Annotated in this window: 54 protein-coding genes and 4 pseudogenes (1 of these 58 cut by a window edge); 28 read left to right on the top strand and 30 right to left on the bottom strand. The window is 60.2% G+C overall.

Features of this window, described 5'->3' with window-relative positions:
• The 4 genes from AC6CH8_RS20895 to AC6CH8_RS20880 form a co-directional block, all read left to right on the top strand.
• Positions 1–478 carry the 3' portion of a GAF and ANTAR domain-containing protein gene (locus AC6CH8_RS20895; protein WP_498192177.1) on the top strand. It extends 302 nt beyond the left edge of the window, so the window shows 478 of its 780 coding nt (coding positions 303–780); its start codon lies beyond the left edge, outside the window; it ends in the stop codon at positions 476–478.
• A 10-nt stretch (positions 479–488) separates the two neighbouring features.
• Complete coding sequence (locus AC6CH8_RS20890) at positions 489–1,418, top strand: alpha/beta fold hydrolase (protein WP_498192176.1); 930 nt, start codon at positions 489–491, stop codon at positions 1,416–1,418.
• Between the two features lie 243 nt (positions 1,419–1,661).
• Positions 1,662–2,594 carry an ABC transporter ATP-binding protein gene (locus AC6CH8_RS20885; protein WP_498192175.1) on the top strand — a complete coding sequence of 311 codons (933 nt, stop codon included), beginning with the start codon at positions 1,662–1,664 and terminating at the stop codon, positions 2,592–2,594.
• Positions 2,594–4,213 (top strand): ABC transporter permease, encoded by a 1,620-nt coding sequence (locus AC6CH8_RS20880; protein WP_498192173.1) that lies wholly within the window; start codon positions 2,594–2,596, stop codon positions 4,211–4,213. Before AC6CH8_RS20885 ends, AC6CH8_RS20880 begins: the two co-directional genes overlap by 1 nt.
• A gap of 480 nt (positions 4,214–4,693) precedes the next feature.
• Here the strand turns inward: AC6CH8_RS20880 and AC6CH8_RS20875 are convergent, their stop codons facing one another.
• Positions 4,694–5,347: a response regulator gene (locus AC6CH8_RS20875; protein WP_498192171.1), complete on the bottom strand. Its 654-nt coding sequence runs from the start codon at positions 5,345–5,347 to the stop codon at positions 4,694–4,696.
• 4 nt (positions 5,348–5,351) lie between these two features.
• On the bottom strand, positions 5,352–6,371 hold the full coding sequence (locus AC6CH8_RS20870) for a sensor histidine kinase (protein WP_498192169.1): 1,020 nt from the start codon (positions 6,369–6,371) through the stop codon (positions 5,352–5,354).
• Positions 6,372–6,540: 169 nt separating this feature from the next.
• Between AC6CH8_RS20870 and AC6CH8_RS20865 the strand changes: the two genes are divergently transcribed.
• The 4 genes from AC6CH8_RS20865 (at position 6,541) to AC6CH8_RS20850 (ending at position 9,188) form a co-directional block, all read left to right on the top strand.
• Entirely contained in the window at positions 6,541–6,813 is a 273-nt protein-coding gene (locus AC6CH8_RS20865) for a cation:proton antiporter regulatory subunit (RefSeq protein ID WP_498192167.1), read from the top strand.
• A gap of 120 nt (positions 6,814–6,933) precedes the next feature.
• The gene (locus AC6CH8_RS20860) at positions 6,934–8,418 is read left to right on the top strand and encodes a DUF1538 domain-containing protein (protein WP_498192165.1); all 1,485 of its coding nucleotides are present in this window, start codon (positions 6,934–6,936) and stop codon (positions 8,416–8,418) included.
• Positions 8,415–8,765 (top strand): P-II family nitrogen regulator, encoded by a 351-nt coding sequence (locus tag AC6CH8_RS20855; protein ID WP_498192163.1) that lies wholly within the window; start codon positions 8,415–8,417, stop codon positions 8,763–8,765. The genes AC6CH8_RS20860 and AC6CH8_RS20855 overlap by 4 nt, the downstream gene beginning before the upstream one ends.
• 33 nt (positions 8,766–8,798) lie before the next feature.
• Positions 8,799–9,188 carry a CBS domain-containing protein gene (locus AC6CH8_RS20850; protein WP_420178768.1) on the top strand — a complete coding sequence of 130 codons (390 nt, stop codon included), beginning with the start codon at positions 8,799–8,801 and terminating at the stop codon, positions 9,186–9,188.
• Positions 9,189–9,292: 104 nt separating this feature from the next.
• On the opposite strand, the gene AC6CH8_RS20845 is transcribed toward AC6CH8_RS20850, so the two are convergent.
• The 4 genes and pseudogenes from AC6CH8_RS20845 to AC6CH8_RS20830 all read right to left on the bottom strand — a co-directional run bounded on the left by AC6CH8_RS20845 (position 9,293) and on the right by AC6CH8_RS20830 (position 10,998).
• Complete coding sequence (locus tag AC6CH8_RS20845; protein WP_498192161.1) at positions 9,293–9,682, bottom strand: hypothetical protein; 390 nt, start codon at positions 9,680–9,682, stop codon at positions 9,293–9,295.
• Positions 9,683–9,831: 149 nt separating this feature from the next.
• Positions 9,832–10,209: a hypothetical protein gene (locus AC6CH8_RS20840; protein WP_498192159.1), complete on the bottom strand. Its 378-nt coding sequence runs from the start codon at positions 10,207–10,209 to the stop codon at positions 9,832–9,834.
• Positions 10,205–10,893 (bottom strand): annotated as a pseudogene (locus tag AC6CH8_RS20835) (potassium-transporting ATPase subunit KdpA); the annotation flags it as partial. The gene AC6CH8_RS20840 and the pseudogene AC6CH8_RS20835, both read right to left, overlap by 5 nt.
• Positions 10,894–10,899: 6 nt before the next feature.
• Positions 10,900–10,998 carry a potassium-transporting ATPase subunit F gene (locus AC6CH8_RS20830; protein WP_082698017.1) on the bottom strand — a complete coding sequence of 33 codons (99 nt, stop codon included), beginning with the start codon at positions 10,996–10,998 and terminating at the stop codon, positions 10,900–10,902.
• A gap of 375 nt (positions 10,999–11,373) precedes the next feature.
• Here AC6CH8_RS20830 and AC6CH8_RS20825 point away from each other — a divergent pair, with 375 nt between their 5' ends.
• Complete coding sequence (locus AC6CH8_RS20825; RefSeq protein ID WP_498192157.1) at positions 11,374–12,798, top strand: TrkH family potassium uptake protein; 1,425 nt, start codon at positions 11,374–11,376, stop codon at positions 12,796–12,798.
• 25 nt (positions 12,799–12,823) lie between these two features.
• On the opposite strand, the gene AC6CH8_RS20820 is transcribed toward AC6CH8_RS20825, so the two are convergent.
• Positions 12,824–13,003, bottom strand: a complete 180-nt coding sequence (locus tag AC6CH8_RS20820; RefSeq protein WP_498192155.1) for a hypothetical protein — start codon at positions 13,001–13,003, stop codon at positions 12,824–12,826.
• A gap of 351 nt (positions 13,004–13,354) precedes the next feature.
• On the opposite strand from AC6CH8_RS20820, the gene AC6CH8_RS20815 reads away from it, so the two are divergent.
• A complete protein-coding gene (locus AC6CH8_RS20815; protein ID WP_498192153.1) occupies positions 13,355–14,602 on the top strand; it encodes an FG-GAP repeat domain-containing protein in 1,248 nt (415 codons plus the stop codon).
• A gap of 17 nt (positions 14,603–14,619) precedes the next feature.
• Here AC6CH8_RS20815 and AC6CH8_RS20810 read toward each other — a convergent pair whose 3' ends face one another.
• Positions 14,620–14,802: a hypothetical protein gene (locus AC6CH8_RS20810; RefSeq protein ID WP_498192151.1), complete on the bottom strand. Its 183-nt coding sequence runs from the start codon at positions 14,800–14,802 to the stop codon at positions 14,620–14,622.
• Between the two features lie 276 nt (positions 14,803–15,078).
• Positions 15,079–15,285, bottom strand: coding sequence for a helix-turn-helix domain-containing protein (locus AC6CH8_RS20805; protein ID WP_498192203.1), 207 nt, complete (start codon positions 15,283–15,285; stop codon positions 15,079–15,081).
• A gap of 368 nt (positions 15,286–15,653) precedes the next feature.
• Between AC6CH8_RS20805 and AC6CH8_RS20800 the strand changes: the two genes are divergently transcribed.
• From AC6CH8_RS20800 to AC6CH8_RS20785, 4 genes are all read left to right on the top strand, one after another.
• Positions 15,654–15,839: a hypothetical protein gene (locus AC6CH8_RS20800; protein ID WP_498192149.1), complete on the top strand. Its 186-nt coding sequence runs from the start codon at positions 15,654–15,656 to the stop codon at positions 15,837–15,839.
• A gap of 244 nt (positions 15,840–16,083) precedes the next feature.
• Positions 16,084–16,230, top strand: a complete 147-nt coding sequence (locus tag AC6CH8_RS20795; protein WP_498192148.1) for a hypothetical protein — start codon at positions 16,084–16,086, stop codon at positions 16,228–16,230.
• On the top strand, positions 16,227–16,664 hold the full coding sequence (locus tag AC6CH8_RS20790) for a hypothetical protein (RefSeq protein WP_498192147.1): 438 nt from the start codon (positions 16,227–16,229) through the stop codon (positions 16,662–16,664). The genes AC6CH8_RS20795 and AC6CH8_RS20790 overlap by 4 nt, the downstream gene beginning before the upstream one ends.
• A gap of 437 nt (positions 16,665–17,101) precedes the next feature.
• Entirely contained in the window at positions 17,102–17,254 is a 153-nt protein-coding gene (locus tag AC6CH8_RS20785; protein ID WP_498192146.1) for a hypothetical protein, read from the top strand.
• Positions 17,255–17,278: 24 nt separating this feature from the next.
• Here the strand turns inward: AC6CH8_RS20785 and AC6CH8_RS20780 are convergent, their stop codons facing one another.
• Genes AC6CH8_RS20780 through AC6CH8_RS20765 form a run of 4 tightly spaced genes read right to left on the bottom strand, consistent with a single transcriptional unit; the run spans position 17,279 to position 19,704 of the window.
• A complete protein-coding gene (locus tag AC6CH8_RS20780) occupies positions 17,279–18,493 on the bottom strand; it encodes an O-antigen ligase family protein (RefSeq protein WP_498192145.1) in 1,215 nt (404 codons plus the stop codon).
• Positions 18,490–18,636 carry a hypothetical protein gene (locus tag AC6CH8_RS20775; RefSeq protein ID WP_498192144.1) on the bottom strand — a complete coding sequence of 49 codons (147 nt, stop codon included), beginning with the start codon at positions 18,634–18,636 and terminating at the stop codon, positions 18,490–18,492. Before AC6CH8_RS20775 ends, AC6CH8_RS20780 begins: the two co-directional genes overlap by 4 nt.
• A gap of 58 nt (positions 18,637–18,694) precedes the next feature.
• Entirely contained in the window at positions 18,695–19,540 is an 846-nt protein-coding gene (locus AC6CH8_RS20770) for a type II toxin-antitoxin system death-on-curing family toxin (RefSeq protein WP_498192142.1), read from the bottom strand.
• Positions 19,537–19,704, bottom strand: coding sequence for a hypothetical protein (locus AC6CH8_RS20765; RefSeq protein WP_498192141.1), 168 nt, complete (start codon positions 19,702–19,704; stop codon positions 19,537–19,539). The genes AC6CH8_RS20770 and AC6CH8_RS20765 overlap by 4 nt, the downstream gene beginning before the upstream one ends.
• 813 nt (positions 19,705–20,517) lie before the next feature.
• Here AC6CH8_RS20765 and AC6CH8_RS20760 point away from each other — a divergent pair.
• Positions 20,518–21,342: an alpha/beta fold hydrolase gene (locus AC6CH8_RS20760; RefSeq protein ID WP_498192140.1), complete on the top strand. Its 825-nt coding sequence runs from the start codon at positions 20,518–20,520 to the stop codon at positions 21,340–21,342.
• 397 nt (positions 21,343–21,739) lie between these two features.
• Positions 21,740–22,633, top strand: coding sequence for a UTP--glucose-1-phosphate uridylyltransferase GalU (gene galU, locus AC6CH8_RS20755; protein ID WP_498192139.1), 894 nt, complete (start codon positions 21,740–21,742; stop codon positions 22,631–22,633).
• 23 nt (positions 22,634–22,656) lie between these two features.
• Here galU and AC6CH8_RS20750 read toward each other — a convergent pair whose 3' ends face one another.
• The 8 genes from AC6CH8_RS20750 to AC6CH8_RS20715 form a co-directional block, all read right to left on the bottom strand.
• Positions 22,657–23,010, bottom strand: coding sequence for a VanZ family protein (locus AC6CH8_RS20750; protein WP_498192138.1), 354 nt, complete (start codon positions 23,008–23,010; stop codon positions 22,657–22,659).
• Positions 23,011–23,370: 360 nt separating this feature from the next.
• Positions 23,371–23,988, bottom strand: coding sequence for an LPXTG cell wall anchor domain-containing protein (locus tag AC6CH8_RS20745; protein WP_309074498.1), 618 nt, complete (start codon positions 23,986–23,988; stop codon positions 23,371–23,373).
• A 175-nt stretch (positions 23,989–24,163) separates the two neighbouring features.
• Complete coding sequence (locus tag AC6CH8_RS20740; protein WP_498192137.1) at positions 24,164–25,858, bottom strand: DUF4012 domain-containing protein; 1,695 nt, start codon at positions 25,856–25,858, stop codon at positions 24,164–24,166.
• Positions 25,859–26,032: 174 nt separating this feature from the next.
• Complete coding sequence (locus AC6CH8_RS20735; protein WP_309074500.1) at positions 26,033–27,346, bottom strand: UDP-glucose dehydrogenase family protein; 1,314 nt, start codon at positions 27,344–27,346, stop codon at positions 26,033–26,035.
• A gap of 39 nt (positions 27,347–27,385) precedes the next feature.
• Positions 27,386–28,822, bottom strand: a complete 1,437-nt coding sequence (locus AC6CH8_RS20730; RefSeq protein ID WP_309074516.1) for a sugar transferase — start codon at positions 28,820–28,822, stop codon at positions 27,386–27,388.
• Positions 28,823–28,869: 47 nt separating this feature from the next.
• Positions 28,870–29,844 carry a GDP-L-fucose synthase family protein gene (locus AC6CH8_RS20725; RefSeq protein WP_309074501.1) on the bottom strand — a complete coding sequence of 325 codons (975 nt, stop codon included), beginning with the start codon at positions 29,842–29,844 and terminating at the stop codon, positions 28,870–28,872.
• Positions 29,844–30,872 (bottom strand): GDP-mannose 4,6-dehydratase, encoded by a 1,029-nt coding sequence (gene gmd, locus AC6CH8_RS20720; protein WP_309074502.1) that lies wholly within the window; start codon positions 30,870–30,872, stop codon positions 29,844–29,846. Before gmd ends, AC6CH8_RS20725 begins: the two co-directional genes overlap by 1 nt.
• A gap of 45 nt (positions 30,873–30,917) precedes the next feature.
• Positions 30,918–32,162, bottom strand: a complete 1,245-nt coding sequence (locus AC6CH8_RS20715; RefSeq protein ID WP_498192136.1) for a glycosyltransferase family 4 protein — start codon at positions 32,160–32,162, stop codon at positions 30,918–30,920.
• A gap of 677 nt (positions 32,163–32,839) precedes the next feature.
• On the opposite strand from AC6CH8_RS20715, the gene AC6CH8_RS20710 reads away from it, so the two are divergent.
• Both AC6CH8_RS20710 and AC6CH8_RS20705 read left to right on the top strand, forming a co-directional pair.
• Complete coding sequence (locus tag AC6CH8_RS20710) at positions 32,840–33,940, top strand: glycosyltransferase (RefSeq protein ID WP_498192135.1); 1,101 nt, start codon at positions 32,840–32,842, stop codon at positions 33,938–33,940.
• A 362-nt stretch (positions 33,941–34,302) separates the two neighbouring features.
• Positions 34,303–34,512: pseudogene (locus AC6CH8_RS20705) on the top strand (DapH/DapD/GlmU-related protein); the annotation flags it as partial.
• Positions 34,513–34,569: 57 nt separating this feature from the next.
• Here AC6CH8_RS20705 and AC6CH8_RS20700 read toward each other — a convergent pair.
• From AC6CH8_RS20700 to AC6CH8_RS20680, 5 genes are all read right to left on the bottom strand, one after another.
• On the bottom strand, positions 34,570–35,619 hold the full coding sequence (locus AC6CH8_RS20700; RefSeq protein ID WP_498192133.1) for a polysaccharide pyruvyl transferase family protein: 1,050 nt from the start codon (positions 35,617–35,619) through the stop codon (positions 34,570–34,572).
• Positions 35,620–35,634: 15 nt separating this feature from the next.
• Positions 35,635–36,810 (bottom strand): lipopolysaccharide biosynthesis protein, encoded by a 1,176-nt coding sequence (locus AC6CH8_RS20695; RefSeq protein WP_498192201.1) that lies wholly within the window; start codon positions 36,808–36,810, stop codon positions 35,635–35,637.
• A gap of 141 nt (positions 36,811–36,951) precedes the next feature.
• Entirely contained in the window at positions 36,952–38,460 is a 1,509-nt protein-coding gene (locus AC6CH8_RS20690; RefSeq protein WP_498192132.1) for a tyrosine-protein kinase domain-containing protein, read from the bottom strand.
• 479 nt (positions 38,461–38,939) lie between these two features.
• Positions 38,940–39,488 carry a YdcF family protein gene (locus tag AC6CH8_RS20685; protein ID WP_498192131.1) on the bottom strand — a complete coding sequence of 183 codons (549 nt, stop codon included), beginning with the start codon at positions 39,486–39,488 and terminating at the stop codon, positions 38,940–38,942.
• On the bottom strand, positions 39,485–39,949 hold the full coding sequence (locus AC6CH8_RS20680; protein WP_105690236.1) for an Lrp/AsnC family transcriptional regulator: 465 nt from the start codon (positions 39,947–39,949) through the stop codon (positions 39,485–39,487). The genes AC6CH8_RS20685 and AC6CH8_RS20680 overlap by 4 nt, the downstream gene beginning before the upstream one ends.
• 171 nt (positions 39,950–40,120) lie before the next feature.
• Between AC6CH8_RS20680 and pdhA the strand changes: the two genes are divergently transcribed.
• The 10 genes and pseudogenes from pdhA to AC6CH8_RS20630 all read left to right on the top strand — a co-directional run bounded on the left by pdhA (position 40,121) and on the right by AC6CH8_RS20630 (position 53,892).
• On the top strand, positions 40,121–41,335 hold the full coding sequence (pdhA, locus tag AC6CH8_RS20675) for a pyruvate dehydrogenase (acetyl-transferring) E1 component subunit alpha (protein WP_091469327.1): 1,215 nt from the start codon (positions 40,121–40,123) through the stop codon (positions 41,333–41,335).
• On the top strand, positions 41,332–42,420 hold the full coding sequence (locus tag AC6CH8_RS20670; protein WP_498192130.1) for an alpha-ketoacid dehydrogenase subunit beta: 1,089 nt from the start codon (positions 41,332–41,334) through the stop codon (positions 42,418–42,420). The genes pdhA and AC6CH8_RS20670 overlap by 4 nt, the downstream gene beginning before the upstream one ends.
• 2 nt (positions 42,421–42,422) lie before the next feature.
• The gene (locus AC6CH8_RS20665) at positions 42,423–43,907 is read left to right on the top strand and encodes a dihydrolipoamide acetyltransferase family protein (protein ID WP_498192129.1); all 1,485 of its coding nucleotides are present in this window, start codon (positions 42,423–42,425) and stop codon (positions 43,905–43,907) included.
• A gap of 398 nt (positions 43,908–44,305) precedes the next feature.
• Positions 44,306–45,355: an iron ABC transporter substrate-binding protein gene (locus tag AC6CH8_RS20660; RefSeq protein WP_498192128.1), complete on the top strand. Its 1,050-nt coding sequence runs from the start codon at positions 44,306–44,308 to the stop codon at positions 45,353–45,355.
• 4 nt (positions 45,356–45,359) lie between these two features.
• Complete coding sequence (locus AC6CH8_RS20655; protein WP_498192127.1) at positions 45,360–46,958, top strand: ABC transporter permease; 1,599 nt, start codon at positions 45,360–45,362, stop codon at positions 46,956–46,958.
• Positions 46,955–48,121, top strand: coding sequence for an ABC transporter ATP-binding protein (locus tag AC6CH8_RS20650; RefSeq protein ID WP_498192126.1), 1,167 nt, complete (start codon positions 46,955–46,957; stop codon positions 48,119–48,121). The genes AC6CH8_RS20655 and AC6CH8_RS20650 overlap by 4 nt, the downstream gene beginning before the upstream one ends.
• Positions 48,122–48,193: 72 nt before the next feature.
• Positions 48,194–50,878 (top strand): AMP-binding protein, encoded by a 2,685-nt coding sequence (locus AC6CH8_RS20645; RefSeq protein ID WP_498192125.1) that lies wholly within the window; start codon positions 48,194–48,196, stop codon positions 50,876–50,878.
• Positions 50,879–50,890: 12 nt separating this feature from the next.
• Positions 50,891–51,160 carry an SHOCT domain-containing protein gene (locus tag AC6CH8_RS20640; protein WP_498192124.1) on the top strand — a complete coding sequence of 90 codons (270 nt, stop codon included), beginning with the start codon at positions 50,891–50,893 and terminating at the stop codon, positions 51,158–51,160.
• A 207-nt stretch (positions 51,161–51,367) separates the two neighbouring features.
• Entirely contained in the window at positions 51,368–51,673 is a 306-nt protein-coding gene (locus tag AC6CH8_RS20635; protein ID WP_498192123.1) for a heavy-metal-associated domain-containing protein, read from the top strand.
• A 63-nt stretch (positions 51,674–51,736) separates the two neighbouring features.
• A pseudogene (locus tag AC6CH8_RS20630) lies at positions 51,737–53,892 on the top strand (copper-translocating P-type ATPase).
• 119 nt (positions 53,893–54,011) lie between these two features.
• Here AC6CH8_RS20630 and AC6CH8_RS20625 read toward each other — a convergent pair.
• From AC6CH8_RS20625 to AC6CH8_RS20610, 4 genes and pseudogenes are all read right to left on the bottom strand, one after another.
• On the bottom strand, positions 54,012–54,413 hold the full coding sequence (locus AC6CH8_RS20625) for a VOC family protein (protein ID WP_498192199.1): 402 nt from the start codon (positions 54,411–54,413) through the stop codon (positions 54,012–54,014).
• A 48-nt stretch (positions 54,414–54,461) separates the two neighbouring features.
• Positions 54,462–54,926 (bottom strand): annotated as a pseudogene (locus AC6CH8_RS20620) (SRPBCC family protein); the annotation flags it as partial.
• Positions 54,923–55,273 (bottom strand): ArsR/SmtB family transcription factor, encoded by a 351-nt coding sequence (locus AC6CH8_RS20615; RefSeq protein ID WP_498192122.1) that lies wholly within the window; start codon positions 55,271–55,273, stop codon positions 54,923–54,925. The pseudogene AC6CH8_RS20620 and the gene AC6CH8_RS20615, both read right to left, overlap by 4 nt.
• A 143-nt stretch (positions 55,274–55,416) precedes the next feature.
• On the bottom strand, positions 55,417–57,427 hold a 2,011-nt coding region (locus tag AC6CH8_RS20610; protein ID WP_498192121.1), incomplete at its 5' end, for an RCC1 domain-containing protein.

The following is a 57,427-nucleotide window of genomic DNA, read 5'->3' as shown; positions in this document are numbered from 1 at the left end:
TGCCCACGCATCTCCCCAGTGGCATGAATACTGCGGCGCGCTGAGTGCGGCCTGCATGCGTAGCACTTTGGGGGTGCCCATGGTGCTGGAGGACGACGGCGTTGCCGTGCTGGTCTTCTTCGCCCCCGCCCCCGGCAGCTTCACCCGGCAGGTCGTCGCGGAGGCGCTGACCTTTTCCGAGCTGGCGGGCAAAGCACTCCGCGTGGCGCTCCGGATAACGAGTCTGAATGAGCTTGCCGAACATCTTGATGTTGCCATTAAAAGCCGATCCGTCATCGACACCGCCTGTGGTGTGATCATCTCTCAGAACAGGTGCACGCAAGATGAGGCCTTCGCGATTTTGCGCAAAGCATCAAGTGACAGGAACCAGAAGTTGCATGACCTGGCAGCTGCTTTGGTCGACGGCATAGGCCATCAACAAACTATTCCCGCTGGCGGCGGGGCTAATCGTCTAAAGCGTCCAACACTCAAGTCATGAGAGCCAGCGAATGGTTCACTGGACTATGACCATGGGCGAGCTGCGCACCGCGAGGACCGAGGACCTCGAAGTTGCATATTACGACAACGGCCCGGCGGACGGACCAGTCGCGGTGCTCCTCCACGGCTTCCCCTACGACGTGCTCAGCTACGAGGCCGTTGTCCCCTTGTTGGCGGAACGCGGGATCCGCACCATAACCCCGTACCTACGCGGCTATGGTCCCACCCGGTTCCGTAAGGCCACGACGTTTCGCTCCGGCCAACAAGCGGCCATCGGACAGGATCTGCTCGATCTCATCGACGCCCTCGAATTGCAGCGCCCGGTGGTCGCCGGGTATGACTGGGGCGGCCGGGCGGCCTGCATTGCCACAACCGTGCGCCCCCAAGGCATAGCCGGTCTCGTGACTGTCGGGGGCTACGCAATCCAGGACATCGCCGCGTCAGTCGAGCCGGCGGCCCCGTTAGACGAATATCGGGACTGGTACCAGTGGTACTTCAACACTGATCGCGGACGCGCCGGGCTTCGGGCAAACCGCGACGAATTATGCCGCCTGCTCTGGCAGTTGTGGTCACCGGAATGGGCGGAGGCGAACGATGCATTCACCTCCAGCAGTCCCAGCCTGCACAACCCCGACTTCGTTGATGTCGCGGTACATTCCTATCGCCATCGCCATCGTGCCGCGGTGGGTGATGATCGCTTCAACGAGCTCGAAGCGTTTCTCGCGAAGTCGCCGCCCATCTCGGTACCAACTATTTCGCTGGACGCTCTGGCCGACGGCTTCGGGCCGGACGACTCTGAGCGGGACCGGCAGCATTTCGCGGGTCCTTTCGAAATCCCCAGGCTGCCGGGAATAGGCCACAACGTGCCTCAGGAGGCGCCGCGGGCTTTCGCCGACGCTGTCGCCGACCTTCTGACTGCGTGCCACCGATCGATGAAGTAGTCCAGGTTGGGCTTCGCCCGCCGGTCGAGGTTGCACCAGCGAACGCCGTGAAGGTCATCCCTGCCCGGGCTGGAGACAGACGCTACGCCGTTCAAACATCAGCCTCTTCCGCCCCATTCATGCCGCTTGTAGTATGTGGTCTGGAGAGCCGGGAAGCCTGGTCGGCCCGCATGCGGTAAGGCCTGCGGCATGCCATGGCACCCGCCTTGGCGTGATAGCTGTGACCAAGGAACGGATCACGTCATGCAGTCAGACTCATCTCCTGTCATCAACACCTCACGCCTCGCAAAGAACTTTGGGCATACCGCCGCGCTTGCGGGTCTGGACCTGTCGGTTCTTCCGGGCGAGGTTCACGGTTTCCTGGGGCCAAATGGGGCCGGGAAGTCCACCACCCTCCGGATCCTCCTGGGACTGATCCGGCCAACATCGGGTACGGCCCGCGTGTTCGGTATCGACCCGTGGGCTGAGCCTGTGCGGGCACACCGCGATGTCGCCTACGTCCCCGGGGACGTGACGCTCTGGCCCAACCTGACCGGCGGCGAGGTCATCGATCTCCTCGCCGGGCTGCGCGGCGGCGCGGATGAAAACCTGCGCCGGCAGCTCATCGACGAGTTCGACTTCGATCCCCGGAAGAAGGCGCGGACCTATTCCAAGGGCAACCGGCAGAAGGCTGCCCTTATAGCGGCCTTTTCCCGCCCCGCCAGGCTCTACCTGTTGGACGAACCAAGCTCAGGACTGGACCCGGTGATGGATGCCGTGTTCCGCCGTCATGTCCGCCGGGTGACCGCGGACGGCGCCGCCGTGCTGCTGTCCAGCCATATCCTGGCCGAGGTGGAGCAGCTTTGCGACCGGGTGACCATCATTCGGGCCGGCGTGGCCGTGGAATCCGGGACCCTGGCCGAACTCCGGCACCTCACGCGCACTCGCTTCCGTGTCACGTCGTCCGTGAAACCTGAGGTTGTGGCAACGTGGCGGGGCGTCCACGACCTCCGAGTTGACGGGACAGCCATAGAGTTCGACGCCGACGCAGCCGACCTGGACTACGTCTTGGATGCTTTGGCTGCTGCAGGTATTACGGGCATCACGGCCGCGCCCCCTTCCCTGGAGGAGCTGTTCATGCGCCACTACGGCGCACAGGACCCCAGCCACGCGAGCCAGAAGAGCCAGGTGCTGTGATGCGCGCCGTTCTTCGGTTGGCCCTGCTCCAGGCTCGCCGGGACCGCGGTACCTTGGCCGCCTGGATCCTGGGCATCGCCGGTCTGGGCTACGCGGCAGCCACCGCCGTCACCACACAATTTGGCGAGGACAATGAGCGGGCCGCCCTGATTTCCGTGGCTGCAGCCAGCCCGGCGTTCCTTTTCCTCCGGGGGCTGCCCGACGGCATCAGTTCGGGGGCGGTCACCTTCTTCCAGGGCTATTCGTTCACTGCCGTGCTGGCCGGGCTGATGAGCGCATTCCTGGTGGTCCGCCACACCCGCGCGGACGAGGACCAGGGCAGGTTTGAACTGGTCGGTTCCACCCAGGTCACCCGTGTGACGTCCCTGTACGCAACCCTGCTGCTCGGCTCCAGCGCAAACGTGGTCCTTGCCTTGGCCGTTGCCGCCGGATTCATCGGTGCCGGCCTCCCGGTCCAAGGATCATTCCTGGCGGGGACAGCTGTTGGCTCCGTGGGTCTGTTCTTCATGGCGGCCGCCGCGCTGGTAGCCCAGGTCATGCCCTCCGCCAGGAGCGCCAACGGGACAGTTGCGGCCCTGATCGGTGGCGCCTACCTGATCCGCGGTGCCGGCGACGCCCTCGGCACAGCCGACTCATCACTGCTGCACGTTTCCGCGGCGTGGCCATCTCTGTTCTCACCCATCGGCTGGGGCCAGCGGATCCGGCCCTTCACCGAGGCGGACACGCTGCCGTTGCTGGCTATCGGTGCCGGTGCCGTTGTCCTGGCAGGGCTTGCCGTGGTGCTGCGGAGTGGCAGGGACCTGGGTGCCAGCTACATTGCAGCGGATGAGGCGGGCGCGGAACGGGCGGGCACCGGCCTGGCATCGATGCTGGGCTTGGCATGGCGGCTGCAGCGTGGAAGCCTGGCCAGCTGGTGCTTCACCAGCGCTGCGCTGGGAGCCGTGGCCGGGGGTCTGGGTCCGGTGGTCCGCGACGCACTTGAAGGAAACCCGTCCGTAGCGGAACTGATGAGCCGCATCGTTCCAGGCGACGCGGAACTGGTAGACCTGTTCACCACTGCCATGCTGGGCATCGCAGGGGTCCTCGCCGCTGCCGCTGGCATCGAGGCGGTGCTGCGGCTTAGGGCGGAAGAGGCGGAAGGCCGGGCCGAACTGCTGCTGTCTGTGCCGGCGTCGCGATTCCGCTGGCTGGGCAGCACCCTCGCCGTTGCGGCAATGACGACGACGGCTGTTGCCGTTGCCGCCGGAGCCTCTGCCGCCGTCGTGCTCGCCTTGGGTGAGGCAGGGGGAAGCAGCCCCGGAATGGTGTTTGCCGCCGCCCTGGCGCACATTCCGGCAGCGCTTGTCTTCCCTGCCGGAACGGTGCTGGTGTTCGCACTCGCGCCCCGCTGGAGCACCCCCGCGGGCTGGGGTGCCCTGGCCGTCGCGCTGGTCCTGGGGCAATTCGGGGAGCTGCTCAGCCTGCCGGTGTGGCTTCAGGACCTCAGCCCCTTCCGGCATTCCTCAGCCATGCCAGTTGAAGCCTTCCATCTGGAGGGCGCCCTGCTGATGGCCGCCATCGCCGCTATTGCCGCGGCAGCCGGCAGCCGTCTGATCAGGGAAAGAGACGTGGCCATCTGAACGAGCGCACCGGTAGCCCTGAGGGACCGTAGTCCTGCCTGAGGCGGTCTTGGTGCAGCGCGGCCAGACTCATGGATGCTGGTCTGGACGCACTTGACGCAGTCATCGGGGACGTCGGGACCCACGATGACTTATTGGGAGCGCTCGAAGGTTGCACCGCCGTCGTCTCCGCCATCAGCGACTTCGGCCTGCCGTTATTTCAGAGCTAGCACACAGCTGACATGGGGTTGGACCGAAGCCGCGAGCGAGGGGGCTATGAGTGCACCGTCGCTGAGCGCAGAATGAATTCATGGTTGATGCCGCGGTGTCTGAGGGCCTTTAGGAGGGTGAGCGCCTTCTCTTTTCTACCGAGAGTGTGCTGCATGGTCACGCAGGCCAGCGAAGAGGCCTGTGATGCCTCCCGGCTGAGCCAGTGGAACAAGATCGTCCTGCGGTTCATGTGGTGCAGTCATGAGCCGTCCACTCCTCAGGTCGGACCGCTTACGGCTCGATGAGCCCGGTGCGGATGGCGAACCTTGTGAGGTCCAGCCGGTCGCGCAAGCCTAGTTTCTGAAGGACGTTGGCCCGGTGGCGATCGACGGTCTTCACACTGATGCTGAGGATGTCGGCGATCTCCTTTGCGGTGTTCCCCTCTGCGATGAGCTTTGTGATCTGCTCCTCGCGGGGCGTGAGGATGCTGTCCGGCATCCGGTCGCCTCGGCGGTCGCGCTCCAGATAGTCGCGGATGAGCGCGGTGACCGCGCCGGGGTAGAGGAATGACTCCCCGCGCATCGCTGCGCGGCACGCCTCGATGAGGTCGCGGTCGGCGACCGACTTGAGCACGTAACCCGAGGCCCCGGCACGCAGTGCCTCGAAAAAGTACTGCTCGTTGTCGTACATCGAGAGGATGAGGATCCTCACGTCGGGTGCGCTGCGCGCTATCTGCCGCGCCGCCTGGATGCCGGTCATCTGGGGCATGGCGATGTCGAGAACAGCGAGGTCAACCCCGCCCGCGGTCGCGGCGGTGACGGCCTCGGTGCCGTCGGCGGCTTCAGCCACGACGGTGAGGTCGGGTTCCGCGTCGAGAATCATGCGAAGGCCACGGCGGACCAGGGCGTGGTCGTCAGCGAGCAGGATGCGCGTGGGTCCGCCCATCGGATCAGCTCCCCGCCGCGACGCCGGGAACGACGAGGCGAACGTCGGTCCCCCTGCTCTGCCGTGCGGCGACCGTCAGCTCGGCACCGATGAGCAGGGCGCGTTCGCGCATCCCGCGGATGCCTGCGCCCTCTCGGAGGTCACCGCCCTGCCCGTCGTCGCGAATCCGCAGGGTCAGCCCCTTCGTCGTCGAGGTGAGCGCGAAATCGACTCGTGTTGCGTGCGCGTGCCGGGCGACATTGGTGAGCGCCTCCTGCGCGATGCGGTAAAGCACGAGCTCGACGTCCCCGCTGAGCTCGGGCAGGTCGTCATCGAGCTCCCAGTTCACGGGGATCCCGCTCGAGCGGGAGAACTCCGAGCCCAGCGAATTCAGCGCGCTCCGCAGGCCGAGGTCCGCGAGCACGCCCGGGCGCAGACGCTGCGCCACCTGGCGGACCTCCTCCAGGCTGGCGCGGACCGCCTCCTGGGCGACGAGGCTCTCCTCGCGCAGATCCTCGGGAGATCTATCGACAACTCGCTTGAGACTGAGGAGAGCAACGGTCAGGCTCTGGCCGATCTGGTCGTGCAGTTCCCGCGAGATCCGCTGACGTTCCCCCTCCTGCGCGGCCAGCGCGAGGGCACTGCTCGCGCTGTTCTCCGCCTCCAGCCGGTCAAGCATCTCATTGAAGGTGCGGATGAGGTCCTTGAGGTCGCCGTTGCCGGCTTCGATCGCCCGATCGCCCCCGCGTCGCAGCAGGCCCACCCGGCGCATCACACCCGTCAGAGCGTCAAGCGGTGCGAGGCTGGCCCGAACCAAGGCAGCATTCGCGGCGAGGATGAGAGCCAGTCCGACGAGGAGGACCGGTACCTCGGTGAGCAGGACGGGCGAGGACACCGTCGCCGGCGAGAGTGCCAACACGAGCGTGCCCATCGCGAAGAGCAATCCGTTGATGATGAACAGTCGCCAGAACAGCAACTGTGCCGGTCCTTTCAGAGGCAAGCCGCGTATCATTCCGGTGGCCCTGGTTTCGAGCGCGGTCCGCATGTGACTAGCCTTGCGCGGCCTGCGTCCTTTGTCCATGAGGGCTGGCACCCACGGGCGGCGGAGTCCCGTGCGCGCGGCGCACCGGAAATGGGTGTCAGGCCCAATGGCACCTCCATCCCCGCGAGGGGAGACTGAATGTACCCCAAGAACCGGCGGAACGGAGGGCCTAATGGAGACCACCCACTCCACAGTGCCCGGCTCCGGGGTGCTGCACGACTGCCTGACCCGCGACGGCCAGCAATTCCGCATCCTCGTCACGCGTCCCGGCGGGCGCGAAATCTTCGTTTACGACCCGGCGGAACCCGACCGGGTGGTGGCAAGGATCGTGCTCGAGGAGGACGAAGCCGATCAGGTCGCCGAGCTACTGCACAGCCAGCCGATCACCGATCGCATCGCCGAACTCGAACGCCGGGTCGCCCAGCTCGCAGAGAGCGGGCGATGACGGTCGTGGACCCGCCCGTGTCGTCGATTCACACCGGAGGCTCGGTTGGTAGACGCGACTTGGCCTGCCCGGCGAACTGAAAAGCCAGGTACTCGCAGGACCATTCCGGGAGAGGACCCGATGGAGCACCTCAGCCGATTCGCCAGCGAATTCCTTAAGGCGCTCAAGAACCTTCTGCCCATCGTGATCGTCGTCGTCCTGTTCCAGTTGCTGGTGTTCCGCTCCATGCCCGATGACCCACTCCAGCTGGTGGCGGGGCTCCTGATCGTGGCCGTGGGCATTGCCCTGTTCCTGTATGGCCTGGATCTGAGTATCTTCCCGGTGGGCAAGAACCTGGCTAACCAGTTCGTCCGGAGCGGGGCCCTGAGGTTATTACTGCCCTTTGGGTTTGCCATTGGCTTCGCTGCCTCCGTCGCGGAGCCGGCGGTGATCGCTGTCGCGGAGCAGGCCCAATTGGTCAGCGATGGTCGTATCAATGCGTTGGTGCTGCGCTTCGTGATCGCTGTGTCGGTGGGGCTGGTCATGGTCCTGGGCATCCTGCGTGTCCTGCGTGGCTGGGCGGTGTACAAACTGCTGATCGTCGGCTACGCGATGGCGTTGGGACTGACGTATATCGCCCCGCCTGAGATCATAGGTCTTGCCTACGATTCCGGCGGTGTCACCACCAACATCGTCAGTGTCCCGCTGATCGCCGCGATTGGTCTCGGTCTGGCCAATTCCATCAGGGGACGCAGCCTGCTTGCCGACGGCTTTGGGCTGGTCGCGCTGTGCGTGATGGTGCCCATGATCGGGGTCCAGCTCTACGGCATCTGGGTCTACACCTTCGGCGATGCCGGGCCGGCCCCGCCGGTCACCGACGCCGGGGAGTCCTCAACGGATTGGGTGGTGGGCATGATCCTTGGCCTCGCCTCAATGGTCCGGGAGGTCCTACCCATTGTCGCCGTGGTCCTCTTTTTCCAATGGGTCGCCCTGCGGCGCAGGCTGCCCCACCCCCTGCGGGTCGTCATCGGCTTCATCATGGTCCTGGTGGGACTGTACGCCTTCGTGGTGGGACTCAAGCTCGGGCTGTTCCCGCTCGGGACCCTGATGGCGGAGCAGCTGATCGAACAGGGAGTCCCGGCCCTGATCCTGCTCTTCGCGCTGCTCATCGGCTTCGCAGTCACCATGGCCGAACCCGCCCTGGTGGCCATCGGAGAACAAGCGCAGGACGCATCGCCGGGCAAGATCAGCGCGTTCGCCGTCCGGGTCATTGTCGCCGTTGGCGTCTCCCTCGGGATCGGCTTCGGCGTCTACCGCATCCTGGTGGGAGGGCCGTTCCACTACTACATCATGGCCGCCTACGCCATCGCGCTCGTCCTTGTCTTTTTCGCACCCAAGTACATCATCGCGCTGGCCTTCGACCTCGGCGGGGTGACGACGTCGGAGGTTACCGTACCGCTGGTTACTGCCCTCGGGATCGGCCTCGCGGCCGCTGTGGAGGGCCGAAACGTATTGATCGACGGGTTTGGCCTGATCGCCTACGCCTCGATCTTCCCTGTCATCTCCGTCATGGTGTATGCCATGGTGATGGAGAGAATTCCCCGCCTAAGGAGGGAACCGGCATGAAATTCACCGCAGTCATCGTGATCGCCCCGGACGAGCTTGAAGACAAGGTGATTGAATACGCCCAGCGGGCCGGGGCCACGGGTGTGACCATTTTGCCGGGCAAGGGCATTGGCGGCGAGGCCAGGAAGACGTTTTTCGGGCTCACCTTCGAAGGAACGCAATCCGTGCTGCTGATGGTCGTAGGGACACACCTGACGGCCCCGATCCTGAAGGAACTGCATCAGGTTTTGGTCAGGGGGACCGAGTCCCGCGGCCTGGCCTTCGCAATCCCGATCGAGCACCTGACCGGGATCGATATGCGCCAGGTGGTCAGGTTCGAGGAGCATCTGCGCCGTGAGGGCTCCTGAAGCAGACCCGGAAACCTTAGAAGGAGGAAAGAGATGCTCACTGTCAAAGATGTCATGGTCCCCGAGGTCGTCACGATCTCCCCTTACAGCACGCTGCGCGAGGCGCTGTCCATGATGAAGGAACGCCAGGTCAAGAGCCTCGTGGTGGAGCGGCAGCACGCCCATGACGCCTACGGCATGCTGAGCTACAGAGAACTCCTGGACACCGTCGTGGCGCAGGAGGGGGATGTGGATCTCCTGAATGTCTATGACGCCGCCACCATCCCCGCGATCACCGTGAACGAGCAGCTGTCGGTGCGTCAGGCGGCGGCCCTGATGAGCCGCTATCACCTCAGCCGGCTGATCGTGGTAGAAGGCAACCAGCTCGTCGGGCTGCTCGCCATGAACGACATCCTGGCCCGGCTGATGGACGATCTGATCTAGCTTCATCTTCACAGTCATGCAACTGGCCGGGTTCGGCGCTCGGGTCCGCGGTCTTTCGTTCAGCGTGGTGGGCTCTCGAACCAAGGCGTCCTCTCAGTCCTCGATCAGCAGGGTTCGCAGGTCCAGCCGCCGCAGCACTCGGTCCACGATTCCGGATCGGGTGCTGCGGGCGGCGTCCAGGCGATTGTCTGGGCGGCGACCAGAATGTCATGGGCGTTGAGCCGGTGTGTTTGGTCGGTACTGTCGGCGTCCTCTTCCGAGCGGTCCCAGCTAAGGTGGGAAAGCCTTGACCGGATGGTTTCCCTTTGGGCCGGCGAGAGGCTGGCCATCACCGGAGAGCTGCGCAGGGCTGACAGTGATGCTTCCTGTGCCAGCTGGGCGAGGACTTCCTCGGCTTCGCGTTCCACGCGGGCGATTCGGCCAGAGCCAGTTTCTTCATCAGCCACGGCAGGGTCAGGCTCGGCAGCACCAGCGTGGTCAACAGTACTGCGCATGCGGTGACAATGATCTGTTCCCTGCAAAAGGCCCTCATAGTCCCCGAGCTCGTCACGATCTCCCCTATAGCCCCCCGGCACCACTCAAGCTGGGTAGGCGTCCGGGAGAGGGGATTGGTCGTGCTCTTGCGGGATTTGTTCGTTCGGGTTCAGGGGGTGGTGCGGCCATCCTCGTGGGCGTATGCGGTGAGTATCTCCTCGGTGTCGTTGCCCGTGCGCAGGAAACCGGTCTTTATCTTCTGGGCGAGTTGCTCGAGCGCTTCGCCCAACCGTTGGGCGCTGAGCTGGACCGCCGGGTCTGGTGTGGCGGAGGCGGCCTCTCGCAGCCGGAGTGCGTATGGCAGCTGGCGGGCCAGGGAGATCTTCGGGTCCAGCTCTTGGAAGTAGAAGCTCTCGGTGTGCTGGGTGAAGTCGATGGTACCTTGTCGACCTCGGCGGCCAGGGTATCGGGGGTCCGGCTCGCGGTTTCGGCCGTGAACTGTCCGATCTTCTCGGCGCAGCCGGCGTCGGCCATCAGTTTTAGTCACCCACCATTCGCCCATACATGTAGGGCAGGGCGGACGGGATCAGGAGGATGAGGAACACCTGGAACAGGCTGGTGAAGGCGCTCGGGTTTTCAAAGGGATGGGCAGAGTCGGCGTTGAAGTACCCGCCACCGTTGGTACCCAGGACCTTGATCGCTTCCTGGGAGGCGACAGGACCACCGGGAATCAGCTGGCTGGCGCCGGTGGCCGTATTGGTGACCTCCGTGGACCAGAAATTCTGCACGACGCCGCCAATCACCAGGGCGATGGCCGCCACGGTGGCGATGGGCAGCAGGATGCGGAACGAGGCGCGGGTCAGGTCCACCCAGAAGTTGCCCAGCCGGTCTGTAGTGGTCCGCGCTATGCCGCGAATCAGGGCAACCACCACTACGATTCCGACGCCGGGGAGGAATTGCTGCCGGGCAACACGGCTTGCAGTCGCTGCAGAGCGAAGATCACCAGGATGGAGATCAGCGAGAAGAGCAGGACGCTGCGAAGGTACACAGACCAGCTTTGTTCAGTCCCGGAGTCCACTCCGGCCAGGCGGTAGATGGCCCTTTCAGGTTTGGCGTGTTTGGTACTTGAGAAGACCCGCGCCATATACAAACCCAAGGGCTTGTGCAGCAGTGCCAGAACAAGTACCAGTACGGCTATCTGGGTGACGAAGGATGCAGTGCTGAAAACCACCCGCCGTCACCACTTTTCCGGGTTGAGCAGCACGGCCAGCAGGTATCCGGCAACGGCCAAGCCAAGGACGAACAGGCCCACCCACATGATGGCATCCACGTTCATTGCCCGCTCACCGGGCCGTCGCCGTCGACCATTTTGCCCAGAAGGTGGGCCACCCACATTACGATTCCCATACTCACCACGAGAATCACCACAACAGCCACGTCGGCCACTGGAACGTCCTTTCATCATTGCCTCTTTTGCGAGGCTGACATCAGTCAACTCCTGCAAAAGTGGCGAAAAGGCGTTCCTTACGAATCCTTAATGCGGACGCGGGAAATCTTGATGCGCTCTTAACGTCATGGCGTTAAGGATTCGTCAAGAAATCTCCGTTTCCCCACTGGTGGTTGGTTATCGGTGCTAATTTCGGCACGTGTTGGATGCTAATGAGCTGTGCGAATGGGGATCTGTGAGCGGACATCCTTGGGTGCATGCCGCATGACTCGCGCCCCTGAAAGGTTTGGCGCGGCTGAAGGTTCCGTGATCCTTCGCAACCCTGCGCTGCAGGCCCTTGTCCACCAGGGAGGGCGGCTGAAGGCAGCGCTCCTGCACCCGGTGCGTTCGGTACCCTTGGCGTTTCTGGCGGTGATCATCCTCGGTGCCGGAATACTGATGCTGCCAATATCGCGGACCGGCGAGGGCGAGGACGTCGTCACCACGGCATTCTTCACCGCCGTTTCAGCTGTCTGCGTCACCGGCCTGATCACTGTGGATACTGCCACCTACTGGACACCGTTCGGGCACGCCGTGATCGTGGGACTCATCCAGGTGGGAGGGTTCGGGATCATGTCCCTGGCGACCCTGCTGGCCTTGTTCGTACGGAAGACCATCGGTTTACGCGGCCAACTCGTGGCGCAATCCGAAACCCACACCCTGAATTTCGGAGACGTCAAGTCCGTGCTGTTCAGGGTTCTGAAGATCATGGCTGTCTTTGAGGCCATCACAGCGCTCATCCTGACGGCACGCTTCTGGATCGCCTATGACGACAACCCCGGTACGGCCCTTTGGCACGGAGTGTTCCACGCCGTCTCCGCGTTTAACAATGCAGGCTTTGCCCTGTACAGCGATAACCTCATCAGCTTCGCGGAAGACCCTTGGATCATCGTCCCCATTTGCGCCGCCATTATTGCCGGTGGACTCGGTTTCCCGGTGATCATCCAATTGTTCAGGGACCGCCTCAATTTCAAGAACTGGACCATTCACCTCCGTCTGACCGTCTACGGGTCCTTGCTGCTGCTGACAGTGGGCACTGTTCTATTCGCCTCCTTCGAGTGGAACCGTCCGGAGACCCTCGGCCAGTTGAGTTTTGGCGGGAAGATACTGGGCTCGCTGGCGGGCGGCGTTTTCCCGCGAACGGCAGGTTTCAACAGCATCGACTATGGGGTGGCTACCCCGGAAACGCTGATGATCACCAACGTGCTGATGTTCATCGGCGGTGGGAGCGCCGGAACGGCCGGCGGTATCAAGATCACGACGTTCCTTGTTCTGGGATTCGCGATTTGGAACGAGATCCGCGGCCGCGAGCACGTGACCATAGGACACCGTTCCATCAGTTCTTCCACCCAGCGCCAGGCTCTCACTGTCGCTCTGCTGGGCGTCGGAGCGGTCATCCTTGGGACTCTGCTGCTCCTCATGTCCACTGACTACAGCCTTGAGAAGGTACTCTTCGAAACGATCTCTGCATTCGGAACCGTCGGCCTGAGCACCGGCATCACTTACAACTTGCCACCCACCGCAGAGTGGGTGTTGATGGCGCTGATGTTCACCGGGCGCATCGGCACCATCACGGTTGCGTCAGCCATCGCCCTGGCCTCCCGGCCCAGGTTGTTCCAGCTACCCGAAGAGCGGCCCATCATCGGGTGACACTTTTCAGAGGAAGAACGAAGCGCTAAGGGCGGCTCCTGGGGGACGCCTCGCTTTTCTCCCGGACCTTCTCCTGCGCGTGGTCAGGGGCTTCTACGCCACCACGGTGTTCTGCCCGGTACAGCCCAGTGAGCATCATCATGATGACTCCCACCCACATCACGGCCGTCACAAGGACAAAGCCCATCAGAACCAGAGCCTGCATGAGCGAAGTCTATCCACACCCACGCCCACAAAGTGTTCCGACATTCAGCCCGCGAAAAATCAAGGAAAAGAGCCCTCACAGCAAGTAGCAGGCTCTCGGATGCGGCTGAAAGACGAGTACCGACTACTCGTGCGCAGGGAGTACCCAAGGTCTTTACTGAATGCAGCGGCTCAGGAACGACCGCCAATAAACCCCCAATATTTGGTGGTTGTAGGAACCGCGGGCCGGGGCCGGACAAGGTACCCAAAATACAGTTGTCCGGCCCCTCGCCCTACCAAACCCCCGCCTTCGGATTGGTCTTGCCGAGTGTTAGGCTCAGCTCAAATTGGGGTATCTGGGCTGGGGGAAATCATGGGAACTTTTCGTGCGTTTGCGTTCAAATCGGCGGCACTTGCCGTGTTGATGGTGGGCTCCACGGTGGCGGGCGTAGCCCCGGCGACGGCTGAAGAGGGCGACGGGGCCATAGCATCTACAAGCGAGTATGTGCCGTTGATGCATGGAATGCCCAACGTGGGATCCGAGCTGACAATAGGCAGGTTCTTCACCCGTTCCTGCCCCGTGACGGAGGAGGCCCCGCATGGGTTCACCATGGAGTGGCTCAGTAACGGTGTGCCCCTGCCCGCCGAACGGCAAGGCGAATTCCTGAAACTCATCCCAGAGGATCGCGGTAACCGCATCTCCTTCACTGCTCAGTCCTCTTGCAGGGAAGGGAATGTGTATCACAGCGCCGAAACACCGCCCATTGCCGCGTCCAACCGGGCCATGGGTTGGACAGGGCGCGGGAACTTCGAGCTTCTGGGCCGAACTGACGACGGTGACCTGGTCCTGTACCCCCGCACGTACGAGTCAACATGGAGATTCTGGGACATGTCCTTCGAGGGGCGCTATTACAGCAGCTCCTGGGATGAACCGAGGGTAGTCGGAACCGGCTGGGACATCTTTGATGTTGTCTTCTCCCCGGGGGACTTCGACGGTGACGGGTACAACGACGTCCTCGCCCGTGACCGCTTTGGAAAGCTGCACCTGTATCCCGGCGACGGAGACGGGGGCTGGCTGGCGCCCTCCCAGGTCGGCGCAGGCTGGAACATCTTCGATTCCATCGTGGGTCCAGGGGACTTCAACGGGGACGGGAACAACGACGTCCTCGCCCGCGACCGCCAAGGAAACCTGCACCTGTACCCCGGCGACGGCCAAGGCGGTTGGCTTGAATCCTCGCAGGTGGGCGCAGGTTGGCAGATCTTCAACAGAATCAGCGCCCCCGGGGACACCAACGGTGACGGAGCAGTGGACATCTTCGCCCGCGACAACAGTGGTGTCCTCCACCAGTACCCGGCAGACGGGCAGGGCGGCTGGAAATCCCCCGCTGTGGTGGGTTCCGGATGGGGTGCCATGACCGAGATCAGCGGCGCCGGCGTGTTCAGCCGAAACTGGGTCACTTACAACCCGGCAAGTGCCGGGCGGGGACCTAGAAATGACGTCATAGCAATAGATCAAGAAGGCGACCTGCGGCTGTACAGCGGCGCCTACCCGTACGAGACCGGCCTCTACGAAGTTGGCGAAATCGGTAACGGCTGGGACATTTTCAAGGACCTGATCTGATTCCCGCGCACCCCAAACTACTCACCCTCTACCCGGAGGAGGTGACGGCGTTCGTCGGCATCGATACGAGTGTCCCCGGACAGCCGGGCATGGACACCCAGTTCCCAACGGGCCTGATGTCCGCTGCGAAGAACCTCGGCCTGCTCCGGATAATGAACGCTGCCTCCGCCGCCAGCGACCTCGCAGATTACACCGACCACGCCCGTGAGCAGATGCAGATGCTCACCAACAAGAACTCCCTCTCACCCACCTACCTCAACGAGATGGGCCACATCAAGACCAACTTCGAACGTCAGGGAGTGGGAGGCGGGGCGGGGGCAGGGCGGACGGGTCGCCGGAACACGCTCGCGATACGGGATAAAGCGTACGACGGCGCTGCTGCCGCCAACTTTGGCGGTTGGCGGTTGTCCGGGTTCGTGAAGGGAGAACTCAGGCTCCACAGTGGCAGCAAGGGCCCTTTGGTTCCAAAAACAACACTACTGATCCTCGGCGACCTCGCCGGCAGCTATCCGCTCAGCAGTAATCAAGTAAGCCTGCTGAATGTAGTCCTCAAGATCCTTGACACCGATACGCCAGATACCACGCCCACCGAGCTGGAATCCACGCAACTCACCAGACTTCAACAACTGGCGGATGGTAGGAAGCCCAACGGCCAGCTCCTCGGCTACCTGCTCGATCGTCATGAATCTGGGGCGCTTCGGGTCATCAATCACCTGACAACCATAACTAGAAGAGGACCATAACCGCGGTATGGCAGCCCGGGAACAACGGTCTTGTCACATACATCGCCCGCCAGCGGCCGGCGCGGCCTTCTATTCATCGGCTCGCGCAAGGCGGGTCTCCGGCGATCGAGCTGGACAAGAACAGTGGTCAGGCAACAACTTTAGAGGGAGTTAGGTACCAGAATGTGAAGATGGCACAAACTGTCTAGCCGCACGCCACGGCACATAGTGCCACTTATGTCGGGCTTGCTCAGTTGGCCTCTGACCCGTTTTCGATGGCGACGGGAGCCATTACCCGCGATGCGAACGGCGCGGCAACGATATTCAACGTGGCATGGCCTGATGGTGTCGCGGGCATTTACACGGCGGACACTGTCAGCGCGGCGTTTCCTGGCGCTGTTGACGCGTACCACGTGACGCGGGCATCCACCCCTGCGAAGGCGTACACGCAGCCGCTGGTGACTCGCGACAGCAATGGGGACATCATTACCCGCCCGGCTGTGACGGTGTCCTGATGAACGTTCTCAACGCACATCGCCGCCCTATCGCCAACCCTTTCGCTTCGGAGAATGTAGGAGCCAGCTTCTTCTCCACGCTAGACGCGTCAGCCGCCGTCCCGGCAGACCTGAACTGTCTTCTGCTCGGAGACTCCACCGGCAACCAGCAGGAAGAGTGGTTCGGGCTCGGCTGGTCCGGCCCTCTCAGTCTCTGGCCTCTCCGGCGCGTCCGCTACTACGCATACAACGACAGTGGGACCTCATGGTCCGCCCCAGTGACTCTCCAAGCTGGGACGTCTGGTGGCGACCCGACACCCGCAACGGCGTGGTGGCTTCGGACGCCTTCACCCGTACCGACGCGGAGCTAACGGCGATACCCCTGATCAGGGACAGCCATGGACTGTCATGACCGGCTACTACACCACAAACGGAACCAAGTGCGTGCAAGTCGGCAACGCCACCGGACTCGCGACCGCCAAGCTGCCCTATGCTGCGACAGGTCATGTCACCGCTACCGCAGTAATGGGGATAGCCAACAACGAGGGCACCTCTAAGCAGCACAGGCTGCACCTCAAATGGCTAGATGACACCAACCTCATCAGGCTCAACTTTGTAGGCTCGACCACCAAGACGATCTCGATCATCAAGATCATCGCGGGCGTCTCCACCACAATCGCGACCTTGGCGGGTGCAATTCCAAACGGAGCATCCCAGGCGGACTGCAACGTCTCCTTCTCATGCGTTGGGACCACAGTGTCTGCAACGGTCAACGGCTTGACAGCCAGCGGCTCGATTACCGCAGACGACGCAACGGCGCTTGCGAATGCCAGCGCTTTCGGATAGGGATCTAACTCGACAACTGCCACGCTGGACACAGTAAGCGTCTCCGTCAACGGGCTCTCGACAGATGGCCCGTACCGGACGCTGAACATCTAGAACGGCAGCGTGCCAGGCACAACGCTCGACTACCAGACAGCAGACGCGAACGCAGCACGCAGGACGGTGCTACTCAGCTCGGACCCAGACCTGGTGTTCTTCTCCGGAGGGCATAACTACGACGCCGACACCCCGGCAACGTTCCTCGGAAAGCTGGATGCAGCGGTGGGGAAGGTCGCAGCAAACGCGCCAAGTGGCGCCCCTGCCATCATTGTCACATCGCAGAACCCGAAGTTTGTGGGCACGTCCACGACAGCGCAGAACGCGACAGATCACCGCGCCCGGCAACTTGCGCTCCGACAGTATGTGCTGGCAAGGGCTGGGGCTACATCCCAGGCTTTGAGGTGTTCGCCTCACGCAAAGATGGCGGGAAGAACCTCATCGATCCTGACGGCACACACCCTCGCTACACGGGCACCCTCGTGCAGGCCAACGGATCGATGTTCTGGGCTGATGTCTTCAACCAGTACCTTCGCGGCAAGAGCGGGCTGTCCTAGTTAGTATCCGAAACTCGAGAGAGGCTACGAAACGACGGCGGCGCTAGGGCGACGTTCTACGTCAAGGAGTCCGGAACTGGTAACACCCGGTGGGTCGCTAAGTAGCTTCGGCCCGATCAGGGCAAGTGCTCCAAAAATCAACAGCCAGAAGTAGCCCTGCTGGAGTGCGGCGGAGGTCAGAGAGAAACCGATGATGACCGCAAGCACTCCGGCAGGAGCACTGTCTACGCCTTTGACCATGGCGCGAACGATGAGGAATAGAAGCACCGCGTAAAGGATCGCAAATGCGAGTCCCATCGCCAATCCGCCTTGGAACCAGGCGCGGAGCAAAACGTTGTGCGTGAGAGTGAACATGTCGAAGGTGGCGCCTGACTTGTCATCCAGTCCGCGCCCGTAGATCGGGTCGCTCTGGATACCTTCCCACGCAAAGGCGTAGGTGTACTGGCGGATGTCTAGTGTACTGATGGCCCCCGTCTGGCCGGTGACCTGCGCAATGCGTTCCAAGGGGTTGCGCAGGACGCCGCTGCTATCCAATTGCGCGAGGCTCCAGAGAACCAAAGCTACACCGGCAGCAAGCAGCAGAGGAACTCGCCAGGAAACCCGCGCAGCAATCATGTAGACAACAACGCCGACACCGCAAGCGATCAGCGAGCTGACGCTACCCGACGCGACAAGAGCGCCGATGTTGACCACTAGCGCCACAAGCAGCAAGAGCTTGCGCTTGCCTGTCTTGAACATGAGATGAATCAGGATGACTGCGGCAACACTGGAAAGCACGCCAACGATGTTCGGGTGCCCAGCAAACCCCGTTGCTCTACCGTTGATCAATTTCCCGAAAGCGGCAATGCCAGCAGCCTGCCCTATGGCGGCACCAGCAGAGATAGTCTGCCCCACGAGAAACGCTGTCACAGCCTTGTCGGACAGGCCCTCGACGGTAGCTAGGTAGCGCAAGGCGTATGGGGCCAGCGCGAGGAACGCCACGATCTGAACACCGATGATGATGTGCGACTGCATACTATCGGCGTTGGTTGTCGAGGTGACAACACCAACCACAGCAAGGTATGCGGCTATAAACCAAACCCACTTGCCAACCGGACGACGGAGCTTCCCGAAGACGAGGCAGGCCGCAAGCAGACCGAAAACCAGCAGCGTCCACGCAGCAGAAACGGCAGCCGGGAGTGCCTCAGAAAATGGCAGAAACAGGAAGATGACCGCTACAAGCGGGACTACAGGATTCACCGTTTCGGGCTGCCGTCCTGGTTGAAGTAGATGGGCTGCTCACTCGGCACGTTGTACTCGAATGAACCCCATGCCATGTAAAGCAGACCAGCCACGAAAATAACAAGGAAGAGCGCCGTGGACTTCAAGAGTGTTTTCCCCATGGCCCAATGATAAGCGGTCCCAGCATAAGACCGACCCCGCCAGACGCCCTGGCGACATCTATTTCGGGAACGACGGCAACCCATCTGGAACGTCAGGCAGGTGGTGCACGTCAAAGGGTAGTGAGGCGAGTGGTTCGTTATCGAGGCGGAGAACGACCCGCGTGGTGCCAGGGCGGCGCAATACCAGAGGAATTTCCTGAGTTCCGATGAGGGGCATGATTCCGTCCACATGGTTGCGGTGTCCGGTACGCAACGGCGGGGGAACCTCGATATCAATGTAGTCCTCGCCAGCTGGGAACGACGCCACTGGGCCTAAGCCCCGGTCAACCGTGTGAATGTGAAGGTGGAGGCTGTGATCTACGCCGACATCAAACAGTCTCCACTTGATCCTGAAAACTGTGAAGATGGTCCCGAACGAAGGAAACGTGTTTGCGGAAACACTCGACAACGATGCAGCTGTAGCATCCCACACGGAGGGTTCATCTTCGGGGAAGCCTGCATAGTTCGCCAATACAGCGAAGTCGAGGCGGTCTTGAGCTCGAACTCTGTTTTCTTGCAGCCACTCCGCAGCCTGTTCGATTGTGAACAACCCAGTGGCTACGGTTAGAACGAAGGACTCTCTGGTGATTCTCGGGAGCCCGCGCAACTCAACACCGTTTACCCTCAAAAAAAGGGTGGTCACTACCCAAGCGGTTCGCTTGTTTCCATCAACAAAGCTCTGAGTGCTGGCAAGACCATGCAGGAGGGCGGCAGCCTTTGACCATATGCTGACGTACAATTCGTGGCCGCCAAAGCTTTGTGATGGTCGATCTGCTGCGGCAGCAACGCCGTGGCCGTCACGGACCGCACCCCCAAGCTCATGGTTGAATGCAATTATCTGAGCCGCTGAAATGTATACAGTCACTGCGCAGCAAGGGCGTCAAGAAGGTCCTTTTCCTCCGAGGCAATGCGCCTCATGAGTTCAAGAGCGGCGCTGTCCTCCAGGTAGGTCCGGCCGTCGCGCTCAGTGCGGGGCGCGTTGGCGTACGTCAACGGTTCGTTGAAGTCGGGACGGAGGAGGATGGGCATGTACCAGATCTTACCGAACGACTCTTGCATCCCCAATCAGGGTCGCTAAAGACCGGTTATGTTCCTTCTTCAGAGTTGTCTTCCGTCGCGCGACAACATTTCCTGGAGCGAGAGCAGTCATGGTGCTGGGAACATCTTCATTCATCCAGATGGGGCCAACGACGAGTACCCTCGCGTTTGGCGCAGTCTTCTAATCCAAGGCATAGGTCCCAGCCGATGCGAAATGAAACGCAGCAGCGGTTGCAGTCCGCGAACGGCCGTTCTTTGCAGGAAGGGTGAGGAATCTTGATTGCTTCCTCAGGCGATCATGCCCGCGAGCAAATATATAAGCGGTTTGGACAACCCCGGCAAACAGGTCCACCTCCCGACGACCCAGCCAACTTAAGCGTAGACACTGCCAAGAACCTGCGAGACGGTTACGAGGATGGTATGTCGCGTTCTAGCGGGTTATGAGAGCGAGGCTCACGACTGCGATAGTCGCGACGAGAAGTAACCCAAGACCGACATAGGCCTGCCACTTGGGTCTCGTTTTATGAGGGTTGATGTCTATATACGGCACGCGGTGTCGTTTCCCTTCAAAGAGCAATATTGCTAGTTCTGGTGCGGTGGGTTCTGGGTTGCCAGGAGTGCCCCATGGGTGATGGTTGTGGTGGTTGCAGCGGCACGCCTCTGTTTGGGCAACATTTGAATGAGGCGTGCCGCCCGCATCAGCATATGGCTACTTGTCTGAATGTCTGAATGTTTCATGTGAATTGTCGCGTTCTAGACTCCTACTATCGGGTCTGCGGCCTCATACTGGCGTACGCTTGGGTGATGAAGTCCGAAGTTAGGACTCTCGCGCTGCGTACGGGAATTCAGGTACCGTGTTTGGTTCACGGAGACCCAGCTGAAATATCCGACGACCGCGGCGACCCGCCTCTGTTGCTTTTGCATGCCTGGGGAGAATCTTGGCGCAGTTTCGAGCGGTTAATTGCGTCGTTGTCGTCTCAGGTGCTGGTCGCACCTGATCTTCGCGGTCATGGTCAGGCGGACAAACCTGAGACTGGGTACTCGCTTTACGACGTCGTTGAAGATGTTGTTGCGCTCTTGGACGCCTTGGGCATTGAGCGGGCACATGTTTTAGGCTCGTCCAGCGGGGGATACGTGGCGCAGCAACTTGCGGTCACTCACCCGGAATTCGTGGCATCGCTCATTCTTGTCGGAGTTCCCCTCAGCCTGCACGTGAGACCTCCGTTTGCTGACGAAGTGGACCTGCTTCACGATCCGATTTCAGAGGAATGGGTTCGCAAAACGTTGTCCTGGTATCGGCTTTTGCATGAAGTGCCAACATCCTATATCGAAGACCGCGTGCAGGATGGGCTCGGCATGCCGGCGGCCATCTGGAAGGCATCCCTGCGAGGCCTCTACGAGGCTGCACCACCAACCGAGCTGAGCTCTCTTTCAGTTCCCACACTGATTCTGTGGGGTGCGCATGATCATTTAGTACCGCGTCACCATCAAGAGACCCTCGCTGCACGCATTCCCCGTTCGCAATTGAAGATCTACGGAGCGACAGGGCATTTGGTGCTCTGGGAGTGTCCGGAACGGGTTGCTGAGGACACGAGAGGTTTTCTTGCCAACTATGTCAGGGATGGATGACTTCCCGGATTGATTGCACATGACGCTGCAAGCGAGTCTCTTGTGCACGATTGCAATCGTCGTAGAACCACCATTGAATGTTCCCCTCCGTCGCCCTCGCTGCGATGATTACCTCTTCGCTCTCGAGTCCTTCGTTAACTAAGAAATTCGGCATGTTCCCCCAATCAAGAGTGCAGGACGCACTGCTCTCATTATCCTGTATTGGCACTGTTCTTGGACTCCGACGAATTTGCGGACGTGGCAGCCATGCGTGCAAGGCTGTGGAAGCTGCCCGCATCAAGCTTGGGCAAGGGCCTGGTGCGGGCAGCTCACGCCTAATGCTAAGGCAGCTTGTTAAGTCATTGGCAATACTGGGCAGCTAATTTCGCATTTCATCCGCGAGCTATATGGTTTGTTCATGACTCATTGGGGGAGCACTGTGAGAAAAGCTGTTATTCCTGCTGCTGGGCTAGGAACCCGTTTTTTGCCTGCTACGAAGGCCATGCCAAAGGAGATGCTGCCGGTGGTGGATGCGCCGGCCATCCAGTATGTAGTTGAGGAGGCCGTCAACGCTGGTCTCACGGACGTACTTATGATCACTGGACGCAGTAAGAGGGCTTTAGAAGACCACTTTGATCGGGCTCCCGATCTCGAACAGACGCTGGAAGCCAAGGGGGACGAGACGCGCCTGGGCGCGGTTCGATACTCCTCAGAGCTCGGTCCTATTCACTATGTCCGGCAGGGCGAGCCCAAGGGACTGGGTCACGCAGTGTTGTGCGGCCGCCAGCACGTGGGGAATGAGCCATTCGCCGTCTTGCTGGGGGATGATCTGATAGACGAGCGCGACGAACTGCTCACAACCATGATGGATGTCCAAGCCGAAACCGGTGGTTCGGTGGTTGCGCTTATAGAAGTTGATCCGTCACAAATCAGTGCCTATGGCTGCGCCGACGTCTCGGCGATCGACGGCGAACGTTTTGTGCGGGTCAATGCCTTGGTTGAGAAGCCGAAAGTGGAAGAAGCCCCGTCAAGGTTAGCTGTTATCGGACGCTATGTTTTGCACCCGGCAGTCTTCGACGTCTTGGAAACCACGGAACCTGGCCGGGGCGGTGAGATCCAATTGACCGACGCGCTTCAGAGTTTGATTTCAATCGATGGCGAGGGCTCTGGCGTCTACGGTGTCATTTTCCGTGGTAGGCGGTACGACACCGGAGACAAGCTTAGTTACCTCAAGGCGGTAATCAGTCTGGCTACCGAACAGGCGGAATTTGGCGAGGAGTTGAAGTCGTGGATGAAGGGTTTATTCAACTGATTTAGGTCTACTGTCGAAAGTAATCAGCGCGAGGCATCAGCAGCCTGCTGAGCAGTACTTCGGAGAAGAAACCGGGCGCTTGCTATGCCAATAACGGCACCAAGGGTGTTTGTGACAACATCTAAGAGACTTGAAAAGCGTGCAGTAAGAAACAGCAGCTGCCCTAGCTCCATGCATGTAGAAGCCAATAAACCGATGCCCGCTACTTGCCACCAGGCCTTGGCCGGCAGAGCCATTCGGGTAAGAAATCCGAACGGGATGAACATGGCTACGTTGGCGGACGCTTCTACTACGTGGTAGTCGAACCAACGTGGAACACCAACTTCGTGGAGATACCTGAGGACTGCGGCAAGTTCTCCGTAAATAGGTTGATCCACGGGCGTGGGCCAAAAACCAACGACTGCTAGACCAACTATGTATGAGGCCAAGAGAATTCGCCAAGGGAGCGGGTTTTTCAAGCCTACCTTCAGGAAGTTCGTAGGAGAGCGAAAGCACTGACGCTGAACGCAGCTGCAGCAAGTAAACCTAGTAGTAAGTATTGGGGGAAATCCTGCGGCAAGTTGGGTAAGTGGATGCGTGGAAGTTGTAGATCAACACGCCATCCGCGTCTTCTCCAATGTCGCCCCATAGTCCCTATGAATACCACAGCTGGGTCCATGGGGGAAACGGATCAAAACAAAAGGGTGGATTGCCAACAAAGTGCGTTGACAACCCACCCTCAAGTGGCTTGGTCTAAATTATGCTGAAGCCTCGGTGCCCTTTGCCCGACGGCGAGCTACCACGACGGATGCCGTGCCGGCTGCCAGCGCGCCTGCGCCAACGAGGGACCACAGGATAAGGCTGGAGTCAGCGCCAGTGTTAGCCAGCGGCACACCGCCAGTGTTTGCCAGGTTTGTGCCCGTTCCGGTGGTGCCGCCCGTGTTGGAGAGGGCTGCGCCACCGACAACTACCGTTACCGGTCCAACGGTTACTCCGGAGGAGTTGCCCGTGGCAGTGATTGCGTAGGCGCCCGGCTCGTTGATGACGATTGAAGCAGAGAATGCACCATTCCCATCAGCCACCGTTGAAAGGTTGGACGGGGCCAGCGGAATGCGTGCCGAAACGGAGAGGCTACCAGCGGAGACGCTGCCGCTTGCCGCAGGTGTTCCCGTCGGCGTTACGGTGATGGTGATGCCTTCGCCCGGGGTAAAGCCCGTGCCGCTGAAGACAAATGCTTCGCCCGGCGCCACGGAGGCATCGGAAACGGCGACGGATGTGTTGGGTGCCGGGTAGTTGGCGTTGTTTGCTACGGCCGGAACTGCGCCGAGAAGTGCGATGGAGCCTGCGAGCGTAAGCGCTGCAAGAGATTTCCTCATGTGTGTCCCCCCTGAGACCTTTAAGTGGTACGACGTGGTGTTGGAGATTTCCGAGACCCTACGAGACCGTAAGTGAAATCTCATTATGCTGCCCACGTAGAACTTACCATTCAATGCTTGCAGGCTGCAAAGAAAATCCATACCCGTTACAAAGGATTAACGTGCGCGTCTTTCTCTATTCACAGGATGAGGGCTGTGGAGCCAAGATGACATCCTTGACAGCCTGAGTTGTGGGCGTGACAGCTATTTGAGGCGTCGAGTGCTGAACGATGTGGCCAAAATTGAACTCCAAAGTAGTGCTCTCACCCGGCGCCAGCCTGATGGTGGTTGTACCTACACCGCGTTGGCTATGCCGCTGAGCGGCGAAGGGTATCTTGACACCGTCTCTTACAACTGTGTCAATATCTGCCTGAACTGGACCATAGGCTACAACGTTTGTTTGGACCGCACCGGCCGGAACACCGAACGCACCATCACCTGTCACGTACGCGGGGAGTGAAGTCGCTGCATCGGATGGTGCCGTATTTGTACTCGTCACCCTCACGGCCACCTCGCGGTAACCATCTCGTGTGCAGTCTTTGACCACCTGCACAGTTCGCTGCATCCAGTAGTCCATTTTGGCGCCTGTGCCGTCATTGAAATAGATACCGAACTGAGCTGGAGCGATGGCGGAACCAGAAATCATGCCGCCGAGTGGGTATCGTCCAAGCGTGTCCTGTTCTGCTGTGGAATTCGACCACAGAAGAATCCGGCGTTCCTCAACTCCCTTGGAAAGAGCGTCCATCAGTCGCTTAGCATCTGTAGTTCCAGAGGATAGGGCACCGAAAATTTCTTTAGCTGCGGCGGCGAAGTAGACGTCTTGAAGCCTCGGTTCGTCGATCTTTGCGTAAGCATCCGACAAAAGGGTCTGCACAACGTTCTTACTAGTTAGCTGTGCGGGCAACTCGGATCCGATCTGCTGCACGATAGGGTCCGTGATTGGCACTGGCCCAGTTGCTTCGAGAATAAAGCTCAGGGCGACAGGATCGAGTGACAATACTCCATCCAATTGTTCACCTGAACTTTTTTCCCACATTGCGCGAGCTGTCTTAGCCGTTGTGGCGAAGTCTGGCGTGAGATTGACGTCCTGCATGAATCTGCCAACGCGAGGGGTGTAGATGGCTTGCTGTTCAGCATCGATCGGTACCGGTGGAATAAAGGCTCCCAAGGCCGCGGCACTTGTCTGCGATTCGAGCTTAAGTTTGCCTTTGTCCACATGGATGACGGCCAGTGCGCCTGGAATCCCTCCAGTGGCCCGGGACTCGGCATTGTTTTGCATAAGGAGGAGATAGCGTCTCGGCCTCTCTGCACCAAGCATGTCAGGGGCCAATCGTGCGGCGTCTGCTGCCGAGTCGAGTTCGCTTTGGAGCGATGAAAGCTTATCCCTAGCGTCAATAAGTGGTTCGGAGACTTGGGGGAGAAGGTTTGCTGTCTCAATGTTGTTTAGACGGCGGGAAGACTCTCGAACCGCATGAGCTGCAGCCTGAACTTGCGGTTCTGCTGTTTTTAGTGGGGTGAGGTTCATGCCATCTGCCGAGGGAGCTAGAGACTTCCAATCGAGCGATTGAAATGCCTTCACAAGGGGAGCAGCTCCAAGGCGCGCCACATCGTCCGCTGAAATTGCCACTTCGGCGGCGGCTTGGAGGTTAGGTCCTACCCAAGGCAAGAGAGCAGTTGCTTTCCATACCGGGTCGTTGGCAGCATCGCGAGCGGCCTTCGTGTGCTGTACCAATGAATCAACGGTTGCAGCCGCAGCTGCGGCATCGTTTGCAGCTATGTCCTTCTTGAGGCTGGGCAGTAGCGACGTCGCGGCCTGCAACTCCGACTTCACGTTGGCCGCTTTCAAGCCAACCCACGAGGATACGCCCAACAATGCGATAGCCAGGGCAGCGGTCCAGATACTTAGCACAATGATCCGGCGCCGCAGTTTTCTCCGGGAACGCTTAGGCCTGCGAGCTGTGCCCTCGTCATCTGCGTTTGTGGCTTGTTGGTTTCCGCTCACTTGCTACGGCCGTCCCAGCCCACGATAGAGCCATCCCGCAGCTCGCCACTTTGCAGGATCCAGGACGTTCCGACCGTCGAGAATTCGTGGCGTCGCAACTGTGCCGGCCAACACATGTGGATCGAGCTCCCGGTACTCCTGCCATTCGGTCAGGAGCAATACGATGTCAGCATTCTGGAGTGCCGCTTCGACGTCTTGTACATATTGAAGTTCAGGAAAGCGACGTGCAGCGTTAGCCAACGCCTTCGGGTCGGTAACAGTCACCACTGCCCCTTGCAATTGCAACTGTGCTGCAATGCTGAGAGCAGGTGAGTCCCGGACATCATCGCTTTCAGGCTTGAATGCCGCCCCAAGTACGGTTACTCGCTTACCTAGCAGTCCGTCGCCGCATAGCTCGCGAGTAAGCTCGACCACCCTTGTCCTGCGTCGCATGTTGATCGCATCGACCTCGCGGAGGAATGTCAGAGCTTGGTCGGCGCCGAGTTCGCCAGCTCTAGCCATGAAGGCTCGAATATCCTTTGGAAGGCAGCCGCCCCCAAATCCGATCCCTGCGTGGAGGAACTTCCGGCCGATTCGGTCATCCATACCGATGGCGTCCGCAAGCCGCGTAACGTCTGCGCCGGCAGCCTCACAGAGCTCAGCCATGGCATTTATGAATGAAATCTTGGTTGCAAGGAAGGAATTTGCTGCCGTCTTGACCAGTTCGGCGGTGGGCAGGTCGGTCACCAGACGCGGAGTGCCGCTCGCAAGCGGCGACGCATACACCTCATCCAAGACGGCTACGGCGGCATGTTCCTCTGAGCCATCGCTAACTCCGTATACGAACCGATCAGGGTGAAGAGTGTCGTCGACGGCGTGACCCTCACGCAAGAATTCGGGGTTCCAGACTAGGTGCGCATCTGGTTGATGTTCTGAGATCAAGGATGCGAGCCGCGCGGCTGTCCCAACAGGCACGGTTGATTTTCCGACAACGAGGTCACCGGCAGCCAGGTGGGGAAGAAGCCCAACAGTTGCAGCGTCCACGTATGTCATGTCGGCACCGTTTTCCCCCTTCTTCTGGGGCGTTCCGACACAAATGAAGTGGACATCGCTGCCCGCTGCAGCCGCCATATCGGTGGTGAACGAAAGGCGTCCGGTCTCCTGAACGTCCTCGAGCAGTGCTTCAAGGCCAGGCTCGTAGAATGGGGCTCTCGCAGCTGACAGATCAGCAATCTTGCGGGCATCCACGTCGATTCCGACGACTTCATGACCTAGCTTGGCCATACAGGCAGCGTGGACAGCGCCGAGGTAGCCACAGCCAATAACTGAAATACGCATTCGATTGGTTCCTTCCGCAGTTCTCTGCGCGGTTATGTGCTAGTAAGCGCCTGTGCTGTGGAATACAGCACGGACTGTGCGGAGAATGATTACGAGGTCGCCAGCCAGCGACCAATTTTCGACGTAGTAGAGATCCAACCGAACCGAATCCTGCCAAGACAGGTTTGAACGGCCGCTGACTTGCCAAAGTCCCGTCAATCCGGGCTTAACCAGGAGGCGCCTTCGGACATCGTGCTCGTAAGCCTCGACTTCCCGGGGCAACGGCGGTCGGGGACCAACAAGGCTCATGGAGCCGGCCAAGATGTTGAACAACTGAGGAAGTTCGTCCAAGCTGTACTTGCGTAGGACTCCCCCAATGCGCGTAATTCGGGGGTCATCCTTGATCTTGAAGAGCAGTCCGTTGCCTTCATTGCGCTGCTGGAGCTCAGCCAAACGCGCTTCCGCATCTACGACCATGGAGCGGAATTTGAGCATTTGGAAGTGCTTTCCTTCCATGCCTACGCGGTCTTGTTTGAATAAAACAGGACCTTTGCTGTCGAGCTTCACAAGTGCTGCGATCACGAGCATCGGCAGCGCAGCCAAAATAATGAGAATCCCCGAAACCACTATGTCAAAAAGACGTTTGGCCACGCGTTGCCCGCCCTCGAGGGTAGGCGTCGTCACGTGGATCAGGGGGAGCCCAGCAACCTGCTGCGTGTGAATTCGCGGCCCTGCGATGTCTGTAAGTGCTGGTGCCATGATCAGCCCGACGTTTCGAGCTGCCAGTTCCCAGCCCAGATGGCGGATGGTTTGGGGATGGAGCTGCACGCCGGCAGAGACGGCGACCGCATCTGCATTACATTCATCGATGGCGGCGAGAACGGACGCTGTGTCTGCCTGATGGCCGAGAATTGGAAGCCCAGATTCGGGTTCGATGCTCGGAGTCTCGACGACGCCGGGAGTGTAGGCTGCCACGGGAAGATATCCCGAGTGCTTTGCTCCGTGGAGTGACGACGCTAGGTGTGCTACGGCACTTGGACCACCCAGCAGAAGAAGCCGGGACATACTGTGACCTTTTTGTCTTGCGACGCTGAGGTGTTGGCGGAGCAACCACCGGGCGAGAAGTAGCCCAGCCAACCCGACCGGCAAAGCTATGCCCACGTATCCTCGAGCTGTTTCGATTCTCAGTGAGTAGGAAATGATGGCAACAAGGCCAAAAAGCCACAGTGAGGCCGCTGCCACACGCTTGTATTCGTCCGGCCCGGCTCCGAGAATTCGGCTCTGTCGGCTGTTCCAAGCGCCCAGCATGAACCACCACACGACCGCAAGGGCAATAGAAACCCACACGTAATTGGGTTCCTGACCTGAAATGACAAAGTCAGGTTCGAATCCGAAACGAATTACGTAAGCGCCAACTACTGCCCAGATAATGACGAACGCGTCTGCAACCCGGAGTCTCCGGGATGCCTGTATTTGCCACGCCTTGTCGCGACTCAAAAGAGTCCCCCCACTTCCGGTATCAAGAACCATGAACCCAGCGACAACTAGCTACGGACTTGTCCGTGCTTTGAGCGGTACCAAGCGACAGTCGAACGGATACCTTCTTCAAGACCAATGGATGCTTTCCATCCCGCCTGGGCAAGATTGGATACATCAAGGAGTTTCTGAGGTGTGCCGTCGGGCTTTGACGTGTCCCACTCGATGTCGCCTTCGTATCCGACCGCATTCGCGACAATCCCGGCAAGGTCTTTGATGGTCACGTCAGAACCGGTCCCAACGTTGACTTGCTCCGGACCGTCGTAGTTCTCCAACAGGTGAAGGCACGCCGAGGCCATGTCATCCACATGAAGGAATTCGCGGCGAGGTGAGCCCGACCCCCAATTCGTGACGCTGGAGACGCCTTCTGCTACAGCCTCGTCGTACCGACGAATAAGGGCTGGAAGGACGTGCGATCCCGTCGGGGAAAAGTTATCGCCAGGTCCGTAGAGATTAGTAGGCATTGCAGAAATCCATGGCAAGCCGTACTGACGGCGGATCGCTTGCACATGCATGATGCCTGCGATCTTCGCTATCGCGTAGGCATCGTTTGTAGGTTCCAGATGTCCGGTAAGCAACGAATCTTCACGGATCGGTTGATCAGCAAACTTTGGATAGATGCATGAAGATCCCAAGAAGAGTAAACGTTCTGTACCGTGTTCGCGCGCAGCATCAAGCACGTTTACCTGGATCCTCAAGTTGTCGCTGAGAAAATCCACAGGGTATGTGCTGTTGGCGAGGATGCCGCCCACTTTGGCTGCGGCCAAGGCTACGTAGCGAGGCTTGTGTTCTGCAAAGAAGGCAAACACATCGTCCCGATTTTTGAGATCGAGTTCGGAAGAAGTTCGTCCGAGCAAACGTTCGAAACCCTCTGCCTCCAGCCTGCGCCAGATTGCAGAACCTACGAGTCCTCGGTGACCCGCCACGTAGAAACTTGCATCCCGGTCAAGCGGACCAGGCCGGAACTCAACTGAATCGGTCATCAGCTCTTCCAACTCTCAAGGTCCACCGTGTCGATCCAGTGGTTGCCAGCGTGCTTAAGTGCTTCGATATCAGCATCTACCATGATTCGAGCCAGTTCGGGCGTTTCGACGGTGGCTTTCCAACCAAGCTTTTCGTGAGCCTTCGATGCGTCACCAACAAGGGCATCGACTTCGGTGGGACGCAGGTAGCGCTCATCGAAACGAACGTGTTCTTCCCAGTCCAAACCTGCATGCTCAAAGGCGATCTGCAGAAAATCACGAACGGTGTAGTTGCCGCCAGTAGCCAAAACAAAGTCGTCAGGCTCGTCTACCTGAAGCATTCGCCACATACCCTCGACGTATTCTGCGGCATAGCCCCAGTCGCGGACGGCATCGAGGTTGCCCATGTAGAGAAGGTCCTGCTTTCCAGCCTTAATGGCTGCGACGGCGCGGGTGATCTTTCTCGTCACGAACGTTTCGCCGCGACGCGGCGATTCGTGGTTGAACAAGATTCCGTTGACTGCAAACATGCCATAGGCTTCGCGGTAATTCTTCGTAACCCAGTAGCTATAGACCTTTGCAGCACCGTAGGGAGAACGCGGGTAGAAGGGCGTTTCTTCGTTCTGGGGGGGAGGCGTCGCCCCGAACATTTCCGATGAGGAAGCTTGATAAAATCTTGTGTTAATTCCGGACATCCGCACTGCTTCAAGTAGCCGGATGGAACCGATGCCGGTGGTGTCACCCGTGTGCTCGGGTTCGTCGAATGACACCCTCACGTGGGACTGAGCCGCAAGGTTGTAGACCTCGTCAGGCCTAATTTCTGCAATCAACGTCACCAAACGGGCACCGTCGCTTAAGTCACCGTAGTGCAGGAAGAGTTTTGCGGTCGGGTCATGAGGATCAACATATAGATGATCGACCCGCGCTGTGTTGAATGTCGAAGCCCGTCGAATAAGACCGTGGACTTCGTAGCCCTTCTTGAGAAGAAGCTCGGCCAGGTACGACCCGTCCTGACCAGTGATACCAGTAATTAGCGCGCGCTTTACCATGGATCCCCCCATTAGAGAATTTGTGCGTTGAAGAGTCGGGTGGGCCTAGCGGCTCCGTGTCGAGACGATGCTCGACAGGAACTCATCATAGTGGGCGATTGCAGTGTCCTCGGACAATGTGACTTGCCGAAACCTAAGGCCGTTGGCGGCCATGTCCTGTTTTTCTTGTGTTTCTTGGGATAGCCGTTCGAGTTCCTCTACTAATTTTGCGGGAGAGGCTGCATCGACGCGCAGGCCACCCCCTGAGGCGGCTATTTCTGCGGCAGTTACACTCCCATCGTCTGTTGCGGCAACTACTGGTACTCCAGCGTTGAAATAGGAGGTGAGTTTGCTTGGTACGGCCATGTCTTTGACACCGGGCAGTTCGTTGACAAGCAAAAAGTCAGCCGCGGAGAGCGCGACTTGGAATTCATCCCCGGGTAGAGGATCCAAGAAGTCGATCCGCCGTAGACCGGAGGCCATTTCCTCAAGCTTCCGCCGCTGGTTGCCGTCACCCATGAGCACGAACTTCAGTCGGCTGTCAGATTCTTCCGCGATACGAGCTGCATCAATGACGTTTTCCAGACCTTGCTTCATTCCCATGTTGCCGGCGTGCAACACCACGACGTCGTCCGGCTCCCAAGCCAATCTTGCGCGCATTTCTTGCTGCCCACTGACAGGAGCAGCAGGCAGGTGTGTCCAGTTCCTGATTACTTTCACTCGTTCCGGCGCAACCGAAAGTGAATCTACGATGAAGTTTTTGAATCGGTCGTGGATCGCGGCAACTCCATCCGCTCCCTGAAGGATTGCCGACTCGAAGGCGCCCATGAGTTTGGCTACAAGACTCCCACCTGACCTGGTCTCCACGATGCCTCTGCTGTAAATGTCCTGTACCCAGAGTCCTACTGCGGGGCGGTTTGGTCTCAGTCTGGTCCGGGCGATGGCCATCCCGCTCGAAAATAGCGCTGGGCTCACCACCAGTACTGCGTCTGGCTTGTTCCACCTGGCGAACATCACACGTAGCCCAAAGCTCAGCTCCATATGCATGCGATTGACGAGGGTTGGTTTCCTGGGGACGTAGTGCCGGAGCCTCTTAACGCGTACTCCATTTACGAGCTCCGAGCGCACCCAACCAGTGTATTCGGGGCTGCGTTGCCACATCGGATAATGTGGGTAGCCGGTGAGCACGGTAACTTGGTGACCTGATGCGGCGAGCCCCTCTGCCAAGCTCGTCGTGTAGGGCGCGTTGCCTGTGGGCTCAGGGGAATAGTTGAGTCCTATGATTGTGACTCGGAGCTTGGGATTGTTCACAGTCAAAGAATATGCTGACTCTGTCACAGTTGTGTAAACAACTCTACATATTTGTTGAGAGGCGCAATGGACGCATCAGAGAAAACGGCTACGGGCGCGGCTCCGGACGTACCTGTAATCGACTTGGCAAGCGCTCCGGGGGAGCGGGCGGCTTGGAGTCGTCCTAAGTCACAAATCTATCTTTGGGCTATCGCCGAACGGCTCCTGGTCACAAATTCCTGGCAGATCAGCTCCAGACTACGTACCGCCGTACTGCGGAAGTTCGGGGCTAAGATCGGCTCAAACGTCACTTTCCGTCCGCGCACTCGCGTGTCGTTCCCCTGGAACCTGAGTATCGGCGATAACTGCTGGATAGGTGAAGGTGTTTGGTTTCACAATCAGGACCTTGTAACCGTTGGAGATAATTGTGTTATTTCACAAGAAGCCTTCATAACTACCGGGAGTCACGCCCTTCGTACCGACATGGCCCTGATGACCAGTCCGGTCACAATCGAATCCGGTGCGTGGGTAACTTCCCGTTGTATGGTTCTGGGTGGCTCGACTCTGGGTGCCTCGTCCGTGGTAACCCCCAATACAGTTGTGCCGGCGAAGACCGTCGTACCTCCCAATGCCATCTACGGAAGCCCGAACCGTCCTCAGGTTCTGGACCACCGCTTCGCAACGAAAAGTGACCGACCTTGAAGTCTGAAACATCTCCCAGTCAGTATGCCCTCTTTCTGGCCGTGCTTCCGAAGTATCGTCAGGCTTGCATAGACAGCCTTATAGGTTCGTTGGGTGACGACTTGAAAATACTCGTCTCCGAGAGTCACTTGGACGAAACAGTAAAAACTGGAATCTCACCGGAGCTGTATCGCAGAGTCCCTATGGCTCGATTGTTGCGCAAGAAGTTCTTCATTCAGGGGGGCGTCCAAAATGTAGTGGGGACTCCGAATCTGGTGCTGGATCTTAACCCTAGGAGTCTCTCATCATGGTGGCTCCTTGTGGTGCGAAAGGTACTGCGTGGTAAGCGCACCTTGGTTTGGGGGCACATCCATCCTCAGGCGGGCTCGGATGCCAAGACTGCACCGCTGCGACTAGCAATGAGGCGGCTCGCTGACGGAACAATTTCGTATACCTACAGGGATAGGGCAAAGGCATTGGCCGACCTGCCAACGGAGCCCGTCTGGGTTGCCCCTAACTCTCTGTACCCGCTCGACTTGATGGTGCCACCCGCGACGCCAGGTCTTCAGCGTAACTCTGTTCTTTATGTCGGACGCTTTGAGCCGGCCAAGAAAGTTGATCTCTTGGTGCGTGGTTTCGCTATAGCTGCCGCCTCCCTTCCTGAGCTCCGCCTCACCCTCGTAGGGGGTGGCAGTGAGCAGGCGAAGTTAAAGGATCTGGTCAATCAGCTAGGAATAGAAGAAAAAGTCAACTTTGCTGGCTGGATAGATGAACCGGAAGCTCTGAAGTCTCATTACAGTACTGCGATAGCAACGACATCGACTGGCTTTGCTGGCCTGGGGTTGACCCAAAGCCTTGGCTTTGGTGTGCCCATGATTGTGGCAAGGGACGAAAACCATTCCCCTGAAATCGAGTTGGCCGACTCTGGCGGCGTGACTTGGTTTGAATCAGATTCTGCCGAGGCCCTGGCGGAATCGATCCGTGAAGCGTGGCACAAACGTGAGCAACTTCCCAATGCGTCCATTAGCGAATTCACGAAGAAACGATATTCCGCTGAGGCGATGGCTGACGGACTCCGTACAGCACTCCAAGGCTTACCCCAATCCCTTCCTGACTGAACGGACTATGCCCCAATATGACACGATCGACTAGGTCTGCTATTCCACGTCCCCTGACTCGAGCCGCGCGCCGTCTGCTGACGTTACTTGCCACGCGTGGAAATGTGACCCACGGCGACAACTTCAGAGTCGGTCGGGGTGCCATTGTGTCGCCTCCGCACCGTCTGGAGATCGGCTCTGATGTTGCGATCGGCCCGAGATCAGTAATCCAAGTTGACGGCAAGTTTGGCGACTTTGTCATGATCGGCATGCATGTGCAAATCATCGGACGCAATGATCATGCAATTGATGAAGTCGGAGTGCCCATGATCCACGCGACATGGGTGGGAGACCGTGCCCAGGAACCTAGGGACCGTGTTGATATTGGGAACGACGTTTGGGTTGGTGCGTCGGCTATCATCCTTGGTGGCGTGACCGTCGGGGAGGGGGCCGTGGTTGGAGCTGGCTCAGTTGTCACTAAGGACGTGGCACCCTATTCCATAGTCGTGGGCAACCCGGCCAGGAAAGTTGGTGACCGTTTTGCGAGCGGACTTGATGAGAAGCAGCACAGCGCGGCAATTTCCCGCGCATGATGCGACAAGGTTCGTGAGCAAGCGAACGGCGACTATGGGTTCGCCGTTCGCCCTCGCTCACGAGTAGTCCGGAACTTTGGATGAAATGTAATTTCCGAGGGCAGTGCCAGCGGCTTTCGCCGAGTTGCCCAAGTCTTTGCGGTCATCTTCGGTTCGGCCTAGGAACGCGAAGTCCGGGTCCTCTAAGACCAAGCTGTCGAAGTCAACCCAAGGCTTCAAAGTCGTGGGTATCTTGTTCTGTTTCTCTTCGTGGAGTGCAACTGGGAAGGCTTGGTGGGCCACTCCGAACAGCAGGGAGTGCAGGCGGTTGCTAACTACCGCATGGGAACGAGAGTAGTAATGCTCGATCACTTCTTCTTGCTCGATGTGCGTCCTGTTTTCCCAGAGAACGGCCTCTATGCCCAGAAGCTTGCTTAGGTCCGCATGACGTTTGTCGTCGCGGCGTACCTGGGTAATTAAGACGGGCTTCAGCCCGCGCGCATGGCTCTCGCTGACTAAGGAAGCTAAGCCGTCAAGGTTGACGTCACGATCGCTTCGGAATGACAGAGCAACGATATCCCGTTCTGCAGCAACAGTGTCGTTGTCTAGGGATGCATTGCGAAGGAAGGCCATATCCGGCATGACGTCAGCGGAACGTCCGAGTACAGGCGCGGAAGCGGTATCACGCATCGCGTAACTGGTAGCCATGGCACTCAATGCCCGCTCAAGCGCAACTGAAACACGTCCGGAACCTCGAAGCGAACGTCCAATCACGCTGAGCGAGCCACCGCGAATCCGTACAAACGCGCAAAGACCGAGAACCGCAGCAGCCTTGGCCAGTGACTTTGGGGAGTCCGTGAGGATGTGTGGCCCAGGTGCATAGGCCAAGCTAGCCCGTCCTAGAAGAGCATTGCGCATTACCGCTATCTGGAACGCCATGGGATTCGAGATGACCTTAGCGCCAGGCGGCAAATGGAATGCATCTATGTACGTCTGGGGCATGCTTCCAGCGAACACAACCAGATCGTATCCGCGCTGCAAGAACTGCTCGATAAGTTGACGTCGGATTTCGACGTCACCCAGATTATCCGACTGTGCTGCAATGCTGATGTGTAGTGTCTTTGTCATCTTTTCCTCAAGAAGTTAGGCGCGCTTTCTGAACCAGGCGAGTATGCCGATCGCAAGGATTAGGGCCTGAAATGTGAACGATGCGGCAAGGCCTGTAGCTGCCCCGATAGCACCAAACTGAACTGCACCCACTGATGCGCCCAAAAGGCACACAACGGTCGTGCCGACTGCAGTTTTTGCGACAAACTTTTGTTTTCCGACACCTTGAAGGATTGATCCGAAGAGGGATGCGGCGGCCGCAAATACGAGTCCACCGATTGCTAGTTGTATGGGTACTACTGCACCACTATAAGCGTGACCCAGGAACGTAACGACAAGCCACGGGGTAAAAACTATGATCGCCGAGTAGAGAATGCCTAAACACAGGCACACTCCAAGGGTAAGTGCGACCAAACGACGAATCCCTCGTGGACTTGCCTTAGCCGCAGCAGGCAGGATGACTGTAGCCAAGGACGTGGATAGAATCCGCATCGGCCCGGTCGTCCTACTGGCCACGCCATAGAGCCCCGCTTGAAAAGGGCCGGCCACTGCAGAGACTATCGCTGAATCCAAATTTCTGGCCTGAGTTCCTAAGGAGTTAATCCAGTATGGGCGAGCAATCGAAAGAATATGTTGGCGGCCATGCTCGATCCTACGAACCATAAGCAAGCCCGCCACGTAACGCCTGACGGCAACGGACGACGCTAGGGAAGCCATCGCGAGCGACACAGAAAACGCAAGGATGGCTGGGACGTTGAGGGCAACCATTGCTGCGTAAAGGCCAAGAGCAGCCGTTCTACGAAGTACAAGATTGACTGTATTGACCTTCGCGTCGCCGTCCGCCAAAGGGACCCCCAGCCACGTGTCCGCCTGGCGCTCAGCGCCAACCCAGACAGCGAGGGGCAGCATCATGAAAAATACTGGGTTCAAAAAGAGCCCAGCGCCAAGGAGGAGCACCGCAGCAGCAGCCGACAGATAGAGGGCGTTTACATCGGCCAGTTTCAGGGCATCCGTGACGATGGGATTGTGCTTTTCGGAAGCTCGTTCTCGGACGATCAATGTGGAAAGTCCAAAATCAAAGCCTGTTTGGATTACGGTAGCAATGCCGAAGGCAGCTCCAAGGAGTCCAAATTCCACAGGTCCAGCGTTACGGGCAACGAGGACAAATGTAACGGTCTGTAAAAGCGCTCCAAGTACCCGGCCCGCAGACACCCATAAGAACTGTCCTGCTATTTTTCGTCTGGTCACTGGCCACCGGCCGGCATGTCACCGAAGGTAATTCTGCGGGGCATCACGCGGCTCCCGGACAAGCCTGTTGCCCTGCCTGAAATAACCGGCCGCGGATGGCCTGCGCTATTCAGGACGGTGGCTTGTGCGCGCATAGATGTCGGCGTCTTCCGGTTCGCCGCCGCCGATGAGTCTGCGCCCTGCTGAACTTTGTGCCTCAGGCGCACCTGCTGAAGCTTTGCGCCGATTGTTGCGAGCAGTCCGGTTGGATTCTCGGATCTCCGTCGCGTCATAGGTCGTGTAACTGTACGCGTATGCGTCTGGGCCCTTAGTGGGCAAACGGTTGAGGACGACTCCCAGCAATCTAGCCCCTACCATCTCCAATGATTGAAGGGACTTCTGAAGGACATGATGGGTCAGTTTTTGTGCCCCGACGACCATGACAACACCATCAACAAACTGTGAAAGCACTGCAGCGTCCGTGACGGGTAGAAGTGGGGGCGCATCGATAATTATTGTGTCAAATGACTGCCCGAGCCGCAGAAGGAGCTGCTGCATTTCCTCCGAGCCGAGAAGTTCGCTCGGGTTGGGAGGGATCTGGCCGGACGTGAGCACGTAGAGATTTTCGTCGCCCCAAGGCTGCAAGAGATCCGCTACATCGGCCTCAGCGACCAGGGCAGTTGTTAGGCCTGCGTTTCTGTCCAGGCCGAGATATGTGTTGATCATCGGTCGCCGGAGGTCAGCGTCAATAATGCAAATTGTCTTGCCGGCCTGCGCCAAAGAAATGGCCAAGTTGGTAGCGGTAGTGCTCTTGCCCTCTCCGGGCACCGAGGACGTGACGAGGATTGTTTTCGTTTTGCCACCGACGTTGGCGAACTGGAGATTCGTGCGGAGCTGCCTAAATGACTCTGAGCGGTGAGATTGGGTCGCGGATTGCGTCAAAAGCGGTGTCTTAGCCGCCTGAGGATCGAAGGAAATTCCACCAAGAACAGGGGCGTTAGTGACTCGACGCAGGTCAGCTTCACCGCGGATTCTGCTATCCAAGGTCGACCTCAGAAGGGCGGTTCCGAGGCCCACAGCAAGACCGAGAAGTAGGCCAACGGCCAAGTTCACGCGGACATTAGGCGCGGAGGGCTGGGCTGGCGCCACAGCGGGCGTGACGATGGACAGCCGGATCGGTGAAACACCGTCAGTGGAGGGTTTTTCCAGATTCTCGACTGTCCGGATGAGACTGTCACCTACAGCCTGAGCAATTGCTGCCGACTGAACGGGTGATTGGTCCGTCACCGAGATGTTGATGAGAACAGTGTTGAGGTCTGTGGTCGCTTTGATTCTTGATGCCAACTGGACCGGGGTTTCATCCAAGCCAAGACTGTCAATAGCTGGTTGAAGAACCACAGGTGTTGTTGCGGTTTTAACGTATGACTGCACGCGCGCCTGGCTGAACGTGTTTCCTTGCTGCAGTTCCTGCACAGACCCCGAGTTCTGAATGGCAACAAAAAGCTGCGTCTCAGACGTGTAAGTGGGCTTGATGAGCACAGTTGCTATGCCTGCACAAAGTAGCCCCAAGAGCGTCAGCGCCGTTATCAGAATCCAGTTGCGCCTAAGAACGCTCAAGTAGTCACGAATTTCCAAAGTCTGGGTCCCCTTGTTTTTGCGGTCGTGCTTTAGTCAGTAGGCGCTTCCCGGCCACATCCAGCGTACGAGTCCTGATCATTGTAGCGGTCGTCGGTGTCACGAATGTTTCATCTTCGTTCAGCACATGACACAAAATGACGGGTTCGTATGTTGGGCGGCAGTGAAGGCTGTCCGAACAGCGGATGACTCACATGGCGTTCATGCCTTGAGATCTCTGACCGTGATGAAACTCTACAATTCAACCCTCGAGAACCGTACTGAGCGACCACTATTTGTCTACGAGGATCGTACTGAGCTTCGTCACTCGGAAAATAACTTCTTTGCTGTCGTCGGGGGAACGTCTATCCGTAGCGTCACATCGCGGCTGGCCCAGCCAACAGGCTGCGTTACAACGTCATCCACGCCCACACGCAGCAACTCCCAAATGGCCTCAATCGAGCGGTCCGCCGTTAGCCCGACACTATTCCCCAGAGCACCTAGCACTCAGGCCGCACCCACACATCAAACAGCCCGCCAGTTTCCACCACGAATCGCCACACCCAGCCAACGGGGGAGAGCTGCGGCTTGGTGCCCACCATGTGCACGTCGGCAGCGATGCACTGCTTCATCAGGGTGCCGGCTCGTTGAACGTGATAGTCGGAGGTCACCACGGTCACCGATTTCCAGCCTCGCTCGACCACAAGATCGCGGAGTCGTGCGGCCTCGCCTCTGGTGTTCAGCGGATCGGGACGGAAGCAGTCCAGGTGAGTGACGCCGTCGTGCTCTTCACAAAACTCATCCGAACCGGCGTTGGCCGGCAGCCCCGTGGTGACAACCACTAAGTCCTGGATTCCTAACTGGTCCCGCAACGCGAGCCCCACGGGGAGTCGTTCGTTGCTCATGCCACCGAGGACCACAATGGCGTCGGTCCGCTGAGGAGTGGCGTGGGGCGGGTTATGAAAGAGCTGGAAGGCGGCAATAAGCCACAGGGCACCCGCCACGACGCAAGCCACCAGCGTCCAGGCGAGCTTTCGTTTGAACGTCACCGGGTATCTACGTCCTCGAACACCAAGAAGGTTTGGGTGTCCAGGATGCCGTCCATGGATTGCAGTTGATCGAAGATGACGCGGCGGAGGTGGATGTTGTCTGTGGCACGGACCAGGAGGATGACGTCGAAGTCGCCGCCCACCAAAGCAATGTGGTGGATCTCGGGGATGGCCCGCAGCTGTTCCTTAAGTTCGCGCCACGAATGCTGCTGAACCTTCAACGTCACGTAAGCCGACGACCTAAGGCCCGCTTTGATGGGATCTACCAGCGCCGTGAACTTGGTCAGCACGCCCTCACCCGTGAGCCGGGCGATCCGGGAGTACGCGTGGGCGCGGCTGATGTGGACGTTCTCCGCCACCTGCGTAATGGACATGCGCCCATCGGTGGTCAGCTCACGGATAATGTCCCGGTCCACACCGTCCAGCGGTACGGCGGTCTGCTCCGCCTCGGCCTCGCTCACTGGCTCTCCAATTCGTCTACAGCACAGGCACGTAACCCAGCTCACAATTGCAATTCGTCTTTCAGGATACCCAGTTTAGGCAAGGGCTTCCATGATTTGGCCGAAAGCTGGATACGAAACAAGCCCGGGGAACATACTGGAAGCACATAGTGGCTAGAGAAGGACGGACCAATGACGATCCACGCAGATCACTCTGCGCCGGAAACGGCTGTAGAGGACCAGGCTGCTGACGTTCGGACAAAATTCGGCATCAGCGTTGAGGACTACATGCTCCCCGCCCGGCACCAGATCCAAATGGTGAACCCGGACGGCACCCTCCGCTCCCATGACGAGCAAGGCACCGAACCCGGCCACGAGTACCCCACGCCCAGCGACGCTGAACTGATGGCCGCTTACGAGCAGCTCGTCGTCGGACGTCGCGTCAACGACCAGAACTCTGCGCTCGTCCGGCAGGGCCGCATGGCCGTCTACCCCTCAAGCCACGGCCAGGAAGCCTGCCAGGTTGCAGCAGCCATGTGCCTCAGCGAAGGTGACTGGCTGTTCCCCACCTACCGTGACGCCGTCGCCGTCATGACCCGCGGGGTGGACCCCGTTGAGGTGATGACCATCTTCCGCGGCGACTGGCACGGCGGATACGACCCCAAAGAGCACAACGTCGGCATCCAGTGCACCCCGCTGACCACCCAGTTGCTGCACGCCGTCGGCGTTGCCCACGCTGCCAAACTGCGCGGTGAGAACACCGTAGTGATGGCCATGTGCGGCGACGGCGCCACCAGCGAAGGCGACTTCCACGAGGCACTGAACTTCGCCGCCGTCTTCCACCTGCCCGTCATCTTCTTCGTGCAGAACAACAAGTACGCCATCTCCGTACCGCTCAGCCACCAGTCCGTGGCACCGTCGCTCGCCCACAAGGCTGTTGGCTACGGCATGGCCGGTGAACGCGTTGACGGCAACGACCTCGTCGCGCTGCTCGCCGTGATGGACCGCGCTGTGAAGCTGGCCCGCGAAGGATCCGGGCCGCTGCTGATCGAAGCCCACACCTACCGCATGCAGGCACACACCAACGCCGACGACGCCACGCGGTACCGTCCGGACAGTGAAGTCGCTGAATGGCAGGCCAAGGATCCGCTGGCACGCATGAAGTCGTACCTCACGGACAAGGGCCTGCTGGACGACGCCGCTTCGGAGCGCATCGCTTCGCATGCCGAGGCCGTCGCCACCCAGCTCCGTGAAGGCCTGGGGGAAGACGTTCCGGTGCAGCCGCTGGACCTCTTCAAATACGTCTTCGCCAAGCAAACCCCGCAGCTGAAAGAACAGTCCGAACTGCTCGCCAGCGAACTCGCCCGCGCCGAAAGCGCCAACACCGGAACGGAGAGCGCAAAATGACCGTCACCACTACTGCGAACGGCAACGTCAGCGCAGCCACCGCCAGCGCCGCCGCTTCCGCCGCGGCAACTGCCGAAGCCACCGGCTCGCAGAGCCTCACCATGGCCAAAGCGCTCAACACCGCCATGGCCGACGCGATGCGCGCCGACTCCTCCGTCCTGGTGTTCGGCGAGGACGTGGGCATGTTGGGCGGCGTCTTCCGCATCACCGACGGCCTCATGGCCGAATTCGGCGAACAGCGCTGCTTCGACACCCCGCTCGCCGAATCCGGCATCGTGGGCATGGCCGTGGGCATGGCCATCAACGGCATGCGACCCGTCATCGAAATGCAGTTCGACGCCTTCGCCTACCCGGCCTTCGAACAGATCGTCAGCCACGTAGCCAAAATGCACAACCGCACCAAGGGCAAGCTCAAAATGCCCATGGTCATCCGTGTTCCCTACGCCGGCGGCATCGGGGGAGTGGAACACCACTGCGACTCCTCCGAGTCCTACTACGCCCACACCGCCGGCCTGAAGGTCTACACCCCGGCCACCGTGGCCGACGGCTACCGCATGCTCCGCGAAGCCATCGACTCCGATGACCCCGTCATGTTCATGGAACCCAAGAAGCTCTACTGGTCCAAGGACCAGGTGGACCTGGGTGCCCTGCGAGCAGAGCACGACGCCGGCACCTCCACCGAGGGCCGCGCAGCTGTCGCCCGTCCCGGCACGGACGCTACGCTCATCGCCTACGGTCCATCAGTTCCCACCGCGCTCGCCGCTGCAGCAGCCGCCGCCGAAGAGGGCCGCTCACTGGAAGTCATCGACGTCCGCACCCTCGTCCCCTTCGACGACGAAACCGTCTGCGCGTCCGTACGCAAGACGGGACGCGCCGTCGTCATCGCCGAAGCCCATGGATTCGCGTCCGTGTCATCCGAGATCGTGGCCCGCGTCCAGGAACGCGCGTTCCACTACCTCGCCGCGCCGATCCTCCGCGTGACCGGCTTCGACGTCCCGTTCCCGTCTCCCAAGCTGGAGCACTACTACCTGCCAAGCGTCGACCGTATCCTCGACGCCGTCGACGACCTTCAATGGGAGGACTGACCATGAGCTCAGATATGCAGGTCTTCAAACTGCCCGACCTGGGAGAGGGCCTCACCGAGGCCGAACTCGTTAACTGGCTCGTTGCCGTGGGCGACGAGATTGTGGTTGACCAGCCCATCGCCGAGGTTGAGACCGCCAAGTCCATGGTTGAGGTGCCCTCGCCTTACGCCGGCACCGTCGCCGAGCTGCACGGTGAAGCCGGTCAAACGCTCGACGTCGGCAAGCCGCTGATCTCGATCGCTCGCGCTGGTTCTTCTACGAGTTCGCCCGCTGCCGCTCCTGTTTCGGCTGGTTCTGTGGATCCTTCGCCGGTGTCCTCGGGTCTTGACGTTTCGCCGGCGGTGGAAGCTGCCGCTGAGACGTACCGGATCGAGGAGAAGGCTGGCTCGGGCAACGTGCTGATCGGCTACGGTACGCCAGGGGGAGTCACTGGTGGCCGGACCCGCCCGCGGAAGGCGAGTGGAGCGGCTGATTCTGTTTCTGCTCCGGTTGCCGTTGCTGAGCCGGTGATGGAACCGGCCGTTGCGGGGACGCGTATCCCCGGGAAGCTCAGTGCTGTCATCTCGCCGCTGGTCCGCAAGATGGCTCGCGACCACGGTGTTTCCCTCGACGCGATTGAGGGCTCGGGTGCCAGCGGGTTGATCATGCGTAAGGATGTGGAGGCGGCTATTTCTGCGCCGGAGGCTCCTGCTGCTGTTCCTGCTCCTCGCGTTGCTGCTGTTTCTGGTGTTGCTGCTCCCGCTTCTGCTGATGCTGGTTCCGTTGACAGCCGGACTGGCTTGGCCGTCTCCGCGCGGACGCCTGTCCGTGGGGTCCGCAAGGCTGTGGCCGCGAACATGACCCGCAGCCGCTCGGAGATTCCGGAAGCCACCGTCTGGGTGGACGTTGACGCGACCGCGCTCTTGGAGATGCGGGCGGAACTCAAGAAGCGCGCGCCGCACGATACCCCCGGTCTGCTGGCCTTCATCGCTCGTTTTGTCACGGCTGGGTTAAAAAAGTACCCGGCACTGAACACGCGCTTTGAGACTGCATCGGATGGCTCTCAGGAAATCGTTGGCTTCGACGGCATCAACCTCGGCTTCGCTGCCCAGACCGACCGCGGACTCGTAGTCCCGTCCGTCCGGAACGCGCATGAGTTGAGTGCCCGCGAACTGGACGCAGAGATCCGCCGACTCACCGCCGTCGCCCGTGACGGAAAGGCGACCCCCACCGAACTGGGCTCAGGCACCTTCACGCTGAACAACTATGGCGTATTCGGTGTGGATGGCTCGGCCGCGATCATCAACTACCCCGAGGTTGCGATGCTCGGCGTGGGCCGCATCATCGACAAGCCCTGGGTGGTCAACGGTGAGCTGGCCGTCTGCAAGGTCACCGAGCTGACCCTCGCCTTCGACCACCGAGTGTGCGACGGCGAAACCGCAGCCGGCTTCCTCCGATACGTCGCCGACGCAATCGAGAACCCGGGCGGCGCGCTCGCCGACATGTAACCCCCGACGCTCGCTCACGTCCCGAGGGTTTGGGCCGGACGCTGGCGCACATCCCTCGGGCTTGGGCGGGACGCTCGCTCATGTCCCGAGGGGTTGGGCGGGTCGCTCGCTCATGTCCCGATGGCTTGAGCCGGACGCTCGCTCATGTCCCGAGGGTTTGAGCCGGATGCTCGCTCATGTCCCGAGGGATTGGGCGGGACGCTCGCTCACATCCCGAGGGTTTGGGCCGGACGCTCGCTCAGGTCCCTCGGGTAGCGTCACTCGCCGAGTGTCGACGTAATAATCTTCCTGACTCCCGCTCGGTAGGCCCTCCGGTGTTGGAGCTTAGGCTTGGCTAACCTAAAGTTCTTGAAGGAGATAGTCCCCAACCTCCCCTTCTCCCCAAGAAAGTAGCCCCCATGAAGTTCCGCAAAAACGCGCTGGCCGGAATCGCACTCGCCGCCACCGCAGCCCTCGGCCTCGCAGCCTGTGGCTCCAACGCCGGCACCGCACCTGCCGCCTCTGATGCCGCTGCTTCAGGCGAAGGCATCACGGTGTACAACGCCCAGCACGAGAGCCTGACCAAGGAATGGATCGACGCCTTCACCAAGGAGACCGGCATCAAGGTCACCCTTCGCCAGGGCTCGGACACTGAGATGTCCAACCAGATCGTCCAAGAGGGCGCAGCTTCACCGGCCGACGTTTTCCTCACTGAGAACTCACCCGCAATGGCGCAGGTTGAAAACGCAGGCCTCTTCGCAGATGTGGACAAAGCCACTGCAGATCAGGTCCCGGCAGAGTTCCGCCCGTCCACGGGTAAGTGGACCGGCATCGCCGCTCGCTCCACCGTTCTGGTCTACGACAAGAACAAGATCAGCGAAGACAAGCTCCCCAAGTCCATGCTTGATCTGGCCAATCCTGAGTGGAAGGGCAAGTGGGCTGCTTCGCCCACGGGCGCTGACTACCAGGCGATCGTTGCCGCCCTGCTCGAACTCAAGGGCGAGGCCGCTACTGAAGCCTGGCTCAAGGGCATGAAGGAAAACTTCAAGGCCTACAAGGGCAACGGCACGGCCATGAAGGCTGTCAACGCCGGAGAAGTCGATGCCGCACTGATCTACCACTACTACTATTACGGCGATCAGGCCAAGACCGGCGAGAACTCCAAGAACGTCACGCCGTACTACTTCAAGAACCAGGACCCGGGTGCATTCCTTTCCATCTCGGGCGGCGGTGTCCTGAAGTCCTCCAAGAAGGCATCCGACGCCCAGGCATTCCTGAAGTTCATCACGGGCAAGCAGGGCCAGGAGATCCTCAAGACCGGTACCTCCTTCGAGTACGCCATCGCGTCCCAGGTTGATGCCAACCAGAAGCTGGTTCCCATCAAGGAACTGCAGGCACCGGCCGTTGACCCGGCCAAGCTGAATTCCACCAAGGTCACCGATCTGATGACCAAGGCAGGACTGCTGTAATTCCGTGAGCGTCCGACTTTCGGCTCCCGGCTCGCAGAGACCGGAAAGCACGACGACGGCGGGTGGGGGCAAGCGCCCCCGCCCGCCTTTCGGCGTTTCCACTGTGTCCTTGCTGGCTGTGCTGATTGCACTGTTTTCATTGGTGCCGTTGGGCTATGTCGTCTATATGACAGCAGCGACAGGTTGGGACACCGCCGTCGAATTGATTGTCCGGCCGAGGGTCGGCGAGTTGCTGCTGAACACGATCATGCTGATGGTTTTGACTGTTCCGCTGTGCCTGGTTCTGGGCGTCGGCGGGGCCTGGTTGGTGGAGCGGACCAACCTTCGCGGTCACCGCTGGTGGGCCGTCGCCTTGGCAGCACCCTTGGCAATCCCTGCGTTTGTGAACAGCTACTCATGGGTGTCCGCGGTTCCTTCATTGGAGGGAATCTGGTCGGGCGTACTCATCGCCACGCTGTCCTACTTCCCGCTCGTCTACATCCCGGCAGCCGCTACTCTAGGCAGGCTCGACCCGGCTATCGAGCAGTCCGCCGCCTCCATGGGCTTTGGTCCTTGGGCCGTGTTTTTCCGAGTGGTGCTGCCTCAACTTCGTATCGCGATGACCGGCGGGGCTCTGCTGGTGGCGTTGCATCTCCTGGCCGAGTATGGAGCCTTTGCCATGATCCGTTTCGATACCTTCACCACCGCGATCATGGTCCAGTTTCAGTCGACGTTCAACGGCACGGCAGGCAATATGTTGGCCAGCGTTCTGGTGTTCCTCTGCCTTATTCTGTTGCTCGCCGAGGTGAAAAGCCGCGGCTCGGCCCGCTACGCACGCGTAGGTTCCGGCGCCCAAGCCAAAGCCACCCGGATTCCTCTCGGCGGTTATCAAGCGCCGGCGCAACTGGGGTTGTTGAGCCTAACCGTCTTGGCTTTCGGGCTTCCTGTGTGGTTCGTGTTGCGTTGGACCGTGGCTGGAGGGCCGGAGGTTTGGGCAGCGGACGAGTTCGTTCCTGCCCTCCTGCAAACCCTCATGTACGGGGCAGTGGGCGCTGCAGTCACCACGGTGGTGGCCTTCCCCATGGCATACCTGGCTGTCCGGCACCCTAGCTGGTTCAGTAAATTGCTTGAGCTTTCCAATTACGTGACCAGCTCGATGCCCGGGATCGTGGTGGGCCTTGCGTTCGTCACTGTCAGCATCCGCGCCATTCCGGGTGTCTACCAAACCGCTGGTGTCCTGATCGCTGCCTACGTGCTGCTTTTCGTGCCGCGGGCCCTGGTGAACCTCCGTTCCGGTCTTGCCCAAGCGCCCAAGGAGCTCGACGAGGCCGCCCAGTCCCTGGGTAAGGCTCCACTGGTGTCATTCTTCAAAGTCACCCTGCGGCTCACCGCCCCGGCCGCTGCCGGGGGAGCGGCCCTGGTTTTCCTCGCCATCGTCAATGAACTCACGGCTACGCTCCTGCTCGCACCCAACGGCACTCGAACTTTGGCAACGGAGTTCTGGAGCAAGAGCAGCGAAATCGACTACACCGGCGCGGCACCCTACGCGCTGCTGATGATCCTGCTCTCGGCCCCCATGACGTACCTCCTCTTCCAACAGTCCAAGAAAGTGGCCGGACAGTGACTACTCATTCCTCCCCGGGTTTCGCGGCACCGCGCGTTGCACCCTCGGTTGCACCAACAACGGACACTCACCTCGACATTGCCGGCGTCACCAAGAATTTTGGTCCGCAGACCGTCTTAAGGGGTGTTCACCTCTCCGTCTCCAAGGGTGGCACCACGGCCATTGTGGGTCCGTCAGGTTCGGGCAAGACCACGTTGCTCAGGCTTATTGCCGGCTTTGAACATCCCACCAGCGGAGCGATCAGCCTCAACGGAACTTCGGTTGCCGGAAACGGCGTCCGGGTTCCCGCGCACAAGCGCCACGTTGGCTATGTCGCCCAGGACGGTGCCCTCTTCCCGCACCTTACAGTGGGGCAGAACATCTCTTTCGGTCTGGACGTTGGAAAGCTCGACGGCGGTCGGCGGGGCGTGCGGGCACGCGTTGAGGAACTTCTCGCGATGGTTTCGCTCGATGCGTCCATGGCAAAGCGCCGCCCCCACCAGTTGTCGGGCGGTCAGCAACAAAGGGTTGCATTGGCACGTGCCCTGGCTCGGGAGCCCGAATTGATGCTCCTCGATGAGCCGTTCTCCGCCCTCGATGCCGGGCTTCGCGTCGCCACGCGAAGAGCCGTAGCCAAGGTTCTGAACGAAGCAGGCGTGACCACCATCCTGGTCACACACGACCAGGCCGAAGCGTTGTCCTTCGCGGACCAAGTGGCCATCATGCGTGATGGAAAACTGGCCCAAATTGGCAATCCTTTCGTCGTTTACACTCGTCCCGCTGACCGTGCCACCGCAGAGTTTCTGGGGGAGGCGGTCATTCTGGACGCGTGGATGGAAGGCTCGCTGGCTACATGCTCGCTGGGCGGTATCCCCGTCAGGCGCCCGCCCGCACAAGGCAAGGTCCAACTCATGCTGCGACCGGAACAAATCCGCATCGCCCCGGATGGCCCCATCCGTGGCGTCGTAGTGGACACCGACTACTTCGGACCGGAAACCACCGTGCGCATCAAATTGGGTGCTTATGCTGCTCCCGACGGAGGAAGCTCCGGCAACGGCCACCGCTACCCAGGCGGCGGCGAAGTCATCACCATCAGGCATTGGAATGCATCCATCACCAAACCTGGAACGGAGCTTTGCCTTCGAGTGGTTGGAGAGGGCGTAGCGTTCCCGGTGAGCGGCTAACAGAAGTCATATTCGCGACGGAAGGCATTATCCAGTTGAGTTAGGTTAGCTTTACCTTGTTAACTCCCGGGTGTGACTATTCAGCCGGATTTGGCCGGAGTTTCGTTCGCCGCCAACCTGGCCTCGTTCGGAGACCGTACCGCCATCAGTATCGGGGAACGCTCAGTCAGCTACCTCGAACTTGCCCGCCGCGTCGAGGCCATGGCGCGCTCGTTCGGTCCTGCCCGATGCCTGATTGCCCTTGAGGCCGAGAACACCCTGTCGTCGCTGACGGTCTATCTCGCCGCACTGGCGTCAGGGCATCCACTGCTGATCTTGCCCCCGGGCGGTGGCCAAACTTCCGAAAAGCTCATTGCCGCCTATGACCCGGACATTGTTGCCCGTTCAGCGCAGGGCGATTGTGTCCTGGACATCCGCAGGCTCAAGACCCGGCACCAACTGCATCCTGAGCTGGCACTCTTGGTCAGCACTTCCGGTTCCACCGGATCGCCAAAACTTGTTCGTCTCTCCGGTGCCTCCGTTCAGGCCAACGCGGCCGCTATCGCCGAATACTTGCACCTGCGTCCAAGTGACACCGCAGCCACCACGCTTCCCCTCTCATACTGCTACGGGATGAGCGTGGTCAACAGCCACTTGCTGGTGGGTGCCTCGATCGCACTGACAGACCTATCGGTCGTGGACCCTTGTTTTTGGGAACTGGTCCGGTCCCGGCACGTGACGTCGTTCGCCGCAGTGCCGTACACGTTCGATCTTCTTGACCGGGCCGGCTTCGAGCGCATGGACCTTCCGAGCCTGCGTTACATCACCCAGGCCGGAGGCCGACTGGCACCGGAAAAGGTCCGTTCATTCGCTGAACTGGGCCAAAAACGAGGCTGGGACCTTTTTGTCATGTACGGGCAGACGGAGGCAACGGCCCGGATGGCCTATTTGCCGCCCGACCAGGCGGTAGTCCACCCGCATGCAATCGGAATTCCAGTACCAGGCGGAGCGTTCCGGCTTGAACCCGTTCCGGGGCTCGATGCCAGCGAACTCGTATTCAGCGGCCCCAACGTCATGCTGGGCTATGCGGAGCGACCCGAGGATCTGGCTCTCGGCCGCGAAGTTACGGAGCTCCGTACCGGCGACCTTGCTCGTCAAGGCCCGGGCGGCCTCTATGAGATCGTTGGCCGGCGCAGCAGGTTCGTCAAAATCGCAGGGCTCCGGATTGATCTGGGACAAGTAGAGCGGCTTCTTGGAGACCTTGGCCTTAGTGCCGCCGCTGCCGGCTCGGACGAGAAGGTGGTTGCGGCCGTGGAAGGGGACCGTGACTTCGCCTTGGCGGCCAAAACATTGGCGCAGGACCTGCGGGTGCCGCGTGCCGCCGTCGAACTTTACTCTGTACCGTCCATTCCGCGGCTGGCCAACGGGAAACCTGACTACCCCGCTATCCTGGCGCTGTCCGTCCGTCCAGAGCCGGCCCAGCCGGAAGACGTTCTCCACGCCGACGACGGCAATTCGCCCGCGACGACGGATTCCGTGCAGAGAATCTTCGCAGACGCGTTGGAGCGTCAGGACGTTGCTATCACGGACAGTTTCGTTTCCCTGGGTGGAGACTCGCTATCTTACGTAGCGGTGTCCGTGCGGCTGGAAAAGGTTCTTGGCCGAATTCCACAAGGATGGCACACGATGCCCATCTGTGAGCTCGTTCCCGCGCCGGACTCAGCACCGTCGGGAGACTTGGGGAAAGCGGGAGCTCCGGGCTCGGTTGGCCGTGCCGTGCAGAAGTGGCAAAGCAAGCTGCTCGCGAGCATGGAAACAGGGATTGTCCTCCGTGCTGTGGCCATCGTTTTCATCGTGGCCACGCACATCGACTTTTTCTCTTGGGAAGGCACCGCGCACGTGCTCATGGCCTTGGCCGGCTACAACTTTGCGCGTTTCCAGCTCACCGGGTCCAGGCGCGAGCGGCTTAGACGGCAACTACGGGCTGTCGCGCGGATAGTGGTGCCCAGCATCGCAGTGATCGGCCTCGCGTTCGTCGTCACCGACGACTATCGCTGGCACAACGTCTTCTTACTGAATTCCTTGGTGGGCCCGCCAGGGTGGACTGACCTGTCGCGCTTTTGGTTCGTTGAGGTGCTGGTCCACATCCTGCTTGGGTTGGCGATCCTCCTGGTCATTCCTGGCGTTGATAGGGCGCTGCGCAGATGGCCATGGGCCTTTCCACTGGTCCTGGCAGGCATTGATCTCTTGCAGCGCTTCGACGTCATTGAACTGCCCTACCCCGGTCAGGGGCCTGTACTGTGGCTCTTCGCCTTCGGATGGGCCGCGGCGGTATCCAGGCGATGGTGGCAACGCGCTGCCATGACGGCCCTGGCCCTGTTGACCATTCCCGGATCCTTCCCAGACGAATACCGTAGCGCCACCATCTTGGTTGGTTTCCTCATTCTGCTGTGGATCCCCACCCTGCCCGTTCCCCGCGGCCTTCATCGCATCACGGCGCTGCTAGCAAGTTCATCCCTCTACATCTACGTCACTCACTGGCTGGTGTATCCGTACTTCGACGAGTTCAGCAAAGGCTTGGCGGTGGCGGCATCCCTGGCGGCAGGAGTGGCGTACTGGGCGTTGGCAACCCGTGCGATGGGCAACGCCGAGCGGTGGCTTCTGGCGAATCCTTCTCCGGTTGGACCAAACCTTCATACGGGGGCCCAGCAAGCGGGACTTCGGACTCTATTTGCGGCTCGGATCCGGGCTAAGACTGGGAGTAAATCTCAGAAGTGAAAGGTGCCGATCATGATGTGGGGTTATGGACAAGGCATGGTGTGGATGTGGCTTTGGGTTTCTCTGCTACTTGTCGGCATCGCGTTGCTTGTACTTCTGGCAATAAGGGTCTTTGGCGGCGGCCGCGCCGGATACGTGCCTGCAGGCCCACAAGGGCCAGGCGACCCGCCGCCGGTGAAAGAGAGCAGGGCACGCCAGATCCTCGATGAGCGCTTTGCGAAGGGGGAGCTCACAGCAGACCAGTACCGGGAGTACCTCAATGTGCTCGGTGAGGACCGATAGTGCGAGCCATCAGCCCTCGCCAAGTTCTGTTTCCGAAAACCGGGCAGACCTCTTCATGTGAGAGATGAACACTTGTTCTTCATACCCCCTGGGGGTATATTGAAGGTGTTGTCAGTGAGTGGTATGTCGCGGAGGGCCGTATGGGTTCCTTTTTACAGCCGTTCAACCACAGCACCCATCGCATCTTCTGCAATGAAGGGAACTGACATGCAAACACCACCACGTACCGAGCTCCCGCTGGCTGCTTCCTCATCTGGCTGCGGTTGCTGCTCCACCGATGCGAGCCCCACTCCGCCAATCGAAACAGGTGTTGAGTACGGCGTAGAGGGCCTGACCTGCGGGGGATGCGTGGCCAGCGTTGAGCTGGCCGTCAAGGCCCTCGACGGCGTCGATACGGCGTCCGTTGACCTCGCCCCCGGCGGAGTCTCCCGCCTGATCATCACTGGATCCGCCGGGCCGTCTGCGGTCCGGGATGCCGTCACGTCGGCGGGGTACAGCCTGACCAGCAGCTAGTCCAAACACGTTCGGCCCGCACCGCCTAAGCGATGCCGCGGGCCGCACCTGGAGGAGCGCACCATGACAGAACACGCCCGTCACCCCGATCACCACACTTCATCAGCCAGCGCAGCAGCCGACACGGATCAGGTAGTACCTCACCAGCCGCCCGGCGCGCCGACACCCTCGCATCAGCACCCCTCCCACCCACAAGGACATGGCGCCCAGGACGATCATGCAGTGCACAGCCACGGCCAGCATGCCGGGCACAGCACAGCCATGTTCAAAGACAGGTTCTGGTTGACCTTGGCCCTGTCGGTCCCGGTTGTGTATTTCAGCCCGATGTTCGGGCATCTCCTGGAATATATGCCCCCGGAATTCCCGGGGTCGACCTGGATCCCGCCAGTTCTGGGGACCGTGATCTTCCTCTATGGAGGCATGCCGTTCCTTAAAGGCGGCCTGAACGAGCTGAAGGCCCGGCAGCCGGGCATGATGCTGCTGATCAGTATGGCCATCACCGTCGCGTTCGCCGCGTCCTGGGCCACCAGCCTGCGGATCGGGAACTTCGATCTGGACTTCTGGTGGGAACTGGCATTGCTGGTAGCCATCATGCTGCTCGGACACTGGATCGAAATGCGGGCTCTCGGCTCGGCTCAGGGCGCCCTCGATGCCCTGGCCGCACTGCTGCCCGACGAAGCCGAACGCGTCTCCGAGACCGGCGTCGAAACTGTCCCGGTTTCCGAGCTGAGGACCGGGGACGTTGTTCGGGTGCGGACCGGGGCCCGGATGCCCGCCGACGGCACCATCGCCGACGGACAAGCCGAGTTCGATGAATCCATGATCACCGGTGAATCCAAAACAGTGCTGCGTTCCGTCGGAGACCCGGTGGTAGCCGGGACCGTGGCCACGGACAACACCGTCCGCGTTACGGTAACGGCGGTCGGGGACGACACGGCTCTGGCTGGTATCCAGCGGTGGTCGCCGAAGCACAGGCATCATCCTCGAAAGCCCAGGCCCTCGCGGACAGGGCGGCGGCGTTCCTGTTCTACTTCGCTACCATCGCCGGTGTCATCACCTTCATAGTTTGGGCCTTGTTGGGTAGCCTGCCAGACGCCGTCACCCGTACAGTGACGGTGCTGGTGATCGCCTGCCCCCACGCCCTCGGGCTCGCCATTCCACTGGTAATTGCGATTTCCACGGAACAGGCCGCCAAGGCTGGGGTGCTGATAAAGAACCGGATCGCGCTGGAGCGGATGCGCACCGTGGACATCATTCTGTTCGACAAGACCGGGACTCTGACCAAGGGCGAACCCGAGCTCAAGGACACTGCCGCAGTTGAAGGTATCAGCACCGATGAGTTGTTGTCGTTGGCCGCGGCCGTGGAGTCTGACAGCGAACACCCCGTCGCCCGGGCCATTGTCCGGGCAGCCCAAAGCAGAGGCCTGGAAGTGCCGCAAGCCACGGGTTTCACCTCGATGACGGGCCGGGGTGTGCGCGCGATGGTCGACGGCCGGAGCGTGCAGATCGGAGGGCCGGCACTGCTGCGCGAACTGGCGCTCGCGGAACCCGACTCCCTGGCGAGGTCCACGCATGAATGGATGGGGCGAGGCGCAGCCGTGCTGCACGTCATAGACGGGGACCGGATCCTGGGTGCGGTCAGCCTGGAGGACGCCATCCGGTCCGAGTCCCGGCAGGCCGTAGACGCACTGCAAAGCAGGGGCATCAAAGTCGCCATGATCACCGGCGACGCCCGGCAGGTAGCCACTTCGGTGGGAGCGGAGTTGAACATCGATGAGGTCTTCGCTGAAGTCCTGCCCGCGGACAAGGACAAAAAAGTCGCTGAACTGCAGGCCCGCGGCCTTAAGGTCGCGATGGTCGGGGACGGCGTCAACGACTCGCCTGCGCTGGCCCGGGCCGAGGTTGGCATCGCCATCGGTGCCGGCACCGATGTGGCGATGGAATCAGCCGGGGTCATCTTGGCCGGCAACGATCCCCGGGCGGTGCTGTCCATGGTTGACCTGTCCCGGGCCAGCTACCAAAAGATGTGGCAGAACCTCGTGTGGGCCACGGGCTATAACATCATCGCCGTGCCCTTGGCCGCGGGCGTGCTGGCATTCGCCGGAATCGTCCTGTCCCCGGCTGCAGGGGCGGTCCTGATGTCCATATCCACGATCGTGGTGGCACTGAACGCCCAGTTGCTCCGTCGGGTGAAACTGAACCCCTCGCAGGTTCGTTGACTCAATAGTGTGCAGGCCTCACCGGAATCAACTCCGGCCACGTCCAGGGACATCCAAATCGACGTTTGAAGAACGTGTCCTCGCCCTTTTCGCGAGCTGGGCAAGCAGCTGCGCGTCGCTCATGTGGCTGGCTCGTATCCGACAAGCCAGTGAAGTCCGTGACGATCAATGACTTGGCCATCGGACGCGCCCCAGGGCTTTGGCGACAGCGGATCAAGCACCGACCCGTCAATGGAGAGTTGATCGAACCATTTGTGGAGGAGTGCCGGTTCGGCGGTTCCCAGCAGCGAGAGCATGATGCCTTCGAGCCGGACCGTTGTTTGGCCTTCGGCTGCGTCCGATCCTGCCAAAGCAACGATGCCGTTGAGCACTCCATGAGCTATGGCTTCTGGTGGGCCATCGCTCCTGCCGAAGTCCTCGTAGGTGTGCAGGGACAGCTCACCGCCGAAAATGCCCGAGTAAAAGTTCAGTGCTTCCCGCGCCGTTCCCGGGAAAGAGACATAGATCTGGGGCCCGGCCATGCGCCCATGAGTTTTAGGTGTCATGGCAGTGCTGTCCTTAACCCGATCGATGGTGGCACCCCAACCCTCCCGGGTACCTCCCAGAATGAGCTTTTGCACTTCTTCGATGTCCAGATGCTCAGAGAACTGAACTGTGAGGACGAGCTCCGTTTGCGTGTCCAGCTCGTTGAGCTGCACCGTGACAACAGGGGCATTCAGTTCGCTCTCACCGTCGAGTTCGGGCCATCCTCCGACAGCTCCCCAGCGGAAGACGAGTCGTTCGTCGGGAACGATCTCCAAGTAGATCCCTCCGGTGGGATAGCTGAGGTCGTCATCGACGATCATCTGCTGTTTCCACGTCCCTCCAACCCGGAGGTCCACCTCAATGGGTGTGGTCGGCGTGGGCATGTCGGGGTTGTAGAACCAGGCCAAGTGATCAGGGTCAGTCCACGCTCTGAACACCGACTGCCGAGATGCAGCAAGAATTCGGGTAAGGGTGAAGCTTCGATTCTGTGGCGGGTAATCGGTCGTCATCTATCCTCCGGTTCGGTGCGAGCGTCGGGCTGCTCGGGTGTTATGGCGAGCTGAGCGTCGAGGCGATCCAGACGGGCGCTCAGGAAATCGCGGTACGGTCCCATCCATTCCTCAACCTTTTGGAGAGGTGCGGGTTGAAGCCGGCAGTTCCTCCACTGGGCAGATCTGGACTTTGTGATCAGCCCAGCCTGCTCGAGCACTTTCAGGTGGCGTGATACGGAAGGCACGCTAATCGAGTGTGGGGCGGCCAATTCGGTCACCGTCGCCTCGCCCCGCTGCAACTGCGCCAGCAGAGCACGGCGGGTGGGATCCGCCAACGCAAGGAAAATCGTACTCAATTCGTCCATTTGCAGCCCAGCCTAATTACGTACCTACGCAAATACAACGATGAGGTCGCTCCTGTTCAAGCGTTCACGAGAACCAACCGAGGAGAGGGCATCGGTGTCTTAATCTCTGGACCGGTGCGGAGGACCCAAGCGATCAGGCCGGACTACAGCGCCGATCCGTGTACTCCGAAAGGAACCGGAGACGGTCTGTTCTGGTTGGTCCCATCACCGAGTTGTCCATATTCGTTCCAGCCCCAAGCCAAAGCATCACCGTTGCCCAGCACGACGAAGGCATAACCGACTCCGCCGAAAACTGCCACTGCTCCGGTGACACCGACTACTGGGGTAGGGAGGTGTCGCTCGTTTGTGTCCCCACTTCCTACGGAACCCAGCACGTTATAGCCCCATCCGCGGACTGTGCCGTCTTTCATGAGGGCATAGCCATTTCCGTCGCCGGCTTCCAGAGATGCGACTCCGGACAGCTCAGCAATTGCTACTGGCAAGTGACGCCAGGTTGTAGTTCCGTCGCCGAGTTGCCCCCAGCTGTTGTTACCCCAAGCCCACGCCGTGCCGTCCGTTTTCAGTGCGTACGCCGTGCCGTTTCCAGCGGAAATGCTTTTGACGTTGTCGAGGTTGACCTTGATCGGGTCCAGCCGCTCGGTTGTGGTGCCATCGCCCAGTTCGCCCGTGCCGTTCCGTCCCCATGCCCAGAGAGTTCCGTCGCTTTTCAGTGCGTAGCCCGCAGCCGGACCTGCCGAGATTGCCGTGATGCTGGAAAGACTTGTCAGGCGTGCCGGCACCGGGCGAACCTGCGGTTGCATGGCGTCAGGTCCTAAGGTGTATAGACCCCATGCCCAGACAGACCCGTCCTTCTTCAGGGCTATGGCGCCGTCGTACATGGCCGCAACGTCCACCACATCGCTCAAGCCTTGGATGGGCGCCGGAGTAGAACGGGACTCGGTAGATCCGTCCCCGAGCTGGTGGGAGGAGTTATTCCCCCATGCCCATACGGTGCCATCGAGTTTGACTGCGTAGGACGCCCCGTGGCCGGCGGCTACGTGCTTCACTCCGCTAAGTCCGGGAACGGGTTCTGGCAGGCTTCCCTCGGCGTCTGCACCCCAAGTCCGCACAGTGCCGTCAGATTGAACTTCGTAGGCCACTGTTGAAGACCCCGTGAAGGACCGCTGAACCACTTCCGGCTCCGGCGTCGATGTGTTAGTCGGTGTAGGCGTCGGCGTGGGGTTTGTTGGTGGGGGCTGGATGACGGTGGTGCCTTGGCACGGGTTTGCAGTGAACAGTGGCCATGACTTGGTTACTGTGGCTTCCCACTCGCCCAGGTCGAAGCCCATGATCTCGATGCCTGCAGTTACGCCTAGCCGCCCTTCGACGCCGAGCTCCAGCGGGCAGGTCCAGCTGAGTTGTTGCCCGGTGGCCGCCGTAACGGTGATGGTGGTGGTCGCGTACGGTCCCATTCCGAACATGATCCCTGCGACGCCGTAGAGCTTGATCGTGGCATCAAAATCCAGTGACGCCCGCACGGTAAGAGACGCGGATGCCTTGTATTGATTCTGGATCCCGGCAGTGGAGGGCTTGTCATTGACCAGGTTGAACGAGCCGTTTTTGTATTTGAAACCGTGACCGCTGGAAACAGTCTGCGACGAGGAGAAAACCACCTGCGCATCCCCGTCCAGGGCGAAGTTCGCATTCATCTCCGCATCGGCGGTCACCGCCACGGGGACCGGCCCAACCCAGAACGTGAACCAGGCATTGAGCTCACCAAGCTTTGAGGTCACCTGACCCTTCAACGACCCCTCGGCGGTGACGGAATGCTCGGCCTTCACCGACGGCGTCACCACTACCGAGGCTTCCTTCAACTGCAGAAAACCGACGTCCAAGGTCATCTTCGCCGTGGCCTTCGCCGTCACCGACGACTTCAAAGTCACCGAGCCATTACCAGTCAAAGGTGCGTCGGGTTTGCCGAACTCACCCTTGACGGTCTTCTTGAACGTCATGGACTTGTTGAACACATCCGCCGAGGCTTCCGCGAACGGTTGGGCCATGTCCAGCTTTGTTGCGGTCGGGGCCGCGTCTGGTTCAACCACGACGTCGGGCTCCGGGATGAACTCTGACCTCACCGGGGTGCCGCTCACCTCGAGCAACCCGCCGGTGGAGACG

Source organism: Paenarthrobacter sp. GQ52 (genome assembly GCF_059759005.1).
This window is presented reverse-complemented; position numbering and strand designations above follow the sequence as displayed.

Coding starts and splice junctions, on each gene's coding strand:
- AC6CH8_RS20890 (WP_498192176.1), top strand. CDS start 489: ATGGTTCACTGGACTATGACCATGGGCGAGCTGCGCACCGCGAGGACC.
- AC6CH8_RS20885 (WP_498192175.1), top strand. CDS start 1,662: ATGCAGTCAGACTCATCTCCTGTCATCAACACCTCACGCCTCGCAAAG.
- AC6CH8_RS20880 (WP_498192173.1), top strand. CDS start 2,594: ATGCGCGCCGTTCTTCGGTTGGCCCTGCTCCAGGCTCGCCGGGACCGC.
- AC6CH8_RS20875 (WP_498192171.1), bottom strand. CDS start 5,347: ATGGGCGGACCCACGCGCATCCTGCTCGCTGACGACCACGCCCTGGTC.
- AC6CH8_RS20870 (WP_498192169.1), bottom strand. CDS start 6,371: ATGCGGACCGCGCTCGAAACCAGGGCCACCGGAATGATACGCGGCTTG.
- AC6CH8_RS20865 (WP_498192167.1), top strand. CDS start 6,541: ATGGAGACCACCCACTCCACAGTGCCCGGCTCCGGGGTGCTGCACGAC.
- AC6CH8_RS20860 (WP_498192165.1), top strand. CDS start 6,934: ATGGAGCACCTCAGCCGATTCGCCAGCGAATTCCTTAAGGCGCTCAAG.
- AC6CH8_RS20855 (WP_498192163.1), top strand. CDS start 8,415: ATGAAATTCACCGCAGTCATCGTGATCGCCCCGGACGAGCTTGAAGAC.
- AC6CH8_RS20850 (WP_420178768.1), top strand. CDS start 8,799: ATGCTCACTGTCAAAGATGTCATGGTCCCCGAGGTCGTCACGATCTCC.
- AC6CH8_RS20845 (WP_498192161.1), bottom strand. CDS start 9,682: ATGCGCAGTACTGTTGACCACGCTGGTGCTGCCGAGCCTGACCCTGCC.
- AC6CH8_RS20830 (WP_082698017.1), bottom strand. CDS start 10,998: ATGAACGTGGATGCCATCATGTGGGTGGGCCTGTTCGTCCTTGGCTTG.
- AC6CH8_RS20825 (WP_498192157.1), top strand. CDS start 11,374: ATGACTCGCGCCCCTGAAAGGTTTGGCGCGGCTGAAGGTTCCGTGATC.
- AC6CH8_RS20820 (WP_498192155.1), bottom strand. CDS start 13,003: ATGCAGGCTCTGGTTCTGATGGGCTTTGTCCTTGTGACGGCCGTGATG.
- AC6CH8_RS20815 (WP_498192153.1), top strand. CDS start 13,355: ATGGGAACTTTTCGTGCGTTTGCGTTCAAATCGGCGGCACTTGCCGTG.
- AC6CH8_RS20805 (WP_498192203.1), bottom strand. CDS start 15,285: ATGACGATCGAGCAGGTAGCCGAGGAGCTGGCCGTTGGGCTTCCTACC.
- AC6CH8_RS20795 (WP_498192148.1), top strand. CDS start 16,084: ATGGTCCGCCCCAGTGACTCTCCAAGCTGGGACGTCTGGTGGCGACCC.
- AC6CH8_RS20790 (WP_498192147.1), top strand. CDS start 16,227: ATGACCGGCTACTACACCACAAACGGAACCAAGTGCGTGCAAGTCGGC.
- AC6CH8_RS20775 (WP_498192144.1), bottom strand. CDS start 18,636: ATGGGGAAAACACTCTTGAAGTCCACGGCGCTCTTCCTTGTTATTTTC.
- AC6CH8_RS20765 (WP_498192141.1), bottom strand. CDS start 19,704: ATGCCCATCCTCCTCCGTCCCGACTTCAACGAACCGTTGACGTACGCC.
- AC6CH8_RS20760 (WP_498192140.1), top strand. CDS start 20,518: ATGAAGTCCGAAGTTAGGACTCTCGCGCTGCGTACGGGAATTCAGGTA.
- galU (WP_498192139.1), top strand. CDS start 21,740: ATGACTCATTGGGGGAGCACTGTGAGAAAAGCTGTTATTCCTGCTGCT.
- AC6CH8_RS20745 (WP_309074498.1), bottom strand. CDS start 23,988: ATGAGGAAATCTCTTGCAGCGCTTACGCTCGCAGGCTCCATCGCACTT.
- AC6CH8_RS20735 (WP_309074500.1), bottom strand. CDS start 27,346: ATGCGTATTTCAGTTATTGGCTGTGGCTACCTCGGCGCTGTCCACGCT.
- AC6CH8_RS20725 (WP_309074501.1), bottom strand. CDS start 29,844: ATGACCGATTCAGTTGAGTTCCGGCCTGGTCCGCTTGACCGGGATGCA.
- gmd (WP_309074502.1), bottom strand. CDS start 30,872: ATGGTAAAGCGCGCGCTAATTACTGGTATCACTGGTCAGGACGGGTCG.
- AC6CH8_RS20700 (WP_498192133.1), bottom strand. CDS start 35,619: ATGACAAAGACACTACACATCAGCATTGCAGCACAGTCGGATAATCTG.
- pdhA (WP_091469327.1), top strand. CDS start 40,121: ATGACGATCCACGCAGATCACTCTGCGCCGGAAACGGCTGTAGAGGAC.
- AC6CH8_RS20670 (WP_498192130.1), top strand. CDS start 41,332: ATGACCGTCACCACTACTGCGAACGGCAACGTCAGCGCAGCCACCGCC.
- AC6CH8_RS20665 (WP_498192129.1), top strand. CDS start 42,423: ATGAGCTCAGATATGCAGGTCTTCAAACTGCCCGACCTGGGAGAGGGC.
- AC6CH8_RS20660 (WP_498192128.1), top strand. CDS start 44,306: ATGAAGTTCCGCAAAAACGCGCTGGCCGGAATCGCACTCGCCGCCACC.
- AC6CH8_RS20640 (WP_498192124.1), top strand. CDS start 50,891: ATGATGTGGGGTTATGGACAAGGCATGGTGTGGATGTGGCTTTGGGTT.
- AC6CH8_RS20635 (WP_498192123.1), top strand. CDS start 51,368: ATGCAAACACCACCACGTACCGAGCTCCCGCTGGCTGCTTCCTCATCT.
- AC6CH8_RS20625 (WP_498192199.1), bottom strand. CDS start 54,413: ATGGCCGGGCCCCAGATCTATGTCTCTTTCCCGGGAACGGCGCGGGAA.
- AC6CH8_RS20615 (WP_498192122.1), bottom strand. CDS start 55,273: ATGGACGAATTGAGTACGATTTTCCTTGCGTTGGCGGATCCCACCCGC.